The organism is Comamonas aquatica NBRC 14918, assembly GCF_000739875.1.
Lineage (GTDB): Bacteria > Pseudomonadota > Gammaproteobacteria > Burkholderiales > Burkholderiaceae_C > Comamonas > Comamonas aquatica.
On record NZ_BBJR01000051.1, the window covers coordinates 1 to 54,335 of the forward strand.

The following is a 54,335-nucleotide window of genomic DNA, read 5'->3' on the forward strand; positions in this document are numbered from 1 at the left end:
TCCTTCTCATTCGAGATCGCCGGGCTGGCGCGTTTCCGTGTCAACGCCTTCAACCAGTACCGCGGTGCGGCCGCCGTGTTCCGCACGATTCCCAGCAAGGTGCTGACGCTGGAAGAGCTGAACGCGCCCAAAATTCTGGCCGACCTGGCGCTCAAGCCGCGCGGGCTGGTGCTGGTCACCGGCCCCACCGGCTCGGGCAAGTCGACCACGCTGGCGGCCATGGTCGACCACCTCAACAACAGCGAGCACGGCCACATCCTGACGGTGGAAGACCCCATCGAATTCGTGCACAACTCCAAGAAATGCCTAGTCAACCAGCGCGAAGTCGGTCCGATGACGCACTCCTTTGCCGCGGCCCTGCGTTCGGCGCTGCGTGAAGACCCGGACTGCATCCTGGTCGGTGAAATGCGTGACCTGGAAACCATCCGCCTGGCGATGACGGCCGCCGAAACCGGCCACCTGGTGTTCGGCACCCTGCACACCTCCAGCGCCGCCAAGACCATCGACCGTATCATCGACGTGTTTCCGGCCGAGGAAAAGGAAATGGTGCGCGCCATGCTGTCCGAGTCCCTGCAGGCGGTGATCTCGCAGACGCTGTGCAAGACCAAGGACGGCAACGGCCGGGTGGCGGCGCACGAAATCATGCTGGGCACCAGCGCCATCCGCAACCTGATCCGCGAAGCCAAGGTGGCCCAGATGTACTCCGCCATCCAGACTGGCAGCAATGTCGGCATGCAGACCCTGGACCAGAACCTGACCGAGCTGGTGCGCCGCAACGTCATCAGCGCCGCCGAGGCGCGCGGCAAGGCCAAATCGCCGGACAACTTCCCCGGCTAAACGCTGTAGATCAGAAAGAGCGACATGGAACGCGATCAGGCCAGCAAATTCATCAATGACCTCCTCAAGCTGATGGTGGCGCGCAAGGGCAGCGACCTGTTCATCACCGCCGAATTCCCGCCCGCCATCAAGGTCGACGGCAAGGTCACACGGCTGATGGACCAGCCGCTGGTGCCCACGCACACCCTGATGCTGGCACGCTCCATCATGAGCGACAAGCAGGTGGCGGAATTCGAGCGCACCAAGGAGTGCAACTTCGCCATCTCGCCCGCCGGCATCGGGCGTTTCCGCATCAACGCCTTCATCCAGCAGGGCCGCGTGGGCATGGTGCTGCGGACCATTCCGGCCGACATCCCCACCATCGACGGCATGGGCCTGCCCCAGGTGCTGAAGGAGGTGGCCATGACCAAGCGCGGCCTGTGCATCTTCGTGGGGGCCACCGGGTCGGGCAAGTCGACCTCGCTGGCGGCCATGGTGGACTGGCGCAACGAACACTCCGAGGGGCACATCGTCACGGTGGAAGACCCCATCGAATTCGTGCACCCCCACAAGAACTGCATCATCACCCAGCGCGAGGTGGGGCTGGACACCGACAGCTGGGAGGCGGCGCTCAAGAACTCGCTGCGCCAGGCGCCCGACGTAATCCTGATGGGCGAAATCCGCGACCGCGAAACCATGGAGCACGCCATCGTGTTCTCCGAAACCGGCCACCTGTGCCTGGCCACGCTGCACGCCAACAGTGCCAACCAGGCGCTGGACCGCATCGTCAACTTCTTCCCGGAAGAGCGCCGCGAGCAACTGCTGATGGACCTGTCGCTGAACCTGCGCGCCATGATCTCGCAGCGCCTGCTGCCCAAAGAAGGCGGCCAGGGCCGTGTGGCCGCGCTGGAGGTGATGCTCAACACCCCACTGATCTCGGACCTGATCGCCAAGGGCGACGTGGTGGAAATCAAGGAAATCATGAAGAAAAGTCGCGAGCTGGGCATGCAGACCTTCGACCAGTCGCTGTTCGACCTCTACGAAAGCGGCGCCGTCATGTACGAGGATGCGCTGCGCAACGCCGACTCGGTGAACGACCTGCGCCTGCAGATCAAGCTGCACAGCAAACGTGCCCACAACACCGACCTAGCGGCGGGTACCGAGCACTTCCGCATCCTGTGATCCCTGGCGCTCCACAAAAAAGCCCGGCAGTGCCGGGCTTTTTTATGAGGTCAGGCCACGCGCTCACTTCGCGGCGGGGTCCTGCACCACCGGTGCCGGCTGCTGGCGCGTGTTGTAGCTGGCCAGCTCTTGCTCCGAAATGTTCTCGAACACGCGCACCACCTTGCGCACATTGTTCACGCCACGGGCGATCTCGGCGGCACGCTGGGCCTCGCGGGGGGTGACGATGCCCATCAGGTAGACCACGTTCATTTCCGTCACCACCTTGATGGTGTTGGCCTGCAGATCCTTGGCATCGATGAGGCTGGCCTTCACCTGGCTGGTCAGCAGCGTGTCGCGGCTGCGCTGGCCGATGGAGGAAATGAAGGGCACCACCTCGACCTCGTTGACCACGTTGCGCACGTTTTCCACGCTGGCCACGGTGCGGCCGACCTCGGCCTTTTCTGCCTCGGAGCGCACCTCGCCCGTCACCAGCGCCAGGCGGTTGAAGCTGGTGACGCTGGCGCGTGTCCCTTCCTTCAGCGTTTCACGCAGCTTGGCCGCAGCGCTTTGCTCGATCCGCTCGTCCTCCAGGTACATGCCCGAGGTGCGGCGATCCGACGCCACCAGGGCCGTCGTCACCGCGCCGCCGCCCAGCAGCAGCGGGACGCAGGCGGTCAAGCTGCCAGCCAGCACGCCAGCAGCCACCAAGGTCAAGCCTGTACGGCACCATCCTCGTTTCATCACATCTCCTGTTCGCCCAGCAATTGGGTATCCACCCCATCGCACAGGCAGTTCAGCACCAGATCGTGCGTTTCCCGCACACGTGCGGGGCGTTCGTGGGGCACACAGATCAGCACATCGGTCTCGCGCATGCGCGCGGCCAGTGCACCACCGGTGTGGCCCGTCAGCACGACCACCATCATGTCGCGCTCGTGCGCGGCCTCCACGGCTTCCAGCAGGCTGTGGTCATTGCCGGTGATGGAAATGGCCAGCAGCACATCGCTAGCCTGCCCCAGGGCCCGCACCTGGCGCGCCAGGTAGTGGGCGGACAGGCCCGCTGCGCCGGACACCGAGGCCAGGAAGCCGCTGTCGGCCGACAGGGCCACGGCCGCCAGCTCGGGACGGTCGCGCTCAAAGCCGCTGACGCACAGGCTGGCAAACATCTGGGCCTGGCTGGCCGACACGCCAGCGCCACAGGCCAGGATTTTTCCACCGCCGGTGATGCAGGCCAGCAAGGCCTGGACGGCCGCCGAAATGGGCGCACTCAAGGACTGCGCGGACTGGTATTTCAGGTCGGCGCTGTCAATGAAATGCTGTTGGATTCGTTGCTCAAGCATGGGATAGGGATGATACCTGCGTGCTTTGTCGAATTTTGTAGCGTTCGGTTAACACGGAGTCGGATTGCCAACCGTTTTCTGAAGTTCCCGCCGCCGGTCGGCCCGCCCGGGCCACTAGCCCGCATCAAACGCGGCCTGCAGCCATTGCAACTGCTCACCCTCGATCAGCACCACATCGAAGCGGCAGGGGCACGCGGCCCCGTGCCGCTGCAACCAATGCTGGGCCGTCGCCACCACGCGCTGGCGCTTGGCCGCACCGATGCTGCCACCGGCCCCGCCAAAGTCCGCACGGCTGCGACTGCGCACTTCGACGAAGACCACAGTCCCCTGCGGATCCTGCAGGATCAGGTCGATCTCGCCCCCTGCGCGCCCAGGCGCTTGATAATTGCGCACCAGCAAGCGCAGGCCCCGTGCCTGCAAATGCGCCAGGGCCCGGTCCTCGCCCGCCCGGCCACGCAACTGTGCGGCCGTGGCCGGCGCGGCGGTCTGTGGCTTTTTCCCAAGGAAGAACATTGAGTGCCTCTTTCGCTTCGGCATTGACAGCAGCGCATGATGCGGCTGCCTCCCAAAATTATCCCCAGGCTTGCCTGTACGTGGTGGCCACGCCCATCGGCAATCTGGCCGACATCTCGCTGCGCGCCCTGCATGTGCTGCAACGGGTGGACGCGATCGCCTGCGAAGACACGCGCCACACCCAGGGCCTGCTGCGCTCTTACGGCCTGGAGCGCCCCGGCCACCAGTTGCTGGCCGTGCACCAGCACAACGAGGCCGAGGCGGCCGCCGGCATCATCACCCGCCTGCAGCAGGGCCAGCGGATTGCGTATGTCAGCGATGCCGGCACCCCCGGCGTGAGCGACCCAGGCGCCCGCCTGTGCGCGGCCGTGGCCGCCGCCGGCCTGCGCACCATGCCCCTGCCCGGGGCCAGCAGCATCACCAGTGCCCTCAGCGTGGCCGGTTGCGTGCCACACGGTCAGACCGAAGGTGGCTTTGTGTTTGCCGGCTTTCTGCCCACCAAGAACGCCGAGCGCCAGGCGGCCGTGCACAAGCTGGCGGCCGAGCCGCGCTGTACCGTGCTGCTGGAGGCGCCTCACCGCATCCAGGACCTGGCCAAGGCCCTGGCCGTGCTGGGCCCGCGCCCGGTGACGCTGGCGCGCGAGATCACCAAGCAGTTCGAGCAGATCAGCACCCATGCGGCCCACGACGTGGCCGCGTGGCTGGACGTCGACGCCACCCGCAGCAAGGGCGAGTTTGTGGTGGTGCTGCACCCTGTGGCGGTGCAGCAGGACGGCGGGGACGCCGAGCGCGTGCTGCGGTTGCTGCTGGCAGAGCTGCCCACCAAGACCGCCGTCAAACTCACGGCAGAGATCACGGGCGGCCACCGCAATACGTTGTACGACCGCGCGCTGGAGATCAAGCGCGAAGCCGACAAGGCCTGACCGTCTCCTTCGGTTGCCCCCGGCGAGGCTGGGCGCACACAGCACGGGGATGGGCCGGTCCTGGGCACCGCCCACCCGTCAGCCTGCGCGGCAGGCTTGTATCTGGGCTCAGGCGTAGGCCAAGCCCGAAGCCACGCCCCCAAACAGGTCGCCAGCGACCTGCGGTGTGGCCGGAAACGCCACCGCCAGCGCATCCCGCAGCGTCTGCAAGGCCGAGGAACCACCGGTCAGGTACAAGGCCGTGATCTGGTCGGTCCGCAGCCCCGCCTGGGCCACGCAGGCCTCGGCGCAGCGCACCACATCGGCCAGCTGCAGTTGCAGATGCGTGGCCAGGCTGGCAGGGCTGATGGCGGCGGTCAGGTCTTCTTCGACCCAGCCCAGGTCCAGCGGCGCCGTGGCCGCGGTGCTGGAAGCCGTGATCTTGCCCTGCTCCACGGCATCGGCCAGACGGTGGCCCGCCTGCTCCTGCAGCACCCGCATCAGGCGGGCATGCAGCCGGCGATCGCTGTAGTCGGTGCGCAGCGCTTCCGCCTCGCGCAAGGCCTTGGCGGTGTACAGCCACTGGATCAGGTGCCAGGTCGACAGGTCGTAGAACACCCGGCTGGGCACCTCGCGCCCCGTGGGGCCGTGGTGCCCCAGGCCCAGCAGCGGCTGCACCTCGGCCACGTTGAGCTTGTGGTCGAAATCGGTGCCGCCGATGTGCACCCCCGTGGTCGCCAGGATGTCCTGGCTGCGGTCACTCTTGTGGGCATGCTGCGGCCCCAGGCGCACCACCGTGAAGTCCGACGTGCCCCCGCCAATGTCGACCACCAGGATGCAGGCCTCCGAGCTCAGGCGCTGCTCGTAGTCCAGCGCTGCGGCAATCGGCTCCAGCTGGAACGCCACCTCCTGGAATCCCGCCGCACGCGCCGCGGCCTCCAGCGAAGACTGGGCCATCGCATCGCGTTCGGGATTGCCGTCCACAAAGTGCACAGGCCGCCCCAGTACCACGCGCTCCGGCATGCCGCCCAGGTGGGCCTGCGCCTGGGCGGCGAGGTGCCGCAGGAAGATGGCGATGATGTCCTGGTAACTCACCAACTGGCCATGCACCGCCGTCTTGTCCTGCAGCAGGCTGCTGCCCAGCAGGCTTTTGAGCGAGCGCATCAGCCGCCCCTCCTCGCCCGCCAGATACTGCTGCATGGCATCGCGCCCGTAGTGCGTGCTGTGGTCCTCGTAGTGGAAGAACAGCGCCGTCGGCATCGCGGCGGCACGCCCTTCCAACGGCACCAGCTGTGCCGTCTGCCCGGCACTGCGCCACGCCATGGCGGAATTGGAAGTGCCGAAATCGATACCGAGCGTGGTCTGGGAAAGCAAGCGCATGCGAAGCAAATTCAAACAGGCGGACTGCATAAAACAAGAGCTACCAACGCTTGCCCAACAAGGATTTCAGAGATGAAAACACCTGAACACCTTGTTGTGCAAGCGCAAGAAGCTATGGTTTTGTGCATTCTGCGGTCAACAAAGGGGCGCCATTGTGGCAGCCTGCGCCCAGATCTGCAGGCCCGCCAGGAACCACCCCAGGCATGGAGGCGGTCTTTGCCCCAACACCCGATAGAACCCGCGCTGCCCAGCGTTTGACTACGCCGAGGCTTATCGCAACGCACAAAGAGCGGAGAGCCCCCAGCACCACCCACGCCCGGTGACTTTGCTTTCGCCATGGCGGCGGCGCATTCTGGGCTGCACCGGCTGCTCTGCTATCACCAGGCTTTGCAGCGGTGCCCTCCCCATTCAGACAACAAAAAACCCTGCTGAATTTCTTCAGCAGGGTTTTGGATCTGGTTGCGAGGGCCGGATTTGAACCAACGACCTTTGGGTTATGAGCCCAACGAGCTACCAGACTGCTCCACCTCGCGATATGCATCCATTGTAGCGCATAACCGCAATTCGCCTGCCCTCATCAGGCCTTTCCCTGCATACCAGGCCGCATCCCTACCAAACTGCCGTCGCAGGCGGATGGAGCCAATCACGCAACAAAAAACCCTGTTGAATTGCTTCAACAGGGTTTTTGATTTGGTTGCGAGGGCCGGATTTGAACCAACGACCTTTGGGTTATGAGCCCAACGAGCTACCAGACTGCTCCACCTCGCGATATATCCAAATTATAGCACAGAATTATTCTACAGCTTGGGTTTCAGCGGCTTGCTCCACCAATTCCACGTAAGCCATGGGGGCGTTGTCGCCCACGCGGAAGCCCATCTTCAGGATGCGTGTGTAGCCACCGGGACGCTGTGCGTTGCGGGGACCCAGCACGTTGAACAGCTTGGTCACGCTGTCGCGGTCGCGCAGGCGGTCAAACGCCAGACGGCGGTTGGCGACGGTGTCGACCTTGGCCAGAGTGATCATGGGCTCGATCACGCGGCGCAATTCCTTGGCCTTGGGCACGGTGGTCTTGATCGCTTCGTGTTCGATCAAGGAGTTCATCATGTTCTGCAGCATCGCCTTGCGGTGAGCAGAAGTACGGTTCAGTTTGCGGAGGCCGTTGCCGTGACGCATGGTGCTTTCCTTTTCAGATAGTTTGGTCGGATGGCCGTATCAGGTACCGCCCGGTGCACGTGGTAAAAATAACTGGCTCTTTACCCTCTCAGGCAAAGAGCCAGCGATTATAGCCGGACTCGCGAATTAACGCTTTTCCAGGCCTGCTGGTGGCCAATTCTCGAGCTTCATGCCCAAAGTCAGGCCACGGGAAGCCAGGACTTCCTTGATTTCGTTGAGCGACTTACGACCCAGGTTAGGAGTCTTCAGCAGCTCGTTCTCGGTGCGCTGGATCAGGTCACCGATGTAGTAAATGTTCTCTGCCTTCAGGCAGTTGGCGGAACGCACGGTCAGCTCCAGCTCGTCCACAGGACGCAGCAGGATTGGATCGAACGTTTGAGCGCTCGAGCGGCTGCTGTTGCCGCCACCCAGGATGCCACCTTCACCGAACTCGCCGTCCAGTTGTGCAAACACCGCCAACTGTTCCACCAAAATCTTGGCAGAAGCGCGCACGGCGTCTTCCGCGTTGATGGCGCCGTTGGTTTCGATTTCCACCACCAGCTTGTCCAGGTCGGTACGCTGTTCCACACGCGCGGATTCCACGGTGTAGCTCACGCGGCGCACGGGCGAGAACGAGGCATCCAGCACGATACGGCCGATCGACTTCGTCGACTCGTCACCGTAGCGGCGCACGTTGCCGGGCACATAGCCACGGCCTTGTTCCACCTTGATCTGCATGTCCAGCTTGCCGCCTTGCGACAGGTGGGCGATCACGTGGTCAGGATTGATGATCTCAACGTCATGGGGAGTCTGGATGTCGCGTGCGGTCACCACGCCTTCACCATCCTTGCGCAGACTCAGGGTCACTTCGTCACGGTTGTGCAGTTTGAACACCACGCCCTTCAGGTTCAGGAGGATGTTGGTCACATCTTCTTGCACGCCATCGATGGACGAGTACTCGTGCAGCACGCCAGCAATCGTGACTTCCGTCGCTGCATAACCCACCATCGACGACAGCAGCACGCGGCGCAGGGCGTTGCCCAGCGTATGGCCATAGCCACGCTCGAACGGCTCCAGAGTCACCTTGGCACGGTTGTGACCCAGCTGCTCAACATTGATCGTCTTGGGTTTCAGCAGATTTGTTTGCATGCAGAACTTCCTCTCAATACCCCCGGCTCGTTACACCGGTAAGGCTGGTGAAGCACCTAAACCGCGATGCCTCGCGGTTTAGGAACGGGATGGTTGATTGCTCAACCGAAACTACGATTAACGCGAGTACAACTCAACGATCAGGGATTCGTTGATGTCTGCACCGAATTGGTCGCGGTCAGGCACTTGCTTGAAGGTACCTTCTGCCTTGTCCAGGCTCACTTCCACCCAAGCGGGGAAGCCCACTTGCTGAGCCAGTTGCAGGGCTTCAACAATACGGGCTTGCTTCTTGGACTTTTCGCGAACTGCCACCACGTCACCAGCCTTCACCAGGTAGGAAGGGATGTTCACGGATTGGCCGTTCACAGTGATGGCCTTGTGGGACACCAGCTGGCGTGCTTCAGCGCGTGTCGAGCCGAAGCCCATACGGTACACGACGTTGTCCAGACGAGTTTCCAGCAAACCCAGCAGGTTGGCACCGGTGTTGCCCTTCTTCTGGTCAGCAGCTTCGAAGTAGCGGCGGAATTGCTTTTCCAGCACGCCGTACATGCGCTTGACCTTCTGCTTCTCGCGCAGTTGCAGACCATAGTCAGAAGTGCGCTGACCCGAAGTGCGGCCATGCTGGCCAGGCTTGCTGTCAAACTTCGCCTTGTCAGCGATCGAGCGACGAGCAGACTTCAGGAACAGGTCGGTGCCTTCACGGCGGGAGAGTTTGGCCTTGGGGCCGAGATAACGTGCCACTTGAGCTTCCTTTATGTCATCTACCGTGCTTACACACGGGAGCCACCCGGGATGTTATGACACACCCCGGGTGGCGGTGGGCTTACAAAAATTAGATACGACGACGCTTTTGAGGGCGGCAGCCGTTGTGAGGCACCGGTGTCACGTCCGAGATGGAAGTGATACGGATACCCAGGGCACCCAGGGCGCGCACCGAGGATTCACGGCCAGGACCGGGACCCTTGATTTCGACGTCCAGGTTCTTGATGCCCTGTTCGATAGCAGCACGACCAGCCACTTCGGAAGCAACCTGAGCGGCGAAAGGTGTCGACTTGCGCGAACCCTTGAAGCCCTGGCCACCCGACGAAGCCCACGACAGAGCGTTGCCCTGACGGTCGGTGATGGTGATGATCGTGTTGTTGAACGAAGCGTGCACATGCGCGATACCGTCGGAAATGTTCTTGCGAACTTTCTTGCGAACGCGTGCTGCAGCGTTGTTTTGTGCCTTAGCCATAGTGATCTCTCAATCCCTTATTTCTTCAGTGCAGCTGCACCCTTGCGCGGACCCTTGCGGGTGCGGGCATTGGTGCGCGTACGTTGACCGCGCATAGGCAGACCACGACGGTGACGGAAGCCGCGGTAGCAACCGATGTCCATCAAACGCTTGATGTTCATCGTGGTTTCGCGACGCAGGTCACCTTCCAGAGTCATGCCAGCCAACTGGTCACGGATCTTTTCCAGATCAGCGTCCGTCAACTCCTTGATCTTCTTGGAGTACTCGATGCCGCAAGCTTCGCAGATCTTGCGAGCAGTCGTACGACCGATGCCGTAAATGGCGGTCAGGCCGATTTCAGCATGCTTGTGGGGCGGGATGTTAATACCAGCAATACGTGCCATATTAGTCCTCTAATACTTTCAATCAGCCCTGGCGCTGCTTATGACGCTGGTCTGTGCAGATCACGCGCACCACACCCTTGCGGCGGATGATCTTGCAGTTGCGGCAGATTTTCTTGACCGAAGCCGAAACTCTCATTTCATTCTCCTAAAACTTTGCATCCGTTCCACTCTTTCCACCTGGACACTGCCTGTGACCGTGAAAGAGCGCAGAGCACTCATACTTGCCTGTTGTTGGATTCCTCCCGACCTGGGCCGGGGGGATGGCCTTCATATCTCAGTGACCTGATGCCTTGAAGTTAGCCTTCTTCAGAAGGGACTCATACTGCTGCGACATCATGTAGTTTTGCACTTGCGCCATGAAGTCCATGGTCACCACCACAATAATCAGCAGCGATGTACCACCGAAGTAGAACGGAACGTTGTACTTCAGGATCAAGAACTCGGGCAACAGACACACAAACGTGATGTAGACGGCGCCAGCCAATGTCAGACGCACCAGAATTTTGTCAATGTAGCGTGCTGTCTGGTCGCCGGGACGAATGCCAGGGATGAAAGCACCACTCTTCTTCAGATTATCAGCGGTCTCGCGGCTATTAAACACGAGTGCCGTATAGAAGAAGCAGAAGAAAATGATGGCGGCTGCGTAGAGCATCACATAAATCGGCTGACCGGGGGTCAACGTCGATGCAATGTCCTTCAACCAGCGCATGGATTCCCCTGCACTGAACCAATTCACCACGGTTGCTGGCAGCAAGATGATCGAGGAAGCGAAGATGGGAGGAATGACCCCGGCCATGTTCAACTTCAGTGGCAAGTGCGAAGACTGACCACCATACACCTTGTTGCCGACTTGGCGGCGTGCGTAATTCACCAGGATCTTACGCTGACCGCGCTCGACAAACACGACGAAGTACGTCACGGCTGCCACTACGAGGACAATGAAGATCGCGGCCAGGATGCTCATGGCACCAGTGCGCACCAGCTCCAACAGACCACCGATCGAGCTGGGCAAGCCTGCGGCAATACCAGCAAAAATCAGGATCGAGATGCCGTTGCCAAGACCACGTTCCGTGATCTGTTCACCGAGCCACATCAGGAACAGGGTGCCGGCAGTCAGGCTGACCACCGCCGTGAGGCGGAAGCCAAAGCCTGGATCCAGCACCAGACCTGGAGAGCTTTCCAGAGCCACAGCAATACCCAACGACTGAAAAATTGCCAGAGCCAAAGTGCCATAGCGGGTGTACTGGGTAATCTTGCGACGACCCGCTTCACCTTCTTTTTTCAGCTGCTCAAATGTGGGGACGACATAGGTCATCAGCTGCATGATGATCGATGCCGAGATGTACGGCATGATCCCCAGTGCGAACACTGTGAAGCGCGAGAGCGCTCCACCCGAGAACATGTTGAACAGGTTGAGAATGCCCTGCTGGCCATTGAACAGCTGCTGCAGCTGCGCTGGATCGATGCCCGGCACGGGGATATGTGCCCCGATGCGGTACACGACCAGCGCAAGCAGCAGAAAAACCAGTCGACGACGCAAGTCGCCAAACTTGCCGGTTTTTGCAATTTGAGCTGCGCTAGTAGCCACGGATGTCTCTTTCAGAACTTAATCAGGCGATGCTGCCACCAGCAGCTTCGATGGCGGCCTTGGCGCCAGCTGTAGCGGCAACGCCGTTCAGCTTGACAGCCTTGGACAGCTCACCGCTCTTGATGACCTTCACCACTTGGGCGTTGGCGGCCACCAGACCAGCTTGCTTCAGAACCGCGACGTCGACTTCCGCCAGACCCAGTTGCTCCAGAGCAGTCAGTGTCACTTCGGCGTTGAACTTCAGTGTCATCGACTTGAAGCCACGCTTGGGCAAACGGCGCTGCAAAGGCATCTGACCGCCTTCGAAGCCCACCTTGTGGTAGCCACCCGAACGCGACTTCTGACCCTTGTGACCACGACCGGCGGTCTTACCCAGACCGGAACCGATACCGCGGCCCACGCGACGCTTGGCGTGCTTGGCGCCTTCTGCAGGCTTGATGCTATTGAGTTCCATCATCAATCCTTTCAGAGAACCTTCACCAAGTAGGCGATCTTGTTAATCATGCCGCGCACAGCAGGGGTGTCCTGCAGTTCGCTGACGCTGTTCAGCTTGCGCAGACCCAGGCCACGCACAGTAGCGCGGTGGTCTTCCTTGGTACCGATGGGGCTACGGACCAGCTGAACCTTGATGGTTTGTTGTGTAGACATGTGCTGACTCCGATCAGACGAACAGGTCTTCGACCGACTTGCCACGCTTAGCTGCCACTTCCGAAGGGGTTGTGGAGTTCTTCAGCGCGTCAAAAGTGGCGCGAACCATGTTGTAGGGGTTCGAAGAACCATGGCTCTTGGCCACGATGTCGGTGATACCGACCACTTCGAACACAGCGCGCATAGGGCCGCCAGCGATGATGCCGGTACCCTTGGGGGCAGGGTGCAGTTCCACACGAGCCGCGCCATGGTGACCCACCACGGAGTGGTGGATGGTGCCGCTCTTGAGCGACACCTTCATCATGTTGCGACGGGACTCTTCCATGCCCTTTTGCACAGCTGCAGGCACTTCCTTGGACTTGCCCTTACCCATGCCAACGCGGCCATCACCGTCGCCAACCACGGTCAGTGCAGCGAAGCCGAGGATACGACCGCCCTTCACAACCTTGGTGACGCGGTTCACCGCGATCATTTTTTCGCGCAGACCGTCGTCACGACCTTCGTCTTGCACCTTGGGGGAAAACTTTGCCATTTTTGTCCGCTCCGCTTAGAACTGCAGGCCCGCTTCACGGGCGGCTTCTGCCAAAGCCTTCACGCGGCCGTGGTATGCGAAACCAGCGCGATCGAAAGCCACTTTCTCAACGCCGGCAGCCTTAGCACGCTCGGCAATCAGCTTGCCGATTTGTGTGGCGGCAGCCACGTTGCCACCCTTGCCAGCGGCGCCCAGTTGTGCGCGCACGGAGGCTTCGGCAGTCGAAGCTGTGGCCAACACCTTGGTGCCGTCTTCGGAGAAGACGCTGGCGTAGATGTGGAGGTTCGTGCGGTTCACGCTCAGACGCGCCACGCCTTGCTGTGCAATGCGGATACGTGTTTGGCGTGCACGACGCAGACGCTGCTCTTTCTTGGTCAACATATTGCAGCTCCTTACTTCTTCTTGGTCTCTTTGATCACGACCTTCTCATCCGCATAACGGATGCCCTTGCCCTTGTAAGGCTCGGGAGGACGAACGGCGCGGATCTCAGCAGCCAGCTGACCCACCGCCTGGCGGTCAGCACCCTTGACCACCACTTCCGTGGGGGTAGGGGTAGTGATAGTGATGCCGGCAGGCATTTCGAAGTTCACTGGGTGCGAGTAACCCACAGCCAGGTTCAGCTTGGTACCCTGCACGGCGGCCTTGTAGCCCACACCGATCAGAGTCAGCTTCTTTTCGAAGCCTTCGGTCACGCCCTTGACCATGTTGTTGACCAGCTGGCGGAAAGTACCGGCCAGTGCGTCAGCATCACGGGAGTCGTTGGCGGGAACGAAAGACAGCTTGCCTTCGTTGTTGCTGATCACCACTTGGGGGTTCAGTGCCAGGGACAGCTCGCCGCCCTTGCCCTTGACCTTGATGGTCTCAGCAGTCATCGACACATCCACGCCTGCGGGGATGGTCACGTTTGCTTTTGCTACGCGAGACATTTCAGTATTTCTCCTTAATGTCCGTTAGGCCACATAGCACAGCACTTCGCCACCGACACCGGTAGCACGCGCCTTGCGATCGGTCATCACGCCCTTGGGGGTGGTGACGATGGCCACGCCCAAGCCGTTCATGACTTGGGGAATTGCGTCACGCCCCTTGTACACGCGCAGGCCAGGACGGCTCACACGTTCGATACGCTCGATCACAGGGCGACCGGCGTAGTACTTCAGGGTAATAACGAGTTCAGACTTGCCGTCTTCGGTCTTGACTTCAAAACCGTCAACATAGCCCTCATCCTTCAGCACCTGTGCGATGGCAACCTTCACCTTGGAGGAAGGAACCGACACAGTGGCCTTGGACACCATTTGGGCGTTGCGAATACGGGTCAGCAAGTCGGCGATAGGATCACTCATGCTCATCTTGTATCTCTCCTGCTTGCTTACCAGCTGGCCTTGGTGACACCGGGGATGTCGCCAGCAAAGGCCAGTTCACGGATCTTGGCGCGACCCAGACCGAATTGACGGAATGTGCCACGTGGACGACCAGTGATTTCGCAACGGTTACGTTGGCGAGTAGGGTTGGCGTTGCGGGGCAGCTTCTGCAGACCCAGACGGGCTGCATCACGCTCTTCGTCGGAACGCTTGGCGTCGCCGGCGATTGCCTTCAGTTCTGCGTACTTGGCAGCGTACTTAGCTGCCAGCTTTTCGCGCTTCAGTTCGCGCTCGATCAAAGCTTTCTTAGCCATGCGCCACCTCAGTTCTTGAAGGGGAATTTGAACGCTGCGAGCAGTGCCTTGCACTCGTCGTCAGTCTTCGCGGTCGTCGTGATGCTGATATTCAGACCACGCAGAGCATCCACTTTGTCGTATTCGATTTCAGGGAAGATGATCTGTTCTTTGACGCCGACGTTGTAGTTGCCGCGACCGTCGAACGAACGACCCGAGATACCACGGAAGTCGCGCACGCGGGGCAGAGCCACGGTCACGAAGCGGTCCAGGAATTCGTACATTTGAACGCCACGCAGGGTCACCATGCAGCCAATCGCTTGGCCTTCACGGATCTTGAAACCAGCGATAGCCTTCTTGGCCTTGGTCACCACGGGCTTTTGACCAGCAATCTTGGTCAGGTCAGCCACGGCGTTGTCCATCACCTTCTTGTCGGCCACGGCTTCGCTCACACCCATGTTCAGGGTGATCTTGGTCAGACGGGGCACTTCCATGGAGGAGGTGTAACCGAACTTTTCCTTCAGTTCGGCCGCGATCTTTTCGCGATAGAGTTTTTGCAAACGTGCCATGTGTTACTCCTTAGGCGGCGATTTCAGCGCCATTGGACTTGAACACGCGAACACGTGCGCCATCGGCGTTCACCTTGATGCCCACGCGATCGGCCTTGCCAGTCGCTGCATTGAAGATAGCCACGTTGGATTGGTGGATAGGCATGGCCTTTTCCACGATACCGCCGGTGGTGCCCTTCATGGGGTTTGGCTTGACGTGCTTCTTGACCAGGTTCACGCCTTCGATCAACAGATGCGAATCGTCAACGCGCTGAGTCACCACGCCTTGCTTACCCTTGTCACGGCCGGTCAGCACGATGACTTTGTCGCCCTTGCGAATCTTGTTCATGGTGCTTCCTTAGAGAACTTCAGGTGCCAGGGACACGATCTTCATGAACTTTTCGGTACGCAGTTCACGGGTCACGGGGCCAAAAATACGAGTGCCGATAGGCTCCAGCTTGGCGTTCAGCAGAACGGCAGCATTGCCATCGAACTTCACCAAAGAACCGTCGCCACGGCGGATGCCCTTGGCGGTACGGACGACCACAGCACTGTAGACCTCGCCTTTTTTGACGCGGCCACGGGGAGCGGCTTCTTTGATGCTCACTTTGATGATGTCGCCAACACTTGCGTAACGACGATGAGAACCGCCCAGCACCTTAATGCACTGAACAGACTTCGCGCCCGTGTTATCGGCAACCTCTAACCGAGATTCTGTTTGGATCATTTCAATATTCCCAACTTGCTCCAGCAGACCCGGACAGCCCCAGAGAACTTCTCAAGGGCCGAACGAGCAGCCGGTCAGTCTTGGGCCCGTCGTCCACCTTCTGGACCATTCCAAAAGGCTTCCCGCTGGGCAGAACTTTCACGCTTTTACACGTGAAGCAGAGGAGTATCGCAGGAAAATCCTTGCGTGTCAACTGCTTAGCGCACAAAAACCAGCTGGCCTGCGGGGCTGACGGCCTGCCACGCCGCAGTTATAAAAAACATAGCTGCTTGCGCTTATCCAGCGGCAGTTTCAAAGGACTTTAAAGACAGAATCCGCCATAAAAAAGCGCCGACCGCTCCTGATTCGGAAGCAGTCGGCGCCACAACCCTGGCAATCGGGAGGTTGGGAGGTCAGGCCGCCAGGCGGTACTGCTGGCACAAGGCCAGGAAGTCGGCCAGCTTGACGTCAACACCGGGCAGCTCCTGCTGCAGGATCTCGGCCACGCGCGGCGCCACCTGGGCAGCCAGGCGGGCATCCAGGAACAGCAGGCGGCTGCGACGGGCCAGCACGTCCTCGACGGTGCGGGCGTACTCGTAGCGCGCCGCGAAACGCACCATGGCCTCGCTCAGGCCTTCGGCCAGGCGCTGGCCGGCGCCGGGCAGGCTGTGCACGGCGGCGGCTTCGGTGCCGTAGATGTGCTCGCCCTGGGCCGCATTCATGCGGTGCTTGACCTGCTCGGGCTTGGGGGCGCCGACCAGCGGCAGCTTGACGGTCACGCCGCCAACGCGGCCCGGCAGGAGCTTTTGCTCGAAGCACTCCTGCAGCACGTCCTCGGCCATAGCGCGGTAAGTGGTCCATTTGCCGCCGGTCACGGTCACCAGACCGGACTTGCTGGTCATCACCGTGTGTTCGCGGCTGATTTTCTTGGTGTTCTCGCCATCGTCGTCCTGGGGCTTGACCAGGGGACGCATGCCCACCCAGATGCTGCGCACATCGGCGCGCGAGGGGCGGCGGCACAGGTAGTTGCCGGCTTCCTTGAGGATGAATTCAATCTCTTCCTCGAAGGCCTGGGGCTCACGCGCCAGGTCGTGGCGCGGCGTGTCGGTGGTGCCCAGGATGACCTTGCCCAGCCAGGGCACGGCAAACAGCACGCGGCCGTCGGCGGTCTTGGGCACCAGCAGGGCGTGGTCGGAGGGCAGGAATTCGCGGTCCACGACCACGTGCACGCCCTGGCTGGGCGCGACCATGGGCTTAACGGGCTTGCCCAGCAACTCGGCATCCTGCTGGCGCAGTGCATCCACCCAGGGGCCGGTGGCATTGACCACGCACTTGGCGCGCACGGCGTAGCGGCTGCCGGTCTCGGCGTCCTCGCAGACCGCGCCCACCACCTTGCCGCCTTCGTGCAGCAGTTCCTTGGCGGGGCAGTAGTTCACCAGCAGCGCACCCTTGGCCGCGGCCGTGCGGGCCAGCGCCAGCGCCAGGCGCGCATCGTCGAACTGGCCGTCCCAGTACTTCACCCCGCCCTTGAGGTGGTCGGTGCGCACCGTGGGCAGCAGGCGCAGGGTCTTGTCCTTGCTGAGGAATTCGGTGCGGCCCAGGCCGTCCTTGCCGGCCAGCGCGTCGTACATCTTCAGGCCGGCGCCGTAGAACGGCGTATCCAGCAGGCGGTAGGACGGCATCACAAACGGCAGCGGCTGGGCCAGGTGTGGCGCGTTGTTCAGCAGGGTGCTGCGCTCGTGCAGGGCTTCGCGCACCAGGGACACATTGCCCTGGGCCAGGTAGCGCACGCCGCCGTGCACCAGCTTGGTGGCGCGCGAAGAGGTGCCCTTGGCGAAGTCGTGCGACTCCACCAGCGCCACCTTGAAGCCGCGGGCCGCCGCATCCACGGCCGTGCCCAGGCCCGTGGCTCCACCGCCGATAATCAGCAGATCGTAGGTTTCCGGTTGGGCCAAGCGGGCCAATAATTCGGCACGATCGGTGGTCAGGGGCGTGGTGGCAATCGTCATGGCGCTTCAGGACTGAGCAGGTGTCTGAGGGTAATCAATCAGCAGGAACGGGGGCGTCAGTGCATGCCGATCCTGCGCGCCGCCCCGGCGGGTCCAGCGCATAGCACATATTGTCATGCTTTTTGCTCGTTTGTGATTGGTTTCTTTCGATTTTCATTATTTTGCTTTCGGTTTTAGGATACTCCAGCCCCAAGCATGAACCCCACAGCAACGTGATCAGCAACAACAACCCCCGCCAGCTGCAATTGCTGGAAGAAGTGCGCAACCAGCAATCGGCCACCGTGGAACAGCTGGCCGAGACCCTGGGCGTGACCTTGCAAACCGTGCGCCGCGATGTGCAGAAACTGGCCGGCGCCGGCCTGCTGGTGCGCTTTCACGGCGGTGTGCGCGTGCCCAGCGCCACCGTGGAGAACCTGGCCCACACGCGGCGCGAAACACTGCACGCCGACGGCAAGGCGCGCATTGCCAAGGCCGTGGCCGAGGCGATTCCCAACGGCTGCTCGCTGATCCTGAACATCGGCACCACCACCGAGGCCGTGGCCAAGGCCCTGCTGCATCACCGTGGCCTGCGCGTGATCACCAACAACCTGAACGTCGCCGCCATCCTGAGCAGCAACGCCGAGTGCGAAGTCATCGTCGCCGGTGGCGTGGTGCGCACGCGCGACCGCGGCATCATCGGCGAGGCGGCCGTGGACTTCATGCGCCAGTTCAAGGTGGACATTGCCCTGATCGGCATCTCCGCCATCGAGGCCGACGGCACGCTGCGCGACTACGACCTGCGCGAGGTGAAGGTGGCGCAAACCATCATCCAGCAGTCGCGCGAAGTCTGGCTGGCCGCCGACCACAGCAAATTCCACCGCCAGGCCATGGTGGAGCTGGCCAGCCTGCGCCAGATCGACCGCCTGTTCACCGACGCACCGCCGCCCAGCCCCTTCGACCGCCTGCTGGCCGACGCCGAGGTGCAGTGCGTGGTGGCGCAATGAGCGCCACCTGCACCCTGCGCGCGGCCCAGCCGGGCGATGCCCCGGCGCTGGCCACCCTGCTGCAGGGCATTGGCTGGTTCGACCGCTTTGCCACCGGCCATCCCGACGCGCACGCGGCCCAGCTGGCGCCCCTGCTGGCCCCCAGCGCACACCAGCTGCAACTGGTGGCCTGTGACGCCCGGGGCCAGCTGATCGGCTACTGCGCCGTGCACTGGCTGCCCATCGCCATCCTGCAAGGCTGGGAGGGCTATGTGAGCGAACTTTTCATCGCTGACAGCGCCCGGGGATCGGGCGTTGGCAGCCAATTGCTGGACCAGGTCACCGCTGCGGCACGCAGCCGTGGCTGCCGCCGCCTGTGGCTCGTCAACAACCGCCAGCGCGACTCGTACCGCCGGGGCTTTTACGCCCGACAGGGCTGGCAGGAGCAGGCCCAGGCCGCCCGCTTTGTCCTCGACCTCTGATTTGCACCACCGCCCATGACCACCTACCTGCTCGCCTTGGACCAAGGCACCTCCAGCTCCCGCGCCATCGTGTTCGACACGCAGGGCCGCATCGTCGCCTCCGCCCAGCAGGAGCTGCCCCAGATCTACCCCCGCCCCGGCTGGGTGGAGCACGACCCGCGCGAGATCTGGCGCACGCAGCTGGGCACGGCGCGCGACGCCCTGGCCAAGGCCGGACTGAAGGCCAGCGACATCCGCTCGGTCGGCATCACCAACCAGCGCGAAACCACCATCGTCTGGAACCGCAAGACGGGCCAGCCCATCCACCACGGCATCGTCTGGCAGGACCGCCGTGCCGAGCCCACCTGCCAGCAACTGCGCGAAGCCGGCCACAGCGATGCCATCCTGCAGAAAACCGGCCTGCGCATCGATGCCTACTTCTCGGGCACCAAGCTGCAGTGGCTGCTGGACCACGTACCCGGCGCGCGCGACGCCGCCGAGCGCGGTGAGCTGGCCTTCGGCACTGTGGACAGCTGGCTGATCTGGCAACTCACTGGCGGCCAGCGCCACGTCACCGACGTCAGCAACGCCAGCCGCACCATGCTGTTCAACGTGCACACCAACCAGTGGGATGCCGACCTGCTGGCCTTGCTACACATCCCTGCCAGCCTGATGCCCGAGGTCCTGCCTTCGGCCGCCGACTTTGGCCGCACGGCCGAAGACGTGCTGGGCGGCCCCATCCCCATCGGCGGCGTGGCCGGCGACCAGCAAAGCGCCCTCTTCGGCCAGGCCTGCTTCCAGGCGGGGATGGCCAAGAACACCTATGGCACGGGCTGCTTCATGCTGATGCACACGGGCGGCCAATTCCAGACCTCAGCCAACGGCCTGCTGACCACCAGCGCCGCACAACCCAGCGCCACGCCCCAGTTTGCGCTGGAGGGTAGCGTGTTCGTCGGCGGCGCCGTGGTGCAGTGGCTGCGCGATGGCCTGCAGGCGATTGAACACAGCGGCCAGGTGCAGCAACTGGCCGAAAGCGTGCCCGACAGCGGCGGCGTGATGCTGGTGCCGGCCTTCACCGGCCTGGGCGCACCCTACTGGGAGCCCGATGCGCGGGGCTCCATCACTGGCCTGACGCGCGGCACCACCCTGGCTCACATCGCCCGCGCCGCGCTGGAGTCCATCGCCTACCAAAGCGCCGCCCTGCTGCTGGCCATGAGCCGCGATGCGGTGGCCAACGGCGGCGCGGCCGTGAGCGAGCTGCGCGTGGACGGCGGCGCTTGTGTGAACAACCTGCTGATGCAGTTCCAGGCCGACCTGCTGGGCATTCCTGTGGTGCGCCCGGCCTGCGTGGAGACCACCGCCTTGGGCGCGGCCTACCTGGCCGGCTTGTCCAGCGGCGTCTACCAGAGCACGGAAGAACTGTCCTCGCTGTGGAAGGCCGAGCGCCGCTTCGTGCCCACCATGGACAAGTCCCGCGCCGACGAGCTGATGGCGCGCTGGGAACGCGCGGTGCGCCAGACCACTGCCGCCTGATCTGCAGCCACGCAAAAAAGAGAGCTGATCGCGCTGATCCACGTTTGATTTCAAATAGAAAACACACTGAAACGATTGACCAAACTGCGCATTCAGCTCTGATTTCTTCACACCTTCGGAAAGCCTTGTTTATGAGCCAGACACCCTCCACCCGCATCGCCTTCATCGGCGGCGGCAACATGGCCAGTGCCATCATCGGCGGCCTGATCGCCAACGGTCTGCCCGCCAGCCAGATCACCGTGGTCGAACCCTTTGAGGCGGCGCGCGATGCGCTGAAAGCCAAGTTCGGCATCGACGCCCTGCCCGCCGCCAGCGCGGCCCTGGCCGCGGCCGACCTGGTGGTCTGGGCCGTCAAACCCCAGACCTTCAAGGACGCCGCTGCTGCCGCCGCCCCGCACACCGCCCAGGCCCTGCACCTGAGCGTGGCGGCCGGCATCACCACCGACAGCATTGCGCAGTGGCTGGGCACGGGCCGCATCGTGCGCGCCATGCCCAACACCCCGGCCCTGGTGGGCAAGGGCATGACCGGCCTGTTCGCCCGCCCCGAGGTGGACGCCGGCGGCCAGGCCCTGATCGAGCGCGTGATCGGCACCACCGGCCAGCTGGTGTGGGTGGATAGCGAAGCCAAGCTGGACGCCGTGACGGCCCTGTCCGGCTCCGGCCCGGCCTATGTGTTCCTATTCTTGGAAGCCATGACCCAGGCCGGCGTGGACATGGGCTTGACCGCGCAGCAGGCCTACCAGCTGGCCGTGGCCACCTTCCAGGGGGCCTCGGAACTGGCGGCCCGCTCCGACGAGCCCGCCAGCGTGCTGCGCGAGCGCGTGACCAGCAAGGGCGGCACCACTCACGCCGCCATCACCCACATGCAGCAGGCCGGCTTGCCCCAGACCTTCATCGAGGCCCTGCGCAAGGCCGAAGCCCGCGCCCAGGAACTGGCGCAGGAGTTCGGTCGCTGATTCAGCACCCAAACCGCCTTCCACGCACAGCCAGCCAGCGCTAAAAGCTCACAAAAAAGGAATGCCTTGGCACGCCTGGGAGTCCACCGCAGCGCCCGGCCAGCACCCTAGACGCCCCACACCATGGAGCGCATGGAAATGGCGGCCATCTGGAAGTCGGCGTTGAAGAACTGGGCCGCTTCGCCCGGGTGCACGGCCCCGGCCGCGTACAGCAGCGGCAGGTAGTGGTCGTAGGTCGGGTGGGCCATCTGCGCCACCGTGCACAGCTGCTGGAAGTCGCCCAGCCGCGCCAGATCCCCCCGCTCCACCAGCCCGGTCACCATCTGGTCGAACTCGATCGCCCAGTCATAGGCCTGCAGGGGCGACTGCGTGCGCTGCAGGGCGCGCAGGTTGTGCACCACATTGCCGCTGCCCACGATCAGCACGCCGCGCTCCCGCAGGGCCTGCAGCTGCTGCCCCAGGGCGAAATGCTCGGTCGGCGGGCGGCGGTAGTCGATGCTCAGCTGCACCACCGGGATGTCGGCGGCCGGGAACATGGGCTTGAGCACGCTCCAGGTGCCGTGGTCCAGGCCCCAGCCGTCCGCATCCACCCCCAGCGCCTGCTGGCTGTGCGGCATGTGCAGCTGGCTGGCCAACTGCTGCGCCACCACCGGCGCGCCCGGCGCGGGGTATTGCTGGGCAAACAGTTCGTCGGGGAAGCCGCCAAAGTCATGGAGGGTCTTGGGCTGGGCCATGCCCGTGAGCCAACTGCCCTGGCCCTGCGTGATCCAATGGGCGGAGATGCACAGCACCAGCTGCGGGCGCTCGGCCCGGGCCAGCAACTGCTGGCCCAGTTGCTGCCAGCTGCGGCGGTAGGCGTTGTCTCCAATCGCATTCATGGGGCTGCCATGGCCGACGAACAGCACCGGCATGCGGGCCGAGGGTTTCAGTTCCGTCAACCCCGCCTGCGCCACTGCGGTCCCCAGCGTTTGGGTTCTGGTCATAGCGACTCCTGTGGCAGCCAGCGCCGCCGCGCCTGCGGCAGCACCCAGCCAATGTCTGCGTTGCATCTTCCCACTTTCTGCGCGATGCCCGCGGGCTGCGGGCATGAAAAAAGGGGCACCAAGCCCCTCACAAGTGCTGGGCAGACTGAGTGCCCCGGCACGGCAAAGTTCCGGCCACAGCCGCCTAGCGCAGCGCGAAGCCCAGGGCAATGCCCGCAAACAGGCTCATGCCGATGTAATGGCTTTGGCTGAAGGCCACAAAGCAGCCTTCGCGCGTGCGGTCCTTGATCAGCGTGTAATGCCACAGCAGCTGCGCCGCGGCCACACCCAGGCCCAGCCAGAACGGCCAGCCCAGGCCCTGGGGCAGCACCGCCCAGACGGTCAGGCCCAGGCACAGCACAAAAAAGCCCATGATGGCCAGCACGTCGCAGCGCCCCAGCGTGATGGCCGAGGTCTTCATGCCGATCTTCAGGTCGTCGTCGCGATCCACCATGGCGTATTCGGTGTCGTAGGCCAGCACCAGGAACATGTTGGCCAGCCACAGGGTCCAGGCGGTCCAGCCCACCTCGCCCGTGACCGCCGCAAAGGCGATCACGATGCCGAAGTTGAAGGCAATACCCAGGAAGGCCTGGGGCATGGCAAAGAAGCGCTTGGTGAAGGGGTAGAGGATGGTGAACAGCACGGCGGGCACGGACCAGGCCACGGCCTCCCAGCGCGTGGTCAGCACCAGGGTGAAGGCCACCAGGGTCAGCACCAGGCCCACCAGCGCCGCCTCTTTGACGCTGACCTGGCCGCTGGTGATGGGGCGCTGCGTGGTGCGCTTCACATGCCGGTCGAAATCGCGGTCGGCAATGTCGTTGATGGTGCAGCCCGCGCTGCGCATCAGCACCGTGCCGGCGACGAACACCAGCAGCAGGTGCCAGCCCGGGAAACCTTGGGCCGCCACCCACAGCGCGGCCAGCGTGGGCCAGACCAGCACCAGCCAGCCGGCCGGGCGGTTCCAGCGGATCAGGTCCAGGTACAGCGACAGTTTGGAGCGGGGTGCCACAGCGGCACCGGGAGAAGCAGGACGGGTCATGGGCAAATTGTCGCGCCAAATGCACAACGCCCGCTGGCAGCGGGCGTTGTGGCGGCGCACGGGCGCCGGCGCGGGGTGTCACTCTTCCAGCATCGAGCGCAGCATCCAGGCGGTCTGCTCGTGCACGGTCAGGCGCTGGGTCAGCAGGTCGGCCGTGGGTTCGTCGCTGGCCTTGTCGGCCAGGGGGAACAGGCTGCGCGCGGTGCGCGCCACGGCCTCATTGCCCTCGACCAGGATGCGGATCATGTCCTTGGCCTTGGGCGGCGTGGCGGGCACGTCCGCCAGGCTGGTCAGCTTGCCGAACTGGGCGTAGGAACCGGGGGCGGGGTGGCCCAGCGAGCGGATGCGCTCGGCGATCGGGTCCACGGCGTTCCACAGCTCGGTGTACTGGTCCATGAACATGTTGTGCAGGGCATTGAACATGGGACCGGTCACGTTCCAGTGGAAGTTGTGCGTGGTCAGGTACAGGGTGTAGGTGTCGGCCAGCAGGCGCGACAGGCCCTGCGCCATCGCTGCACGGTCTTCGTCACTGATTCCGATATTGATAGCAACACCAGCAGCCACAGAAGCCTTCACAGGCTGCTTCTTGTTGGTCTTGGTCGATTCTTTCGCCATGGTATTTCTCCTCAAACACTGAACGGGGCGCCGTGCGCGCCACATGCGCAGGCACGGTCGGCCTTACGACTTTAGCGCATGCCGCAGGGCGCGGCATGTCGGTTTCATGACTTGGGCCAATGGGACGGATAGCCCGCCGCCGCTCAGGTCAGCAGGCTGACACCGGGCAGATCGCAGGCGTAGACGGCGTTGCGCAGCGCGGCAATCGCTTCGTAACGGGTGAAGCTGCGGCGCCACACCAGCACGACACGGCGGCTGGGCGGCGTATTGCCGTCGTCGCCACGGATGGGCAGGTAGCGGATGTGCGGATCGTCCGAGCTGCGGCGGCGCTGCGTGACCAGGGCCTCGTTGGGCACGGACAGGCGGGGCACCAGGGTCACGCCCATGCCCGCGGCCACCATGTGCTTGATGGTTTCCAGGGACGAGCCCTCGAAGGTGCGGCGGATGCCTTCGGCATTGCTGGCGTAGCGCGCGAACTCGGGGCACACCTCCAGCACATGGTCGCGGAAGCAGTGGCCCGCGCCCAGCAGCAGCATGGTCTCGTTCTTCAGCTCGGTGGTGGTCACCGATTCCTGCTGCGCCAGCGGGTGGGCGCTGGGCACGGCGGCCATGAAGGGCTCGTCGTACAGCGGCGCCATCGCCAGGCCGGTGTCGGGGAAGGGTTCGGCCACGATGGCGCAATCGATCTCCCCGGTGCGCAGCATCTCCAGCAACTTGACCGTGAAGTTCTCCTGCAGCATCAGCGGCATCTGTGGCGTCATCTTGATGGAGTTGCGCACCAGCTCCGGCAGCAGGTAGGGGCCGATGGTGTAGATCACCCCCAGCGTCAGCACGCCCGACAGCGGGTCCTTGCCGCGCTTGGCGATTTCCTTGATCTCCGCAGCCTGTTCCAACACACTTTGGGCCTGCCGCACGATGGACTCACCCAGGGGCGTGACCGAGACTTCGCCCGCGCTGCGCTCGAAAATCTTGACGTCCAGTTCCTCTTCCAGCTTCTTGATGGCCACCGACAAGGTCGGCTGCGACACATAGCACGCGTCTGCAGCGCGACCAAAATGCTTCTCTCGGGCTACGGCAACAATGTATTTCAGTTCAGTCAGTGTCATGGGCGGAACGTGCGCCTATCGCAGTTCGTGGGTTGAAAGTGCAAAGCGGGTATGTAATCGAATGTATAGCAGGCTGGCTTTCTCTGCACGGCCGCATGCCTGATTATTTCGCCCAAACCCGCGCTTGTCCTACGCCTTGAGGAACTCGGACTTGGCGCCCAGCCAACGCTGGATGTGCAGGTCCGCCAGGTGCGGGTAGCGCTGCAGCATGGTGGGCGCCAGCTCGCGCGCCCATTCCAGCAGGGCCACGTCCCGCTCCAGGTCGGCAAACCGCAGCAAAGCATCCCCGGACTGGCGGGCGCCCAAAAACTCGCCAGGGCCGCGGATTTCCAGGTCGCGCCGCGCGATCTCGAAGCCGTCGTTGGTCTCGGCCATGGCGCGCAGCCGCTCCTTGCCGGTGTCCGACAGGCGGCCGTTGTCGTTGACCGAGTACAGCAGCACGCAGGCCGAGGCTGCAGCACCCCGCCCCACCCGGCCGCGCAGCTGGTGCAGTTGCGAGAGGCCAAAGCGTTCGGCATGCTCGATCACCATCAGGCTGGCGTTGGGCACGTCCACCCCCACCTCGATCACCGTGGTCGACACCAGCACGCCCATGATGCCGGCGGTGAACAGCTCCATCACGGCCTTCTTCTCGGCCGTGGGCATGCGCGAGTGCAGCAGGCCCACCATCACGCCGGGCAGGGCCTCGCTCAGATCGGTGTGCGTGGCCGTGGCGTTCGACAGGTCCAGCGCCTCGCTTTCCTCGATCAGCGGGCACACCCAGTACACCTGCCGCCCGGCCGCCACCTGGGCGCCGATGCGGGCGATGACCTCGTCCTTGCGGCTGTCCGAGATGACCTTGGTCACGATGGGCGTGCGCCCCGGTGGCAGCTCGTCGATCACCGACACATCCAGGTCGGCGTAATAGCTCATGGCCAGGGTGCGCGGGATGGGCGTGGCGCTCATCATCAGCAGGTGCGGCTCCAGCCCGGCGTGGGCCAGCTTCTGCCGCAGCGCCAGGCGCTGGGCGACGCCAAAGCGGTGCTGCTCGTCGATCACGGCCAGCGCCAGGTTGTGGAATTCCACCTGCTGCTGGATGACCGCGTGCGTGCCCACCACCAGGGCCGCCTCGCCGCTGGCGACCAGGGCCAGCATGGCGGCGCGCTCCTTCTTCTTCTGTGCGCCGGACAGCCAGGCCACCTTCTTGCCCAGCGGCGCCAGGATGGGCTCCAGCCAGCCGACCAGCTTGCCGAAATGCTGCTCGGCCAGGATTTCCGTGGGCGCCATCAGCGCGCACTGCCAGCCCGCAGCGATGCAGACCATGGCCGACATGGCCGCCACCACGGTCTTGCCCGAACCCACATCGCCCTGCAGCAGGCGGTGCATGGGCAGAGGGCGGGCCATGTCCTCGGCGATCTCGCGGCACACGCGCTGCTGGGCCCCGGTCAGGCCGAACGGCAGCTGCTGCAGAAACTGCTCCACCAGCGTCAGCATGCCCGGCTCGGGTGTGGGCACCGTCAGCACCGGGGCCTTGAGCAGCGCCCGTTCGCGCTTGGCGCGGAACTGGGACAGCTGCTGGGCCAACAGCTCCTCGGCCTTCAGGCGCTGCCAGGCCGGGTGGCTGTGGTCTTCCAGCGTGGCCAGGGCCACGTCGGGGGTCGGGTGGTGTAAAAAATGCAGCGCTTCGCGCAGACCCATCAAGGGCTGAAGGCCATTTTCACCCCAATAGTTCATCACTGGCGGCGGCGTGCCGGGCGGCAGGGTTTCGGGCAGTTGCACGCGCTGCATGGCACTGGCGATGGCGCGGCGCAGGTAGGGCTGGGGCAGGCCGGCCGCCGTGGGGTAGACCGGCGTCAGGGCCTGGGGCAGCTCGCCGCCGGCAGCCTTGAACGCGGGATGCAGCATCTGCCGCCCCCAGAAGCCGCCCTTGACCTCGCCGCGGATGCGCAGCACCGCGCCCACGGCCATGCTCTTTTGCTGCGACGGGTAGAAGCTGAAGAAAGTCAGCACGCATTCGCCCGTGCCGTCGTCCACCGTCACCTTGAGCATGCGGCGCGGGCGCAGTTGCACCTCGCACTGCGTGACCGTAGCCTCGATCTGCACGGTGTCGCCCTCCCGGGCGTTGCGCAGCAGGGTGATGCGCGTTTCATCCTCGTAGCGCAGCGGCAGGTGCAGTGCCAGGTCGATATCGCGCACCAGCCCCAGCTTGTGCATGGCCTGCAGGGCCGCGCTGGGGGCTGTTTTCTTGGCGGGCGATGCGGAGGGGGCGGACATGGAGCGGTAGCAGTTGACGCAATTGCGGGGCAAGGGGAAAAGGCTACCATGGGCGTGCGCGTATCCAGTTGTTACGTTCTCAGCCTTTTCGACCCATGCTCAAAAAAATCCGTGTTGATCAGCTGGAAATCGGCATGCATGTGCATGCGCTCTGCGGGCCATGGCTGTCGCACCCGTTTTGGCGCACGTCCTTTCTGCTCGACAAGGTCGAGGTGCTGGACAAGCTGCGCGCCAGCCCGGTGCAGGAGCTGTGGATCGATACCGACCGGGGGCGTGACCTGCCCACACTACCCCCCACCGTCCCGGCCACACCGCCTGCGGCCGAGGGTCCGGTGACCCTGGGCAGCGAGGTGCAGCGCGCGGCCGCGCTGTGCGCCGAAGCCCGCGACGCCGTGATGCACATGTTCAGCGAGGCCCGCATGGGCCAGGCGGTGGACATGACCACGGCGCAGAACCTGGTCTAGGAGATCACCAACTCCGTCGCACGCCACCCCGATGCCCTGATCAGCGTGGCACGCCTGAAAACGCTGGACAACTACACCTACATGCACTCGGTGGCGGTCTGCGGCCTGATGGTGGCGCTGGCCAAGAAACTGGGCCACACCCCGGCCCAGGTCCACCAGGCCGGCATGGCCGGGCTGCTGCACGACATGGGCAAGGCGCACATGGATCTGCAGATTCTCAACAAGCCCGGCGCTCTGACCGAGGCAGAGTTTGCGCAGATGAAGCAGCACCCCGTGCGAGGCCACGCCATGCTGCAGACATGTGTACAGGACGCCGCCGTGCTGCACGCCTGCCTGCACCACCACGAACGCCTGGACGGCCGCGGCTATCCGCAGGGGCTGGCCGGTGACGCCATTCCCCTGCTGACGCGCATGGCCACGATCTGCGACATCTACGACGCCATCACCTCGGACCGGCCCTACAAGCAGGCCTGGTCGCCGGGCATTGCCCTGCAGCGCATGTCCGAATGGTGTGGCGGCCACCTGGACGCGCAGTTGTTCGAGAGCTTTGTGAAAACCATGGGCATCTACCCCATCGGCAGCCTGGTGCGCCTGCAGTCCGGGCTGCTGGGCGTGGTCTGCGCCCCAGGTCATGGCCTTCTACCACGTCGGGCAGCAGCGCCTGCTGCGCCCCGCCCGGCTGCTGGACCTGCGCCAACTGCCCGAGGAACGCATCGTGTCGCGCGAGGACCCGGCGCAATGGCCGTTCCAGAACCTGGACAGCCTGTGGCAGAAAGCCGCCACCGCGCTGGCCTGAGGCCGATTGCTACTCAGGGCGCGTGGCCCTCGGCGGGGGCGGTCTGCAGCAGCTGCAGCTTCATGGCGCAATTGCGGCCCCGGCCCTTGGCCTGGTACAGCGCCTCGTCGGCGCCCCGCAGCAGCAGCTTGGCCCCGGCGATCGTCGGCACCATGCTGTAGGCCCCGGCACTGATCGTGACCACCTGGGCCGCCTGCGAGCTTTCATGCACCCAACCCAGGGCGCGCACGGCCTCCACCATGCGCTGCGCCACGGCATAGGCGCCATCCAGGTCGGTGTCGGGCAGGATCACGGCGAATTCCTCGCCGCCATAGCGCGCCACCAGATCGGTCTCGCGGTGCACGCAGCCCTGGATGGCCTGGGCCACGGCCTGCAGGCAGGCATCGCCCTGCAGGTGTCCGTAGCGGTCGTTGTAGCGCTTGAAATCGTCCACATCGACCAGCACCATGCCCACCGGGCGCACGCCGCGCCGGGCCATGGCACACACCTGCTCCAGGCGCTCGTTGAAGTGCGCACGGTTGGCGATGCCCAGCAGGGCGTCGGTGCAGGAATAGGCCTTGAGGCGGGCATTGGCCGCCTCCAGCTCGCGCGTGCGCCGTGCCACGCGGGCCTCCAGCGTCTGGTTGGCCAGCGCCAGTTGCGCGTTCTGGGCCGACAGCGCGGTGTAGAGCTTGCCGATCATCTTCAGCAGCGCCTGTGTGCCGTTGTCGTGGTTGCCGCGCTCCTTGTCGTAGGCCGCGGCCGGGGTCATGCCCTGGCGGATGGACTTGATCTGGCGCGCCATCGACTGGTCGATGCCCAGGATGTGCAGGCCCAGCCAGGAGGTCAGAAAACCGACCAGCGTGGTGGCAGGGTCGGTCATGGTGGTGCGCTGCGCCCACAGCATGATGACCTGCTCCACGAACTGCTGGTGCATGCTGTGGTGGCTTTCGACGTGGCGCGGGTCCACGGCGTACTGGGCCATCAGCGCTTCCTCTTCCTGGAAGTGGTGCTCGGTGTACGACAGCAGGCGCGCGTAGGTATCGGCCAGCACCACCTCACGGTCGCTGCGCTTGGAAAACAGGCCCTGGCTCAGCTCGTTGAACAGGTCCACCAGCGCATGGTGCTGCTCGTCCACGGCATCCAGGTCCGTCACGAAATGCTGGTCCCATGCGAAAGAGGTGTCCATGAAGTGCAGTCATCCAGAGGGGGAGTCTGTAATCAAGTGTAAGGATGTTTTACCGCCCGGCTGTGACCCGCATCAAAGGAAACGGTCTTCGTGCCTAGGGCTTACCCGAGGGCATCAGGGACATTGCCGGCCACTTGCCGCGCAGGGTGCTGCAGATTTGCGAGAATCGCGGTCTTTGGTTTTTTCACCTTGGAACGGGCTTGTCAGGCCCTCAAGCACACGCATGTCTCTCAGCCCCCGCGCGCACACGCTCAGCGATTTCGACTTTGTGCTCCCCGAGCACCTGATTGCCCAACACCCGGCTGCCGAGCGCAGCGCCTCCCGCCTGCTGGATGCACGCGCGCCGGAGCTGGTGGACCGTATCTTCAAGGACCTGCCCGGGCTGCTGCACGAGGGCGACCTGCTGGTGTTCAACGACACCAAGGTGGTCAAGGCGCGCGTCTTTGGCGAGAAGGCCAGCGGTGGCAAGCTGGAGCTGCTGATCGAGCGTGTGCTGCAGGGCAACGAAGTCGTGGCCCACATGAAGGTCAGCAAGAAGCCCCTGCCCGGGGCCCGCATCCACCTGTGCGGTGGCCTCCAGGGCGGCGGCTTTGACGCCGTGCTGCTGGGCCGCTGGCCCGACGAGAGCGGTCCGCTGTTCCGCTTTGCCCTGACCGGCGCCCACGGCGAAACGCCCTGGGAGCTGATGGACCAGTTCGGCCACCTGCCGCTGCCGCCCTACATCGAGCGCCAGCAGAACGCCGAGGTCGATCCCGACGCGGCCGAGGACACCGAGCGCTACCAGACCGTCTTCGCCAGCCACCCCGGCGCCGTGGCCGCGCCGACGGCGGCGCTGCACTTCGATGACCAGGTGCTGGCGGCGCTGAAGGCCAAGGGCGTGGAAACCGCCGCCGTGACCCTGCACGTGGGCGCCGGCACCTTCCAGCCGGTCAAGACCGAGAACCTGGCCGAGCACCAGATGCACAGCGAGTGGTACAACATCCCGCTCGAGACCCTGGCCGCGCTGGAGCGCTGCCGCCAGCGGCGCGGGCGCATCATCGCCGTGGGCACGACCAGCGTGCGCACGCTGGAGTCCTGGGCGCGCACCGGCCAGATCACGGGCGACACCAACATCTTCATCACGCCGGGCTTCGAGTTCCGCGTGGTGGACGCACTGATCACCAACTTCCACCTGCCCAAGAGCACGCTGATGATGCTGGTCAGCGCCTTCGCGGGCTACCAGCACATCATGCAGGTCTACCAGCACGCGATCGCCCAGGGCTACCGCTTCTTCAGCTATGGCGACTCCATGCTGTTGGAGCGCCGCCGCTGAGCCAGCAAAAAAACATAGCTGCCAGCGCTGAAAGCAAAAGGACTTCAAGGCATCAGCACCTTGAAGTCCTTTTTTCATGCGCGCCAGGCGCTCACCTTTTCAGCAGCACCGCCTCAGGCGAAGTAGTGGCACAGGCGCTGGCCCTTGACCTCGTGCACCGACACTTCCAACCCGTACAGGCTGGACAGCACCGCATCCTGCACCACCTGCAGGGGCGAGCCCTCGTAGGCCACACGCCCGTCCTTCATGGCCAGGATGTGGTCGGCGTAGCAGCTGGCGAAGTTGATGTCGTGCAGCACCACCACCACGGTCTTGCCGCGCTCGTCCACCATGCGGCGCAGCAGGCGCATCATGCTGACGGCGTGCGCCATGTCCAGGTTGTTCAGCGGTTCGTCCAGCAGGATATAGGGCGTGTCCTGGCACAGCACCATGGCGATGTAGGCGCGCTGGCGCTGACCGCCGGACAGCTCATCCAGAAAACGGTCGGCCAGCGGCTCCAGCTGCAAGAAGGCCAGGGCCTCGTCCACATGGCGCAGGTCCTCGCCCGTCATGCGCCCCTTGCTGTGCGGAAAGCGGCCAAAGCCCACCAGATCGCGCACCGTCAGGCGCAGGGCCGACTGGTTGTCCTGGCGCAGGATGGCCATCACCTTGGCCAGCGCATCGCTGGCGGTCTTGCCCACGTCCAGGCCGGCCACGCTGGCCGTCCCCGAGGTGATCGGCGCCAGGCGGCTGACCAGGGCCAGCAGCGTGCTCTTGCCCGCACCATTGGGGCCGATGATGGCCGTCAGCTGGCCGGCCGGAATCTGCACATCCACTCCGTGCAGCACGGTCGTCGTTCCGTGGACTTTCACCACCTTGCGTGTTTCGATCATTGCTTACCCTTGCGCATCAGCAGGTAGATGAACACCAGCCCGCCGACAAATTCCACCACCACCGACAGGGCGGAGTTGAAGCCCAGCACCCGCTCCAGCACCACCTGCCCGGCCAGCAGCAGCACGCAGCCCCACAGCACCACCGCCGGCAGCACCCAGGCGTGGCGGCGTGTGCCCATCCACTGGTAGGCCATGTTGGCGACCAGCAGGCCAAAGAAAGTGACCGGGCCGACCAGGGCCGTGGAGATGGCCACCATGGCGCACATCACCACCAGCAGCTGCAGCACCTGGCGCTGGTAGTGCACGCCCAGGTTGACGGCGGTATCGCGCCCCAGCGCCAGCACATCCAGCACATGGCGGCGGCGCCAGAAGAAGGCCGTGCCCAGCGCCAGCACCACCAGCGACGGCAGCAGCAACTGCGTGTGGATGGTGTTGAAGTTGGCGAACATGCGGTCCTGAAGCGTCGCGAACTCGTTGGGGTCGATCATGCGCATGGCAAAGCTGGTCATGCTGCGAAACAGGATGCCCATCACCATGCCCACCAGCAGCATCAGGTGCAGGCTGCTGGCGTGGCCGGTGAACAGCCAGCGCATCAGCCCCACGCTGAGGGCCACCATCAGCACGATCTCCAGCCCGTACTTGGGCAGCAGGCCCAGCTGCACCACGCCCACAGAGCCCAGCACCAGCACCAGCACCGCCTGCAGGAACAGGTACAGCGCATCCAGCCCCATCACCGCCGGGGTCAGGATGGTGTTGTGCGTCACCGTCTGGAACACCACGGTGGACATGCCCAGCGCACAGGCCACCACCAGCATGGTCAGCGCCTTGGTGCCCCGGTGCTGCAGCACGAAGGCCCAGTCGGCCTCCACGCCCAGCGTCATGAAGGCCAGCAGCGTCACCGCCGCCAACACCGCCAGCGCCATCAGGCGCACACCCTGGCGCGACCAGTTGCGGGTCCAGGCCCCGGCCTGCAGGGCCTTGCTTGCATCGCCAGCCATGGCGTCACTCCGGCCGCGCCCGGCGGCGCAGCAAAATCACCAGGAACAAGGCACTGCCCACCACGCCCATGACAGTGCCCACGGGCACCTCATACGGGGCGATGACGAGGCGGCCAAACAGGTCGCACAGCAGCGTCAGCGCCGCCCCGGCCAGGGCCACCCACAGCACGCTGCGGCGCACGTTGTCGCCCAGCACCAGGCGCACCACGTTCGGCACGATCAGGCCGACAAACGGGATCGCGCCCACAGTCACCACGATGCAGGCCGTGACCACCGAGACCACGATCAGCCCCTGCAGCACCAGACGCTGGTAGTTCAGGCCCAGGTTGGTGGCGAACGACTCGCCCAGCCCGGCCACCGTGAAGCGGTCGGCCGCCAGGCAGGCCAGCACCGTCACGCCCAGGGACAGCCACAGCAGCTCGTAGCGGCCTTCGACCACCACGGAAAAATCACCGTTCGAGAACGCGCGCAGCGACTGCAGCATGTCGTACTGGTAGGCCAGGAAGGTGGCCGCGGCCTCCAGCACGCCCGCCAGGATCAGGCCCACCAGGGGCACGATCCAGGCCGAGCGCAGGCGGATGCGCGACAGCACCGCCATGAACAGGGCCGTGCCGGCCATGGCCGTCACCGCCGACACGCCCATCTTGGCCAGCACCGACCACTGCGGCGCCCACAGCATGCACACCAGCATGCCCAGGGTGGCCGACTCGACCGTGCCCATGGTCGACGGCTCAACGAAGTGGTTGCGCGCCAGCATCTGCATCAGCAGGCCGGCCACGGCCATGGCGCTGCCCGCCAGCATCAGCGCCAGCGTGCGCGGCACGCGCGCGTACATCAGCACCTGGGCCACCATGTCGTCCTCGTGGCGGGACCACAGCGTGTTCCACGACACGTCGCTGACGCCGACCGCCAGACTCCACAGCGCCAAAGCAAAAAGGGCCACGAGGGCCCCTGTCCACGCCAGCGCCATGCGCCCGGCGGGTGTGTGCTTATGCGGAGAAGGCATCGGACAGCTGCTTCAGGTTCTCCTTCAGGGCTGCCGGGCCCGCGTTGGACAGCGTGTACCAGTTGGCCGCATTCAGGTAGACCACGCGCTGCTGGCGCCAGGCCTTGGTGGCATGCACCAGCTTGTTGTCCAGCAGCTTCTTGGCCGCGTCGCCGTCCTTGCCGATGGCGGCGTCACGGTCCAGCACCAGCAGCCAGTCGGGGTTGGCCTTGAGCAGGTATTCAAAGGACACGGCCTGGCCGTGCTTGGACACCTCGATCTTGTCCTTGGTGGGGCTGATGCCGAACACCGAGTACAGCATGTCGAAGCGCGAGCCGGGACCGTAGACGCTGAGCTTGCCGCCGTTGGTCATCAGGAACAGCGCCCCGCCCTTGCCGGCGGCCTTGGCCTTCAGCTCGGCGATGGCCGCCTCGATCGACTGGATCTGCTGCTCGCCCTGGTCAGGCACGCCATAGATGGCCGCGATGCTGCGGATGTTGCGGTACACGTGGGCCATCTGGTTCTGGTTGTCGATGGTCACGTCCAGCACCGGACCGAACTTCTTGAGCTCGTCGATCTTGGGCAGGGTGCGGTTGCCGGCAATGATCAGGTCGGGCTTGAGGGCCTTGACCTTTTCGTAATCGGGCTCGAACAGGCTGCCGATCTGCGGGTACTTGGCGCTGTCGCGGTACTTGCGCAGCAGCTCGGGCACGGCCTGGTTGGGCACGCCCTGCACCTCGCCGCCCAGGGACTGGATGATGTCCAGCGCGCCCAGGTCGAACACCAGCACGGTCTTGGGCCGGCGCGGCACGCTCACCTCGCCCGTGTTGTCCTGCACCTTCAAGGTCTCTGCCGCCTGGGCCACCGCCCAGGGCATGGTTACCAGCACTCCCAAGCCACCCAGCACATGGCGGCGCGTCAACAAGCCGTTCATCAATTCTTCCCTTGTTCAAGGCCGGCACTTCACACCGGCACTGCGACCCATTTTATGAGAATAATTCTCAATAAGACTGGAATGGGTTTTGTAAAGTTGCGCAAAGCCGCGCCACGCTGATGCAGATCAGTCCCGGGCCACCCGGTGTCACTGCCCCGACAGCGGCGTGGCCACCGGCCCGCGCCACCCGCCCGGCGCCGCCACCCCAGCCCCTACAATCGCCAGCCGTGACGGCCGCATGGGGCGCCCGCACCCGGGCGGTACTGCCGCCCGCCGCCCCCGCCGTGGCTGCGGGGATGTTTTTGCAGAAAGTGGGTGGACTGGATGTCCTCCGTCTCCGGGTGTGCGCCCGCCATCTCCCCCGCCCGGGCCGCGCTGACCGGCATCGCCCTGACCGTTGCGGCCTGCGCCCTGTTCGCGCTGCTGGACAGCGGCACCAAATTTTCCGGCCAGTTCCTGCCGATGCTGATGGTGGTCTGGCTGCGCTTCGTGGCCCAGGCACTGGTGACCACGGCCGTGGTCCTGCCGCGCCAGGGCCTGCGCGCCCTGCGCACGCAGCACCCGAAGTTCCAGCTGGGCCGCGCGCTCAGCGGGGTGCTGACCACGGTGTTCGCCTTTTACTGCATCCAGCACATGCCGCTGGCCAACTTCACCGCCGTGTGGTCGGCCGGCCCCTTGCTGATCGTGGTCGCCTCGGCCCTGCTGTTTGGTGAAAAAGTGAGCGCCGCACGCTGAACGCTGCTGGTGATCGGGCTGATTGCCGTCATCGCCATCGTCCGCCCCGAACAGGATGGCCTGCCCCTGGGCTGGATGGCCCTGGCCCCGGTCGGCGTGCTGCTGTGCGGCACCACCTACCAGTTGCTGGGCAGCCGCCTGGCGCGCCTGGACCCGCCCACCACCACGCAGCTGTACACCACCTGGCTGCCGGTGCTGGCCACGGCCCCGCTGATTCCCTGGCTGTGGGAACCCGTGCCCCACTGGCAGGTCTGGGCCGCCGTGGGACTGATGGGCGTGTGCAGTGGCGTGGGCCACCTGCTGCTGCTGCAGGCCTACATCCACGCCACGCCGTCGGTGGTGTCGCCCTTCCTGTACAGCCAGATCGGCTTCGCCATGCTGATGGGCTGGCTGTTCTTCGACCAGCGCCCGGACGGGCTGTCCCTGGCCGGGATCGCGGTGATCCTGGGCTGCGGTCTGGTCAATATCTGGCTCAGCGTGCGCACAAGCGTCATAATCGGCAATCTAGTAAAATCCATCAATGATGACAAACGACAGTAATTCTCAGCTCGATCAAAAAAATGACGAAATAGACCTGATGGATCTATTACTCATACTTTCGAACCATATCAAGACATTGCTGCTTTTTCCTGTGCTAGGCGCTATTTGCGCCACTGCTTTTGTATTCTGGCAGGATCAAAAGCCCAAGATATTCGTGAGTAATGCTTCAGTTTTTGTGGAGACTCCTACTGCAAGTAATGAAATCCCAAAAGCTCGTGCAGAAGTACTGATCAGCATCATCAATTCGGGCGATGCTTTTGCTGAACTCAAAGGGAAAATTACCGCAAGCCTTGGCCGCACAGATAGGCTGGTGAACTTATCTGCATCAGCAGCTTCACCAGAAGCTGCACAAGCAATAAACAAAACTGCCTTGGAAAGAATTTACGAGATTACAGCCCCCACAGGGGTCGAGGCTGCGCGATTGAAAAATCTGCTAAAAAATGAGCAAGAAAAGCTCGTTGCAATAAAGAAAATTCTTGCGGATTCGGCACTTTCCGCAAAAGCTAATCCAGAAAACATTCGCGCGCATGGTGAACTTTTAAATATTGCTAGCGATCGTGAATTTGCAATTGCAAAAATTGAACGCCAGCTTTCCGGCATTTCCTCCGCCAACGTAGTCCTAGCCCCGACCTTACCGAACTCTCCGCAGCCAGTGAAAAAATTGCTGCCTCTTGTGGCTGGCATCATGGCTGGTGGATTCGCGGCGTTGTTGTGGATTTTTATCAAGCATGGTTTGCATTTGCTACGCCGTGATCCACAACAGCAAAGCAAGCTGGCACAAATAAAGGCCAACCTGGGCTTCAAGACATAACTGGCTGGCATCCGGTATGCAAGTAGGCCGGTTCACGACAGGCGCACCAGCTTGCCCGTGATGCGCTTGACCACGGGGATCACCAGCAGCACCGTCGGGAAGGCCACGACCCAGGCCAGCAGCCAGGTGCCGGGCCAGGCGGCCAGGGCCGCGCGGCTCCAGCCCAGGGCGCGCACCAGGTTCACCATGCAGATGATGCCGGACATCATTCCGGACATCAGCAGTGGCATGACGATCAGGGCGTACTTGGGCGGCAGCTTGGGAATGCGGCCGACGATGTAGGGCGAGGGTGTCGACATAGGCCCGTCAGTATCCGTGCTGCTGGCGGAAATCGCGCGCCTGGCTGAAATGGCCGTTGCCGATGAAGGGCACGGGCGGGCGCAGCGCCGACAGGGGCGAAGGGTGGTTGCTCATCAGCACCAGATGGCCACAGTCGGCGGGAATCAGCACGCGCTTGGACTGGGCATGACTGCCCCAGAGCATGAACACCGTCGGCTTGCCCTGCTCGGCCACCTGGCGGATCACGGCATCGGTCAGCACCTCCCAGCCACGCTTGCTGTGGCTGGCAGCCTGGCCCTCTTCCACCGTCAGGCAGGTGTTGAGCAGCAGCACGCCGTTGTGCGCCCACTTGACCAGCGAGCCCCCGGGCTGCGGGAACGGTGGAAACGGCACGCCCAGGTCGCGCTGCATTTCCTTGAAGATGTTCAGCAGCGACGGCGGCAGGCGCACGCCGGGCGCGACCGAGAACGCCAGCCCCTCGGCCTGACCCCGGCCGTGGTAGGGGTCCTGGCCCAGGATAACCACGCGCACGTCCTCGGGCGCCGTCAACTCCAGCGCCCGCAGCGGCTGGGGCGGGAAGATGACCGCGCCCGCCGCCAGGCGCTGCTGCAGGTAGCCCAGCAGTTGCTGGCCGGTGGCCGAGGCGAAGTAGGCATCGACCACCCCCTGCCAGCCGGGCGCGACGCGCCAGTCGCCGGGGTCAGCGCTCATCAATTGCGTAGCGGTTTGCGCAGGTGTATCGGTCATTTCAGAACGTTTTCTCTACAAAAAGCTGGAGGGACCAGCGCTGACTGCTCCTGCTTGAGGAGTGCCTAGGGCGGCCCACCGCGTACGGCGCCCGCCGCCAGTGAACCCTCAACCACGCGCCCACGCCGGCCACTCGGGCGGGCTGCGACGGGCGCAGTCACGGCCACGGCCCGCAGGCTGGCGGGCACAGGCCCGCCGCCCCACCGGCCGTCAGGCGAACAGCTTGGCCAGTGCCTCGCCAGGCTCCTTGGCGCGCATGAAGGCCTCGCCCACCAGGAAGGCGTCGATGCCGGCGTCGCGCAGGGTCTTCACCTCGGTCGTGCTCAGGATGCCGGATTCGGTCACCAGCAGGCGGTCGGCCGGCACCTCGGGCTTGAGCGTGATCGAGGTCTGGATGTCCACCTCGAAGGTCCGCAGGTTGCGGTTGTTGATGCCCACCAGCGGCGTCTTGAGCTTCAGCGCGCGCTGCAGCTCGGCGCCGTCGTGCACCTCCACCAACACGGCCATGTCCAGGCTGAACGCGATCTGCTCCATCTCGGCCATCTGCGCATCGTCCAGGCAGGCGGCGATCAGCAGCACGCAGTCGGCACCCATCACGCGCGATTCATAGATCTGGTAGGGATCGACCATGAAGTCCTTGCGCAGCACCGGCAGCAGCGTGCTGGCGCGCGCCTGCTTCAGGTAGTCGGGCTGGCCCTGGAAGAACTGGCGGTCCGTCAGCACCGACAGGCAGGCCGCGCTGAGCTTGCCGTTGCCCACCATGTAGCTCTGGGCGATGTCGGCGGGATCGAAGTCGGGGCGAATCACGCCCTTGCTGGGGCTGGCCTTCTTGATCTCGGCAATCACGCCAGCCTGGCCCTGGGCGATCTTGGCGCGGATGGCGCCCACGAAGTCGCGCGTGGAGACACGGCTTTCCGCATCGCGGCGCACCTCGGCCAGCGACGTGGCCTTCTTGGCGGCGGCCACTTCCTGCACTTTGACGTCGCAGATTTTTTTCAGAATGTCGGACATGTGTTTTCCTTGTGTTCGGTGGCGGGCCTGCCGCGGGGGCCGACCGCCTTGTGGTCTATTGTCGGCGTTTTGGCGGCACCAGCCGCGAGCCCGAGCGGCGGATGCCCAGGCGCGCCACCAAAGCGTCCACCAGCGCATCCACGTCCTGCTGCAGGGCCTGGGCGCCCGAGTTGCTGCGCACCACACACAGCGTGGCCACGGGGCCGCGCCGCTGGTGGCACAATTCCAGCTGCCAGGCATGGACCGCCCGGGCGTCCTGCACATCGCCAGGGAGCACGCCCAGGCTCCAGGCGGCGGCCGGTTCCAGCTGCAGCACGTCCATCGGCTGCGCGCGCGGATCGGCGGGGGTGCCGATGCGCGCCAGCGCCCGCTGCGCCACATCGATGCGCCAGCCGTTCCATTCCAGGGGCAGGCCCAGGTCCTCGGCCGGATCGCGCGGGTGGCGCCAGCGGTAGACGCCCAAGCTGGCCACGGCCAGCGCCACCGTCAGCGCCCAAACCTGCCGGAACGCCAGCGCCGCCCCCAGCGCAAACAGCACCACCTGCCACAGCGGAGCCTGCTCCCCGCGCCACAGCCGGCCCGGGCGGCCGTGGGCCAGCCGCGCGGGCAGCCAGAGCTCGGCATCGGTCTGCACCTGGCGCAGCACGGCGCCCAGCGGCGGGTACGGGTCGGGGGGCGGGGCCGTGGGCATCAGCGCCGTGCCGGATGCACCACCAAAAGCAGGACGGCGGCCACGCAGCTCAGGCCGTCAACGCGCCGCTGTAGGCCACCAGCTGCTTCAATTTCTGAAGCGCTGCGCCGCTGTCCAGCGCGGCCTGGGCACGCTGCAGGCCGTCTTCGATCGACGCCGCCACATTCGCTGCGTACAGCGCCGCGCCGGCGTTCAGGCAGACGATGTCGCGCGCCGGGCCCTGCTCGCCCTGCAGCACGCCCATCAGCATGGCCTTGGATTCCTCGGGCGTCTCCACCTTCAGCGCGCGCGTGCCGGCCATGCGCAGGCCGAAGTCCTCGGGGTGGATTTCGTACTCGCGCACCACGCCGTCCTTCAGCTCGCCCACCAGGGTGCCGGCGCCCAGGCTGATCTCGTCCAGGCCGTCGCGGCCATAGACCACCAGCGCGTGCTCGGCGCCCAGGCGCTGCAGGGCACGCACCTGGATGCCGACCAGGTCTTCGTGGAACACGCCCATCAGGATGTTGGGGGCGCTGGCCGGGTTGGTCAGCGGGCCCAGGATGTTGAAGATGGTGCGCACGCCCAGTTCCTTGCGCACCGGGGCCACGTTCTTCATGGCCGGGTGGTGGTTGGGCGCAAACATGAAGCCGATGCCCACGTCGCGGATGCAGTCGGCGATCTGCTCGGGCGCCAGCATGATGTTCACGCCCAGGGCTTCCATGGCGTCGGCGCTGCCGCTCTTGCTGCTGACGCTGCGCCCGCCGTGCTTGCTGACCTTGCCGCCGGCCGCGGCGATCACGAAGGTGGCGCAGGTGGAGATGTTGAAGGTGTTGGCGCCGTCACCGCCGGTGCCGACGATGTCCACCAGGTGCGTGCGGTCGTGCACATGCACCTTGTTCGAGAACTCGCGCATCACCTCGGCGGCGGCGGAGATTTCGCCAATGGTTTCCTTCTTCACGCGCAGGCCGGTGAGGATGGACGCCGTCATCACCGGCGAGAGCTCACCGCGCATGATCTGGCGCATCAGCTCCAGCATTTCGTCGTGGAAGATTTCGCGGTGTTCGATGGTGCGCTGCAGCGCTTCCTGGGGGGTGATGCGGGGCATGGTGGATCCTGTGCTATCGGTTGCGAAGCTGCCTGCGCTGGCTGTTTGCGGCTTTCAGATAGTTATGGCTTGGAAAACCAGAGACAACGCGCGCCAGCAGCTCTCAAAAACAAAAGGCCGCCTGCTGGGTGGCAGTGCGGCCCGGGTGTCACTTCTGGTCGAGGAAGTTCTTGAGCATGGCGTGACCGTGCTCGGTCAGGATGCTCTCGGGGTGGAACTGCACCCCCTCCACGGCCAGCGTCTTGTGGCGCACGCCCTGGATTTCGCCATCCTCGCTGGTCGCGGTGATGGTCAGGCACTCGGGCAGGGTGTTGCGGTCGATCACCAGCGAGTGGTAGCGGTTCACGGTGAACTGCGCCGGCAGGTCGGCGAACACGCCCTGCTGGTCGGTGGTGATGACGCTGGTCTTGCCGTGCATCTGCTGCTGCGCGCGGATGATGTCACCGCCAAAGGCCGCGCCAATGCTCTGGTGGCCCAGGCACACCCCCAGCACCGGCAACTGGCCCGCAAAGTGCTGGATCGCCGCCACCGAAATGCCAGCCTCCGCCGGCGAGCACGGCCCGGGCGAGATCACGATGCGCGTGATGCCCTGCTCGGCCACCAGGGCGATCACCTCGTCCAGCGTGGCCTCGTCGTTGCGCACCACGGTCACGTCCGCCCCCAACTCGCCCAGGTACTGGACGATGTTGTAGGTAAAGCTGTCGTAGTTGTCGATCATCAAGAGCTTCATGCCGCACTCCCCGCGCTGTCGTCCTTGGGTGCCAGGCCGGCGGCGCGCAGGCGCGCCAGCTCCTGGTGTTCGTAGTCGATGTAGCACTCCATCATGGCGCGGTACAGGCGCTCCATCAGGTCGGGGTTGCCGCCCTGCGCCTCGGCCATGGGCCGCACCCGGTCGACGATGGCCTGGATGCGCGCTTCATCGCGCACCAGCCCTTCGTCGTTCTTTACGCGCGCCGCCTGGGTCATGTAGCCGCTGCGCTCCACCAGCAAGGGCACCAGGATGTCGTCCAGCGCATTCACGCCGGCGCGCACCTCGGCCATGCTCTGGCACTGCTTCACATTGTCGATGGCTCGGCTCATTCAAGACCTTCCTCTACCAGTTCCGCCGCACGCAAGACCGCGCGGGCCTTGTGTTCGGTCTCTTTCCATTCCATTTCGGGCACCGAATCGGCGACCACGCCGGCCGCCGCCTGCACGTACAGCGTGCCATCCTTGATGACGCCAGTGCGGATGGCGATGGCCATGTCCATGTGGCCCGCAAAACTCAGATAGCCCACCGCACCGCCGTAGATGCCGCGCTTGGTTGGCTCCAGCGCATCGATCAGCTCCATGGCGTGCACCTTGGGCGCGCCCGACAGCGTGCCGGCCGGGAAGGTGGCCTTGAGCACGTCCATGCTGGTCATGCCGTCCTGGAGGATGCCCTCCACATTGCTGACGATGTGCATGACGTGGCTGTAGCGCTCGACCACGAAGGCCTCGGTCACCTTGACGCTGCCGGTCTTGGCGATGCGGCCGATGTCGTTGCGCGCCAGGTCGATCAGCATCACGTGCTCGGCCCGCTCCTTGGGGTCGGCGATCAGCTCCTGCTCGGTGGCCTTGTCCTTCTCCGGCGTGGCACCGCGCGGGCGCGTGCCGGCCAGGGGGCGGATGGTGATCTTCTCGCCCTCTTCCACCTTCTCCTGGCGCACCAGGATCTCGGGGCTGGCGCCCACGACCTGGAAGTCGCCGAAGTTGTAGAAGTACATGTAGGGGCTGGGGTTCAGCGAGCGCAGCGCGCGGTACAGGCTCAGCGGCGATTCGGTGTAGCGCTTGTGGATGCGTTGGCCCACCTGCACCTGCATGAAGTCGCCCGCCGCAATCAGTTCCTTGGCACGCTCCACGGCGGCCAGGTAGTCGGCCTTGGCAAAGCTGCGCTCGGCCGGGTGGCTGTCGCCGCCCTTGATCTGCGGCACGCTGACCGAGTAGCGCAACTGCTCCTTGAGCTGGCGCATGCGCTTCTTGGCGCGGCTGTAGGCCTCGGTCTCGGCCGGGTTGGCATAGACGATGAAGTACAGCTTGCCCGAGAGGTTGTCGATCACCGCCACCTCTTCGCACAGCAGCAGCAGGATGTCGGGTGTGCCCAGCGTGTCGGGCGGGCAGGACTGCTCCAGCTTCTTCTCGACGTAGCGCACGGCGTCATAGCCGAAGTAGCCGGCCAGACCGCCGCAAAAACGCGGCAGACCCGGCACCAGGGCCACACGGAAGCGCTGCTGGTAGGCGGCGATGAAGTCCAGCGGATTGCCGGCGTGCGTCTCCACCACCGCGCCATCGGTCACGACCTCGGTCTGGGCCGCCGCGCCAAAACCGCTGGAGCGCAAGAAGGTGCGCGCCGGCAGGCCGATGAAGCTGTAGCGGCCAAAGCGCTCGCCACCCACCACGGACTCCAGCAGGAAGCTGTGCTTGCCATCGCCCTGGGCATGGGCCAGCTTCAGGTAGAGCGACAGCGGGGTTTCGAGGTCGGCAAACGCCTCGCTGACCAGGGGGATGCGGTTGTAGCCTTCGCTGGCCAGGCTTTTGAATTCAAGTTCTGTGATCACAGAGCAGGGTTCCCATTCGGGGCAGCACACTGCGCAAGGGTCATGCCGGGCAGGCGCTGCGATTCATTCAAACCGTCCGCGGCGGTGGCGGACAAGGGTGCACCCGTGCAAACAGGCGCGATCAGACGGTCATGGCGGCAGGCTTACGCCAGGGCCAGGCTCCCCGGTCCGCGCAACCTGTGATGAACACGTAGTGAATGAACATAGCGGCCAAGTGTAGCGCATTGCACCACCGCCCCCAAGCGCTGGCCGGCGATGGTGGGCCTCGCCGCTTGCGCGTTAGTCCCGAGGGCGTTTTCCCGCAAACCACCCGGCCGGTAGTTGTGGGGCGCCCGGTGTCCGGCCGACAATGGCTGTCAAAAAGCACGGCCGTGCCAACAACAACCGAACCCGGAGACTCCACCATGCCTGCTGCCCCGCTCCTTCCCCTGCTGTCACCCCTGCGCCGGTGGGCCCTGGCCCTGCTGGTCGTGGCCGGCAACGCCAGCCTGCCCGCCCTGGCCCAGGGCAGCGAGCCGGCGGAACTGGCCGTGCACCCGGCCACGGCGCAGGTAGACGGCCACAACCTGCAGCGCAACGGGGCGGGCATCCGCTACAAGGCCATCTTCAAGGTCTACTCGGCGGCGCTGTACCTGGAAAAGCCGGCGGCCTCGCTGGAGGCCATCGGCCAGCTGACTGGCCCCAAGCGCATCACCGTCAGCATGCTGCGCAGCATCAATGCCGCAGAACTGGGCACGCTGTTCGCCCATGGCATGGAAGACAACATGGACAAGCAGCAGTTCTCCAAGCTGATTCCCGGCGTGGTGCGCATGAGCGAGGTCTTCAACCGCCACAAGGAGCTCAAGGCCGGCGACCGCTTCACCCTGGACTGGCTGCCCGGCAAGGGCATGGTGATCAGCGTCAACGGCAAGCCCGAGCCAGCCGAATTCACCGAGCCCGAGTTCTACCAGGCGATGCTGGGCATCTGGTTGGGCCCCAAGCCCGCGGACCGCGGCCTCAAGCAGGCGCTGCTGGCCGCCGCCCCCTGAGACGGCGCGCCGACCAGCGGCAACTAACGCAATCCGCCGCATTCGACAAGCTTGTTTCTACGCAAAACACATCGCAGCAATCACTGACAAAGTAGCCCCTCACTTTTCCCTGGCCTGCCGATGCAGGTCGGGGCGTGCGCAGACAGAATGATCAAGGGGAGATTCCATGCGACTGCTTCAGCACATCACGGTCACACGCCGCCTGGGCGGACTGGTGGCCATGGCCATACTGACCTTGCTGGCCCTGGGGGCCGGCCTGAGCCTTTCCGAACGCAGCCTGCTCTTGCAGGAGCGCCAGAACGGGGTGCGCCAGACCGTGGAAATTGCCCACGGCCTGATTGCCCACTTCCACCAGCAGGCCGCACAAGGCAAGATCAGCACCGAAGAAGCCCAGGCCCGGGCCCTACAAAGCCTGGCCGCCCTGCGCTACAGCGGCAATGAATACTTCTGGGTCAACGACATGCACCCGCGCATGATCATGCACCCCGTGCGTCCGCAACTGAACGGCCAGGATGTCAGCGGCAACAAGGACCCGACCGGGCGGGCGCTGTTCATCGACTTCGTGAACATCGTCAAGAAGGACGGCGCGGGCTTCCACAGCTACCTGTGGCCCATGCCCGGCAGCGATGAACCGGTGGAAAAGATTTCCTACGTCATGGGCTTCCAGCCCTGGGGCTGGGTCGTGGGCTCGGGCGTGTACATCGACACCGTCAACGCCGCCTTCCTGCAGCGCATGATCGGCGCCGCGGCGATCAGCGCCGCACTGGCGCTGCTGCTGGTGCTGCTGGGCTGGCTGATCTCGCGCAGCATCCTGCGCCAGCTGGGCGACGAGCCGGCCGCGCTGCTGGCCGGCACCGAGCGCATGGCCCAGGGCGACCTCAGCACCCCGATGGCCCACCGAGGCGACGCCCGCAGCGTGGCCCAGGGCCTGGAGCACATGCGCACCCACCTCGCGGACATCGTCCAGGGCGTGCGCCACAGTGCCGAACACGTCACCCTGGCCAGCCAGGAAATCGCCCAGGGCAACCACGACCTGTCCAGCCGCACCGAGGAGCAGGCCAGCGCCCTGGAGCAGACTGCCGCCTCCATGGAACAGGTGGGCAGCACGGTGCGCCAGAACGCCGACAACGCGCGCCAGGCCAACCAGCTGGCGCTCAACGCCAGCCAGGTGGCGCAGCAGGGCGGGCAGGTGGTCACGACCATGCGCGGCATCAACAGCGCCAGCCAGCGCATTGCCGACATCATCGGCGTGATCGACGGCATCGCCTTCCAGACCAATATCCTGGCGCTGAACGCCGCCGTCGAGGCTGCGCGGGCGGGCGAGCAAGGCCGCGGTTTTGCCGTGGTCGCGGCCGAGGTGCGCAGCCTGGCCGGCCGTTCGGCCGAGGCCGCCAAGGAGATCAAGACCCTGATCACGGCCAGCGTCGAGCAGATCGCCCAGGGCTCGGCCCTGGCGGACCGCGCGGGCCACACCATGGCTGACGTGGTGTCCGCCATCCGCCATGTGAATGACATCGTGGGCGAAATCAGCGCGGCCAGCGCCGAGCAGAGCGCGGGCGTGGGCCAGATCGCCGAGGCCATCACCCAGATGGACCACAACACCCAGCAAAACGCCGCCCTGGTGGAGCAAAGTGCGGCCGCCGCGAACGGTCTGAAGATGCAGGCCGAGCAATTGCTGCAGGCCGTCTCCAGGTTCCGCCTGGCCTTGCAGGCCACGCAACAGGACCGCGCTGCGGGCGCCGTGGCCCCAGCGCCCGTGGTGCGCGCGGCCCCCACGCCCCGCCCCGTGCCAGCGCCCCGCCCCGCCCCTGCCCCTGCCGCAGGTGCAGGTGCAGGTGCAGGTGCAGGATCAACGGCAGCGACCGCCAGCCCAGCCCTGCCACGCAGTGCGCCAGCGGCCACGTCCACCACCGACAACGCCGACTGGGAAAGTTTCTAAGCGCCCAGGGGGCGACTCCACACCGTGGGGCCGCCCCCCGCCACAGCGGGCGGCAGGCGCGATTTACGCGGGCGCGACCAGCTGGGCGTAGTAGTTGGGCAGGGCGAACAGGGCGCCATGCACCGCAGGGTTGTAGTACTGCAAATCGCCCACACCGCGCGCCTGCAGGCGTTCGCGCACCTGCGCCACCGTGGGGGCCGTGGCATCCAGCGTGTCAGAACACACGGCCATGCCCCAGTAGGCGCCGTACAGCGGCACATACACGCCATAGCAACGCACCTGCGGGAACACCCCGCGCAGGCTGCGCACCAGGCGCTGCACCTGCTGCGGATGGAACACCGGGCTGCCCAGGTGCAGCACCAGTGCCCCGCCCGGTGCCAGCACCTGCCGCATGCGCTGCAGCGCCGGCGGCGCGTAGAGCGAACCCGCCGGGGTGTCGGGGTCCGTCAGGTCCAGCACCAGCAGGTCAAAGCGCTCGGTCGTCGTTGCGATCAAGGCCATGCCATCACCGATGCGCACCTGCAGGCGCGGGTCGCTCCAGACATGGCGGTGCACGGCCTGCAGCTCAGCCTGGCTGGCGCGGATGACGGCCTCGTCCAGCTCGGCCAGCACCACGCGCTCCAGGGTGTTGTGCTTGAGCAGTTCCTCCGCCAGGCCGCCATCGCCGCCGCCCAGGATCAGCGCCTGCCGTGGCGCCGGGTGGGAGATGGCCGCGGGGTGGGCCATGCACTCGTGGTAGAAAAACTCATCCCGCTCGCTGGTCATGAAGCAGTTGTCCAGGCGCATGACACGACCAAAGTGCGCCGTGTCCATCATCTCCAGCATCTGGTAGGGGGTCTGGCGGCGCTGCACGTTGTCGGCGCGAAAGCCGAAGGCCGCATCGGGGCTCAGCTGCTCCATCACCCAGGGGTACTGGCCCACGCCATCGGTGGCGATATCGCCGCGCCACAGCTGCTGGCGCACGGCGTGCCGTGGGGCATAGGCCGCGACGACGCCATCCATCAGCGCCTGCGCCTTGCCCGAGTTGTCGGCCGAGAAGTTGCACACATAGACGTCGATGGTGACGTTGCCGGTTTCCGGCCAGGTGTGGATGGCCAGGTGCGACTCGGCCAGCAGCACCGTGCCAGTCACACCCCCGGGCTGGCCCTGCCAGGCCGGGAACTGGACCCAGCGGTCATCCACCCGGGTCAGGCCGGCGTCCTCCGTCTGCCTTCGGCACAGGGCGGCGATCGCCTGCGCATCCAGCATCAGCGCGTCGTCGCACGCGCATTGGTACAAATCGGCCGTCAGGTGCAAACCTTGCATGGTGTGGAGTCCTCCCTGTCACACGAAACGCCAGGGCGAAGAGCTCCTCCCTGCAGCGCATTGGGTTATCTGCTTGTCAAGCGGGCAAAGCTTGGCATCGTAACCACAAGCACTGCAAAGGACAAATAACGGCAATTTCCGTTTTTAGACCACACGAAGCTGCGCGATACTGTCAATCAGCGCATCGGCACCCACCGCCTCCACGGATTGCCCGTGGTTGTAGCCATAGGTCACCAGCACCACCGGGCACCCCGCAGCGCGGGCGGCCTGGGCGTCGTTGCTGGAGTCGCCCAGCATCAGGGTGCGCGCCGGCGTCGTGCCCAGGGCCTCGCAGGTCTTGAGCAGGGGCAGCGGATCGGGCTTCTTGGTGGCGAAGGAATCCCCGCCAAACACCTGCTCGAACAGGCCCTGCAGGCCCTTGGCCGCCAACAGCGGCCGGGTGAAGGCCAGGGGCTTGTTGGTCACGCAGGCCAGGCGCAGGCCCCCGGCCCGCAGCGCCTGCAGGCCTTCCAGCACCCCGGCGTACAGCGCCGAGTGCTGGCCGTTGATGGCCAGGTAATGCTGCTCGTAGCGGGCCAGCGCCGTGGGCAACAGGCTGGCCACGGCCGCTGGCAGGGCATCTGCGGAATGGCCGGCCTGCGTCAGCACATGGGCCAGCACGCTGCGCAGCAGGTGCTCCGTGCCCTTGCCCACCATGTGCTCGATCAAGGCGGCGTCCAGCGCCGGCAGCTGCAGGTCGGCCAGCATGCGCGCGATGGCCTCGGCAAAGTCGCCAATCGTGTCCACCATGGTGCCGTCCAGGTCCACGATGGCTGCGTCCACTTCCAGGTGCAGCGCCTGGGCGCCCACAGTCACTTGCACAGACATATCATCCTCTTCACAAATCGATAGCTGTCTGCGCTTGCCAGATGAGCGCAAACTGCCAAAAACACGGAGAAATTAAAAAGGCCTGCAATGGCAGGCCTTGGGGGCGGAAGACCGGCTTATGCGGCCAAGTTGGCGCGCATCTGGTCGATCACGGCCTGGTAGTCAGGCTTGCCGAAGATGGCGCTGCCGGCCACGAAGGTGTCGGCACCGGCATTCGCCACGGCGCGGATGTTGCCTTCCTTGATGCCGCCGTCCACTTCCAGGCGGATGTCCTTGCCGCTGGCATCGATGCGCTTGCGCACGGCTTCGATCTTGCGCAGCGTGCTGTCGATGAAGCTCTGGCCACCGAAGCCGGGGTTGACGCTCATCAGCAGGATCAGGTCCAGGTCCTCGATCACCCAGTCCAGCACGTCCAGGGGCATGGCGGGGTTGAAGGTCAGGCCGGCCTTGGCGCCGTGCGACTTGATGTTCTGGATGCTGCGGTGCACGTGGGCCGAGGCATCGGGGTGGAAGCTGATGTAGTCCGCACCGGCCTTGGCGAAGGCGCTGGCCAGCTCGTCCACGGGCTGCACCATCAGGTGCACGTCGATGGGCACGGGGCGGCCATCGGGCGTCACGGCATGGGGCTTCAAAGCCTCACAGATCATGGGGCCAAACGTGAGGTTGGGCACGTAGTGGTTGTCCATGACGTCGAAGTGGATCCAGTCGGCGCCTGCGGCAATGACATTGCGCACTTCTTCACCCAGACGGGCAAAGTCGGCGGACAGGATGGAAGGGGCGATGCGGTACGTGGGGTTCATGGCCGCCAATTGTCGCAGTTACCATTGCCACATGCCCATGTACGAGTTTCACGTCGAGGCCCAGGCCCAGTACGAGCCGGAGCAGTCCATGCCCCAGCAAGGCCTGTTTCGCTTCGCCTACACCATCACGGTCACCAACACCGGCGAGGGCGCCGCGCAGCTGATTGCGCGCCACTGGCTGATCACCGACGCCCAGGGCGCGCAGCAGGAAGTCCACGGCCTGGGCGTGGTCGGCCGCCAGCCCATGCTGCAGCCCGGGGAGTCGTTCCGCTACAGCAGCAGCTGCGAGTTGCGCACCCCCAGCGGCACCATGCAGGGCCGCTACCTGTGTGTCACCGAAGCCGGGGAAACTTTCGACACCCCGATCGCTCTGTTAGTGCTGGATATCGACCCGTCGGCCACGGGCGCGGATATCCCGTCTCCCCCCTCTCGCACCCTCCACTGAATGCCCCATCCCGCCCACGACCTCCCACGCCTGCTGGCGGAACTTGACCCCCACGCCGAGCTGGCGGAACGCCACCTGTGGCTGATCCATGTGCTGGAGTGGGTCCGGGCCGCCGAACCCTCGGTCGAGGTGGCGCTGGGGCGCGTGGAGTCGCTGGTGGCGGCGATCGAGGCCGATGCCGATCTGCGCCAGCGCCTGCAGGCCTGGTGGCTGGCGTTCATCGACCGCGTGGACATCACCACCTTGCTGGCCGACTTCGGCTTTGCCCCGCGCACGGCCATGATCACCGAGGTGTCGGAGCGCCTGCGCCACAAGCTACTGCCCGGCACGCCGGAGACCATCGATGCCTCCGAGCTGTTTTCCATCGCCCTGCCCAGCGAGTTCGACGCCCGCTGGCTGATCGCCCTGCCCGAGCCGCTGCTGCAGCGCCTGGCCGCGCTGCTGGCCCCGGCCGACAGCCAGGGCGCCAGCTTCTGGCAGCATGCGCTGCTGAATGCCATCACCTACTGCGCGGGCCAGATCCTGGCCAACGGCTTTGCGCCCGAGCTGCGCCTGCGCATGAGCGAGGAGGCGCGCGAGCAGCGCCCCTTCCACGACCTGATCCGCGATGTGGAGAGCCTGCGCATCGAGGTGCTGCACAGCCTGCGCACCACCGACCGGCTGGAAGAGGCCGAGAAGCGCCTGCGCGAACGCCTGGATGCCTGCCGCGCAGCCATCGGCACCGTCTACCAGCACTTCGGCGATGAAGGCATCTCCGTCGGCCTGGTGTTCCGCGTGCGCCAGCTGCGCACGCGCATCGTGCGCATCCGCCAGTTGCTGGACTGCCTGACCAGCGCGCACACCGAGCAGGACGCCATGCGCCTGCTGGCGGGCTTCGTCAGCGTCGGGCGCGAACGGCGCAGCCTGCGCTCGCTGCTGTCCACCAACTCCTCGCTGCTGGCGGCCAAGGTCACCGAGCGCAGCGCGGAAACCGGCGAGCACTACATCACCCGCAACAGCCGGGAATACCTGCAGATGCTGCGCCGCGCCGCCGGCGGCGGCCTGGTCATGTCCGTGACCACCCTGGTCAAGTTCGGTCTGGCCGCGCTGGCGTTTTCCGCCTTCTGGGGCGGGTTCTGGGCCGGCCTCAACTACGCCATCAGCTTCGTGCTGATCCAGCTGCTGCACTTCACGGTGGCCACCAAGCAGCCGGCGATGACGGCACCGGCCATGGCCTCCAAGCTCAAGAACATCAACGAGGACGGGGCCATCGAGACCTTTGTGGACGAGGTGGCCAACCTCACCCGCAGCCAGGTGGCGGCCATTCTGGGCAATGTGCTGGTCGTGTTCCCGGCCGCGCTGGGCCTGGCCTGGCTGTTCAGCCAGGCGCTGGGCCACCCGCCGCTGGACGTGGTGCACGCCACCCAGGTGCTGGACTCGCTGAGCCTGCTGGGCCCCTCGCTGCTGTTTGCGGCCTTCACCGGCGTGCTGCTGTTCGTCAGCAGCCTGATCGCCGGCTGGGCGGAAAACTGGTTCGTGCTGCGCCGCATGGACTCGGCCATGCGCTACAACCCGCGCATCACCCGCCTGCTGGGCGCACCGCGTGCCAAGCGCTGGGGCGATTTCTGGCGCCGCAACATCTCCGGCTTTGCGGCCAACATCTCCCTGGGACTGATGCTGGGCCTGACCCCGGCGATCGCCGGCTTCTTCGGCCTGGGCCTGGAGGTGCGCCACGTCACCCTGTCCTCGGGGCAGCTGGGCGTGGCCGGTGCCACCTTCGGCTGGGAGATCGTGCATGACGACGCTTTCTGGTGGGCCGTGGCGATGTTGCCCTTCAACGGCGCCCTCAATGTGCTGGTAAGTTTCTACCTGGCGTTCCGCATGGCCTTGCGCGCGCAGAACGTCACCGGGGTGGAGCGCTCGCGCATCTACGCGGCCATCCGCCACCGCCTGCGCACCCGCCCCCTGAGTTTTTTCAAGCCCTGAGCCCACCGGCCCAGACCGGGCAGCCCGCCGGGCTCTGCCCCTGACGAGGAGACCACGATAAGGATGAAGGTATGACCCCAGATCCCACCTTTTGGGCCCAGTGGCTCAAGCCCTCTGCAGGCCTCGACACCCTGCAATGGTCGCTGTTGCTGGCCCTGGCCGCGCTGGTCGGCTACGTGTTCCAGCGCCACCTGCAAATGCCCAAGGTGCTGGGCTACGCCGCGGTCGGCACCCTGGCCGGTCTGCTGGGCTTCAGCGCCACCACCTGGCCGCTGCAGGGGCCGGCGCTGTTTGCGCTGGAACTGGGGGTGTCCATCATCCTGTTCGAATGCGGCGGCCGCATCACCCTGCGCTGGTTCCGCCACAACCCCATGGTGCTGGTGCAAAGCCTGCTGGAAGCGGCGCTGACCTACTTCGCCGTGTTCTACGCCCTGGTCTGGCTGCAGCTGCCGCCCGCCACGGCCACGCCGCTGGCGCTGATCGCCATGGCCGCCTCGCCCGTGGTGCTGACGCGCGTGGTCAACGACACCCGCGCGGCCGGTCCGGTGACCGACCGGGCCATCGCCCTGGCCACGCTGTCCACGCTGTATGCGCTGACCCTGGGCAGCGCCAAGGCCGAAATCTTCGCCCGCCCCTCGGCCTCGCTGTGGCAGGACATCACGCCCGTGCTGGTGGTACTGGGCGTGTCGGTGGTGGTCGCCGCCCTGCTGTGCCTGGTGATGCGCCTGGCGCTGCAGCTGATGAGCCCGACCAGCGAGAACACCTCCATCCTGATGCTGGCGCTGATCGCGGCGGCCACCGCGATTGCCGCGCACCTGGGCGGCTCGGCCCCGCTGGCGGCGCTGCTGGGCGGCATGCTGCTCAAGCAGCTGCACCAGCGCCCCTGGGCCTGGCCGCGCCAGCTGGGCACGGCCTCGTCGCTGCTGACCCTGCTGATGTTCGTGCTGGTCTCCACCGTGGCCGCCCAGGCCTCGTGGAGCGGGGCCGTGGCCCTGGCCGTGCTGGCCCTGGTGGTGGCCCGCCTGCTGGCCAAGGCCGTGGGCGTGGGCCTGGGCAACATCAGCAGCGGTGCCAGTTGGCGCCAGGCGGTCTGGGTGTCGTGTGCCATGGCGCCGATGTCGGCCGTGGCGCTGCTGATTACCTCGCAGTTCGCCCAGGCCGCGCCCGAGCAGGCCCAGGCCATCTCGGCCACGGCCCTGCCCGCCATCCTGCTGCTGGAGCTGCTGGGCGCCATCCTGGCCACGCTGGCCCTGCGCCGCGCCGGCGAAACCTCGCTCAAGGCCGCTGCGCCCCAACCTGCCCCCCAAGACGGAGCCTGAACATGCCTTTGGAAGCCTTTCAGCAGTCCGAGCCCCTGACCCTGGGGGTGGAGCTGGAGCTGCAGCTGGTCAACACCCACGACTACGACCTGGCGCCCTACGCCACCGACATGCTGCGCCTGATGGACAAGCACGCCCTGCCCGGCAGCGTGGTGCCCGAGATGACCAGCAGCATGATCGAGGTCTCGACCGGCATCTGCCGCAGCGCGGCCGAGGTGCTGAGCCAGCTCACCCCCATCCGCGACGCGCTGGTCAAGAGCGCCGCCAAGCTCAACATCGCCGTGGTCGGCGGCGGCACCCACCCCTTCCAGCTGTGGCACCAGCAGCGCATCTACGACAAGGCGCGCTTCCACGAGCTGTCGGCGCTGTACGGCTACCTGACCAAGCAGTTCACCATCTTCGGCCAGCACATCCACATCGGCTGCCCCGATGCCGATGCCGCGCTGCTGATGCTGCACCGCATGAGCCGCTACATCCCGCACTTCATCGCGCTGTCGGCCTCCAGCCCCTACGTGCAGGGGCAGGACACGGCGTTTGACTCGGCACGGCTGAACTCGGTGTTCGCCTTCCCGCTGTCCGGGCGCGCGCCCTGCGTGCTGAGCTGGAAGGAGTTCGAGCAGTACTTCGACAAGATGACCGCCACCGGCGTGGTCAAGAGCATGAAGGACTTCTACTGGGACATCCGCCCCAAGCCCGAGTTCGGCACCATCGAGATCCGCGTGTTCGACACGCCGCTGACCATCGAGCGCGCCGCAGCCCTGGCGGGCTACGTGCAATCGCTGGCGGCCTGGTTCCTGGAGACCCAGCCCTTCACCCCGGCCGAAGACGACTACCTGGTCTACACCTACAACCGCTTCCAGGCCTGCCGCTTCGGGCTGGACGCGGTATACGTCGACCCGGCCACGGGCCAGCACATGCCGTTGTCCGAGCACATCCTGCAGACCATCGACCAGATCACCCCCCAGGCGGCACGCCACGGCGCAGCCCCGGCGCTGCAGACATTGC

Annotated in this window: 61 protein-coding genes, 2 tRNA genes and 1 pseudogene (1 of these 64 running past the window's edge); 19 read left to right on the plus strand and 45 right to left on the minus strand. The window is 65.2% G+C overall.

Annotated elements, in window-relative coordinates:
* Together CA2_RS12075 and CA2_RS12080 are read left to right on the plus strand one after the other, a co-directional pair.
* The coding region (locus CA2_RS12075; protein ID WP_042417400.1) for a type IV pilus twitching motility protein PilT at positions 1-837 on the plus strand (837 nt) is incomplete at its 5' end.
* A 24-nt stretch (positions 838-861) separates the two neighbouring features.
* Positions 862-1,998 (plus strand): PilT/PilU family type 4a pilus ATPase, encoded by a 1,137-nt coding sequence (locus CA2_RS12080; RefSeq protein WP_042417402.1) that lies wholly within the window; start codon positions 862-864, stop codon positions 1,996-1,998.
* Positions 1,999-2,061: 63 nt separating this feature from the next.
* On the opposite strand, the gene CA2_RS12085 is transcribed toward CA2_RS12080, so the two are convergent.
* From CA2_RS12085 to CA2_RS12095, 3 genes are all read right to left on the minus strand, one after another.
* Positions 2,062-2,721 (minus strand): BON domain-containing protein, encoded by a 660-nt coding sequence (locus CA2_RS12085; protein WP_042417405.1) that lies wholly within the window; start codon positions 2,719-2,721, stop codon positions 2,062-2,064.
* Positions 2,721-3,317, minus strand: a complete 597-nt coding sequence (locus CA2_RS12090) for an SIS domain-containing protein (protein ID WP_042417407.1) — start codon at positions 3,315-3,317, stop codon at positions 2,721-2,723. Before CA2_RS12090 ends, CA2_RS12085 begins: the two co-directional genes overlap by 1 nt.
* Positions 3,318-3,431: 114 nt before the next feature.
* Positions 3,432-3,830 carry a YraN family protein gene (locus CA2_RS12095; protein WP_042417409.1) on the minus strand — a complete coding sequence of 133 codons (399 nt, stop codon included), beginning with the start codon at positions 3,828-3,830 and terminating at the stop codon, positions 3,432-3,434.
* Here CA2_RS12095 and rsmI point away from each other — a divergent pair.
* Positions 3,830-4,753, plus strand: a complete 924-nt coding sequence (rsmI, locus tag CA2_RS12100) for a 16S rRNA (cytidine(1402)-2'-O)-methyltransferase (protein WP_042417411.1) — start codon at positions 3,830-3,832, stop codon at positions 4,751-4,753. The two genes, CA2_RS12095 and rsmI, sit on opposite strands and share 1 nt — an antisense overlap.
* 108 nt (positions 4,754-4,861) lie before the next feature.
* On the opposite strand, the gene CA2_RS12105 is transcribed toward rsmI, so the two are convergent.
* The 21 genes from CA2_RS12105 to CA2_RS12205 all read right to left on the minus strand — a co-directional run bounded on the left by CA2_RS12105 (position 4,862) and on the right by CA2_RS12205 (position 17,712).
* Entirely contained in the window at positions 4,862-6,112 is a 1,251-nt protein-coding gene (locus CA2_RS12105) for an Hsp70 family protein (RefSeq protein WP_042417413.1), read from the minus strand.
* A 456-nt stretch (positions 6,113-6,568) separates the two neighbouring features.
* Positions 6,569-6,645 (minus strand) — tRNA-Met (locus tag CA2_RS12110).
* 158 nt (positions 6,646-6,803) lie between these two features.
* A tRNA-Met gene (locus tag CA2_RS12115) sits at positions 6,804-6,880 on the minus strand.
* Between the two features lie 24 nt (positions 6,881-6,904).
* Positions 6,905-7,285, minus strand: a complete 381-nt coding sequence (gene rplQ / locus CA2_RS12120) for a 50S ribosomal protein L17 (protein ID WP_042417416.1) — start codon at positions 7,283-7,285, stop codon at positions 6,905-6,907.
* Positions 7,286-7,411: 126 nt separating this feature from the next.
* A complete protein-coding gene (locus tag CA2_RS12125; protein WP_042417419.1) occupies positions 7,412-8,413 on the minus strand; it encodes a DNA-directed RNA polymerase subunit alpha in 1,002 nt (333 codons plus the stop codon).
* 117 nt (positions 8,414-8,530) lie between these two features.
* Positions 8,531-9,154, minus strand: coding sequence for a 30S ribosomal protein S4 (gene rpsD, locus CA2_RS12130; protein ID WP_042417422.1), 624 nt, complete (start codon positions 9,152-9,154; stop codon positions 8,531-8,533).
* Positions 9,155-9,245: 91 nt separating this feature from the next.
* The gene (gene rpsK, locus CA2_RS12135; protein ID WP_042417426.1) at positions 9,246-9,647 is read right to left on the minus strand and encodes a 30S ribosomal protein S11; all 402 of its coding nucleotides are present in this window, start codon (positions 9,645-9,647) and stop codon (positions 9,246-9,248) included.
* Between the two features lie 17 nt (positions 9,648-9,664).
* Positions 9,665-10,030 (minus strand): 30S ribosomal protein S13, encoded by a 366-nt coding sequence (gene rpsM, locus CA2_RS12140; RefSeq protein WP_042417430.1) that lies wholly within the window; start codon positions 10,028-10,030, stop codon positions 9,665-9,667.
* Positions 10,031-10,052: 22 nt separating this feature from the next.
* On the minus strand, positions 10,053-10,166 hold the full coding sequence (gene rpmJ, locus CA2_RS12145) for a 50S ribosomal protein L36 (RefSeq protein WP_003050535.1): 114 nt from the start codon (positions 10,164-10,166) through the stop codon (positions 10,053-10,055).
* Positions 10,167-10,304: 138 nt separating this feature from the next.
* Positions 10,305-11,618, minus strand: a complete 1,314-nt coding sequence (secY, locus tag CA2_RS12150) for a preprotein translocase subunit SecY (RefSeq protein ID WP_042417440.1) — start codon at positions 11,616-11,618, stop codon at positions 10,305-10,307.
* A gap of 22 nt (positions 11,619-11,640) precedes the next feature.
* Positions 11,641-12,072, minus strand: a complete 432-nt coding sequence (gene rplO, locus CA2_RS12155) for a 50S ribosomal protein L15 (RefSeq protein ID WP_042417579.1) — start codon at positions 12,070-12,072, stop codon at positions 11,641-11,643.
* Between the two features lie 11 nt (positions 12,073-12,083).
* A complete protein-coding gene (gene rpmD / locus CA2_RS12160) occupies positions 12,084-12,266 on the minus strand; it encodes a 50S ribosomal protein L30 (RefSeq protein ID WP_042417443.1) in 183 nt (60 codons plus the stop codon).
* 13 nt (positions 12,267-12,279) lie between these two features.
* Positions 12,280-12,798, minus strand: coding sequence for a 30S ribosomal protein S5 (gene rpsE, locus CA2_RS12165; RefSeq protein WP_042417446.1), 519 nt, complete (start codon positions 12,796-12,798; stop codon positions 12,280-12,282).
* A gap of 15 nt (positions 12,799-12,813) precedes the next feature.
* Positions 12,814-13,179: a 50S ribosomal protein L18 gene (rplR, locus tag CA2_RS12170; protein WP_042417449.1), complete on the minus strand. Its 366-nt coding sequence runs from the start codon at positions 13,177-13,179 to the stop codon at positions 12,814-12,816.
* 11 nt (positions 13,180-13,190) lie between these two features.
* Positions 13,191-13,724, minus strand: a complete 534-nt coding sequence (gene rplF / locus CA2_RS12175; protein ID WP_042417452.1) for a 50S ribosomal protein L6 — start codon at positions 13,722-13,724, stop codon at positions 13,191-13,193.
* Positions 13,725-13,748: 24 nt separating this feature from the next.
* Positions 13,749-14,144, minus strand: coding sequence for a 30S ribosomal protein S8 (gene rpsH / locus CA2_RS12180; RefSeq protein WP_042417456.1), 396 nt, complete (start codon positions 14,142-14,144; stop codon positions 13,749-13,751).
* Positions 14,145-14,164: 20 nt separating this feature from the next.
* Positions 14,165-14,470 carry a 30S ribosomal protein S14 gene (rpsN, locus tag CA2_RS12185; RefSeq protein WP_042417459.1) on the minus strand — a complete coding sequence of 102 codons (306 nt, stop codon included), beginning with the start codon at positions 14,468-14,470 and terminating at the stop codon, positions 14,165-14,167.
* 8 nt (positions 14,471-14,478) lie between these two features.
* Entirely contained in the window at positions 14,479-15,018 is a 540-nt protein-coding gene (gene rplE, locus CA2_RS12190) for a 50S ribosomal protein L5 (protein WP_042417462.1), read from the minus strand.
* A gap of 10 nt (positions 15,019-15,028) precedes the next feature.
* A complete protein-coding gene (gene rplX / locus CA2_RS12195) occupies positions 15,029-15,346 on the minus strand; it encodes a 50S ribosomal protein L24 (RefSeq protein WP_042417467.1) in 318 nt (105 codons plus the stop codon).
* Positions 15,347-15,355: 9 nt separating this feature from the next.
* The gene (gene rplN, locus CA2_RS12200) at positions 15,356-15,724 is read right to left on the minus strand and encodes a 50S ribosomal protein L14 (RefSeq protein ID WP_042417471.1); all 369 of its coding nucleotides are present in this window, start codon (positions 15,722-15,724) and stop codon (positions 15,356-15,358) included.
* A 392-nt stretch (positions 15,725-16,116) separates the two neighbouring features.
* Positions 16,117-17,712 (minus strand): glycerol-3-phosphate dehydrogenase/oxidase, encoded by a 1,596-nt coding sequence (locus CA2_RS12205; protein ID WP_042417473.1) that lies wholly within the window; start codon positions 17,710-17,712, stop codon positions 16,117-16,119.
* Between the two features lie 212 nt (positions 17,713-17,924).
* Here CA2_RS12205 and CA2_RS12210 point away from each other — a divergent pair, with 212 nt between their 5' ends.
* From CA2_RS12210 to proC, 4 genes are all read left to right on the plus strand, one after another.
* On the plus strand, positions 17,925-18,695 hold the full coding sequence (locus CA2_RS12210) for a DeoR/GlpR family DNA-binding transcription regulator (protein ID WP_169741474.1): 771 nt from the start codon (positions 17,925-17,927) through the stop codon (positions 18,693-18,695).
* Positions 18,692-19,156 carry a GNAT family N-acetyltransferase gene (locus CA2_RS12215; RefSeq protein ID WP_042417474.1) on the plus strand — a complete coding sequence of 155 codons (465 nt, stop codon included), beginning with the start codon at positions 18,692-18,694 and terminating at the stop codon, positions 19,154-19,156. Before CA2_RS12210 ends, CA2_RS12215 begins: the two co-directional genes overlap by 4 nt.
* A gap of 15 nt (positions 19,157-19,171) precedes the next feature.
* Positions 19,172-20,668 carry a glycerol kinase GlpK gene (gene glpK, locus CA2_RS12220; RefSeq protein WP_042417475.1) on the plus strand — a complete coding sequence of 499 codons (1,497 nt, stop codon included), beginning with the start codon at positions 19,172-19,174 and terminating at the stop codon, positions 20,666-20,668.
* Between the two features lie 131 nt (positions 20,669-20,799).
* Positions 20,800-21,624, plus strand: a complete 825-nt coding sequence (proC, locus tag CA2_RS12225) for a pyrroline-5-carboxylate reductase (RefSeq protein ID WP_042417476.1) — start codon at positions 20,800-20,802, stop codon at positions 21,622-21,624.
* A 107-nt stretch (positions 21,625-21,731) separates the two neighbouring features.
* Here the strand turns inward: proC and ygiD are convergent, their stop codons facing one another.
* The 5 genes from ygiD to recG form a co-directional block, all read right to left on the minus strand.
* Positions 21,732-22,607, minus strand: coding sequence for a 4,5-DOPA-extradiol-dioxygenase (ygiD, locus tag CA2_RS12230; protein WP_042417478.1), 876 nt, complete (start codon positions 22,605-22,607; stop codon positions 21,732-21,734).
* Positions 22,608-22,791: 184 nt separating this feature from the next.
* The gene (gene ubiA, locus CA2_RS12235; protein ID WP_042417485.1) at positions 22,792-23,685 is read right to left on the minus strand and encodes a 4-hydroxybenzoate octaprenyltransferase; all 894 of its coding nucleotides are present in this window, start codon (positions 23,683-23,685) and stop codon (positions 22,792-22,794) included.
* 78 nt (positions 23,686-23,763) lie between these two features.
* Positions 23,764-24,195, minus strand: a complete 432-nt coding sequence (locus CA2_RS12240; protein WP_225890607.1) for a Dps family protein — start codon at positions 24,193-24,195, stop codon at positions 23,764-23,766.
* A 248-nt stretch (positions 24,196-24,443) separates the two neighbouring features.
* A complete protein-coding gene (locus CA2_RS12245; RefSeq protein WP_042417489.1) occupies positions 24,444-25,406 on the minus strand; it encodes a LysR substrate-binding domain-containing protein in 963 nt (320 codons plus the stop codon).
* Positions 25,407-25,535: 129 nt separating this feature from the next.
* The gene (recG, locus tag CA2_RS12250; protein WP_042417492.1) at positions 25,536-27,659 is read right to left on the minus strand and encodes an ATP-dependent DNA helicase RecG; all 2,124 of its coding nucleotides are present in this window, start codon (positions 27,657-27,659) and stop codon (positions 25,536-25,538) included.
* A gap of 95 nt (positions 27,660-27,754) precedes the next feature.
* Between recG and CA2_RS18835 the strand changes: the two genes are divergently transcribed.
* Together CA2_RS18835 and CA2_RS18840 are read left to right on the plus strand one after the other, a co-directional pair.
* Complete coding sequence (locus CA2_RS18835) at positions 27,755-28,123, plus strand: DUF3391 domain-containing protein (RefSeq protein WP_369441239.1); 369 nt, start codon at positions 27,755-27,757, stop codon at positions 28,121-28,123.
* 108 nt (positions 28,124-28,231) lie between these two features.
* Positions 28,232-28,600: pseudogene (locus CA2_RS18840) on the plus strand (HD-GYP domain-containing protein); the annotation flags it as partial.
* A 332-nt stretch (positions 28,601-28,932) separates the two neighbouring features.
* Here the strand turns inward: CA2_RS18840 and CA2_RS12260 are convergent.
* Positions 28,933-30,087 (minus strand): GGDEF domain-containing protein, encoded by a 1,155-nt coding sequence (locus CA2_RS12260; RefSeq protein WP_042417496.1) that lies wholly within the window; start codon positions 30,085-30,087, stop codon positions 28,933-28,935.
* A 223-nt stretch (positions 30,088-30,310) separates the two neighbouring features.
* Between CA2_RS12260 and queA the strand changes: the two genes are divergently transcribed.
* Complete coding sequence (gene queA / locus CA2_RS12265) at positions 30,311-31,399, plus strand: tRNA preQ1(34) S-adenosylmethionine ribosyltransferase-isomerase QueA (RefSeq protein ID WP_042417499.1); 1,089 nt, start codon at positions 30,311-30,313, stop codon at positions 31,397-31,399.
* 113 nt (positions 31,400-31,512) lie between these two features.
* Here queA and CA2_RS12270 read toward each other — a convergent pair whose 3' ends face one another.
* The 4 genes from CA2_RS12270 to CA2_RS12285 are packed head-to-tail and all read right to left on the minus strand — an operon-like array spanning position 31,513 to position 35,188.
* A complete protein-coding gene (locus CA2_RS12270) occupies positions 31,513-32,271 on the minus strand; it encodes an iron ABC transporter ATP-binding protein (RefSeq protein WP_042417502.1) in 759 nt (252 codons plus the stop codon).
* A complete protein-coding gene (locus CA2_RS12275; RefSeq protein ID WP_042417506.1) occupies positions 32,268-33,269 on the minus strand; it encodes an iron chelate uptake ABC transporter family permease subunit in 1,002 nt (333 codons plus the stop codon). The genes CA2_RS12270 and CA2_RS12275 overlap by 4 nt, the downstream gene beginning before the upstream one ends.
* Before the next feature lie 4 nt (positions 33,270-33,273).
* Positions 33,274-34,275, minus strand: a complete 1,002-nt coding sequence (locus tag CA2_RS12280) for an ABC transporter permease (RefSeq protein WP_197504838.1) — start codon at positions 34,273-34,275, stop codon at positions 33,274-33,276.
* Entirely contained in the window at positions 34,259-35,188 is a 930-nt protein-coding gene (locus tag CA2_RS12285) for a siderophore ABC transporter substrate-binding protein (protein ID WP_042417511.1), read from the minus strand. Before CA2_RS12285 ends, CA2_RS12280 begins: the two co-directional genes overlap by 17 nt.
* A gap of 324 nt (positions 35,189-35,512) precedes the next feature.
* On the opposite strand from CA2_RS12285, the gene CA2_RS18595 reads away from it, so the two are divergent.
* Genes CA2_RS18595 through CA2_RS18060 form a run of 3 tightly spaced genes read left to right on the plus strand, consistent with a single transcriptional unit; the run spans position 35,513 to position 37,274 of the window.
* Positions 35,513-35,923, plus strand: a complete 411-nt coding sequence (locus CA2_RS18595; RefSeq protein WP_245620951.1) for an EamA family transporter — start codon at positions 35,513-35,515, stop codon at positions 35,921-35,923.
* A gap of 9 nt (positions 35,924-35,932) precedes the next feature.
* Entirely contained in the window at positions 35,933-36,463 is a 531-nt protein-coding gene (locus CA2_RS18600) for a DMT family transporter (protein WP_245620952.1), read from the plus strand.
* Positions 36,447-37,274, plus strand: a complete 828-nt coding sequence (locus CA2_RS18060) for a hypothetical protein (RefSeq protein WP_217997637.1) — start codon at positions 36,447-36,449, stop codon at positions 37,272-37,274. Before CA2_RS18600 ends, CA2_RS18060 begins: the two co-directional genes overlap by 17 nt.
* A 32-nt stretch (positions 37,275-37,306) precedes the next feature.
* Here CA2_RS18060 and CA2_RS12295 read toward each other — a convergent pair whose 3' ends face one another.
* From CA2_RS12295 to trpE, 8 genes are all read right to left on the minus strand, one after another.
* Complete coding sequence (locus tag CA2_RS12295; protein WP_042417513.1) at positions 37,307-37,573, minus strand: DUF2798 domain-containing protein; 267 nt, start codon at positions 37,571-37,573, stop codon at positions 37,307-37,309.
* A gap of 7 nt (positions 37,574-37,580) precedes the next feature.
* Positions 37,581-38,300 carry a uracil-DNA glycosylase gene (locus CA2_RS12300; RefSeq protein ID WP_042417515.1) on the minus strand — a complete coding sequence of 240 codons (720 nt, stop codon included), beginning with the start codon at positions 38,298-38,300 and terminating at the stop codon, positions 37,581-37,583.
* A 210-nt stretch (positions 38,301-38,510) separates the two neighbouring features.
* On the minus strand, positions 38,511-39,311 hold the full coding sequence (gene trpC, locus CA2_RS12305) for an indole-3-glycerol phosphate synthase TrpC (protein ID WP_042417518.1): 801 nt from the start codon (positions 39,309-39,311) through the stop codon (positions 38,511-38,513).
* A gap of 55 nt (positions 39,312-39,366) precedes the next feature.
* Positions 39,367-40,002, minus strand: a complete 636-nt coding sequence (locus tag CA2_RS12310) for a hypothetical protein (protein ID WP_042417522.1) — start codon at positions 40,000-40,002, stop codon at positions 39,367-39,369.
* A 49-nt stretch (positions 40,003-40,051) separates the two neighbouring features.
* The gene (trpD, locus tag CA2_RS12315) at positions 40,052-41,086 is read right to left on the minus strand and encodes an anthranilate phosphoribosyltransferase (RefSeq protein ID WP_042417531.1); all 1,035 of its coding nucleotides are present in this window, start codon (positions 41,084-41,086) and stop codon (positions 40,052-40,054) included.
* Between the two features lie 148 nt (positions 41,087-41,234).
* Positions 41,235-41,816, minus strand: a complete 582-nt coding sequence (locus tag CA2_RS12320; RefSeq protein ID WP_042417533.1) for an aminodeoxychorismate/anthranilate synthase component II — start codon at positions 41,814-41,816, stop codon at positions 41,235-41,237.
* A complete protein-coding gene (locus CA2_RS12325) occupies positions 41,813-42,166 on the minus strand; it encodes a chorismate mutase (RefSeq protein WP_042417536.1) in 354 nt (117 codons plus the stop codon). Before CA2_RS12325 ends, CA2_RS12320 begins: the two co-directional genes overlap by 4 nt.
* Positions 42,163-43,662: an anthranilate synthase component I gene (trpE, locus tag CA2_RS12330; RefSeq protein WP_042417544.1), complete on the minus strand. Its 1,500-nt coding sequence runs from the start codon at positions 43,660-43,662 to the stop codon at positions 42,163-42,165. The genes CA2_RS12325 and trpE overlap by 4 nt, the downstream gene beginning before the upstream one ends.
* Positions 43,663-44,066: 404 nt before the next feature.
* Between trpE and CA2_RS12335 the strand changes: the two genes are divergently transcribed.
* Together CA2_RS12335 and CA2_RS12340 are read left to right on the plus strand one after the other, a co-directional pair.
* The gene (locus CA2_RS12335) at positions 44,067-44,690 is read left to right on the plus strand and encodes a chalcone isomerase family protein (RefSeq protein ID WP_042417547.1); all 624 of its coding nucleotides are present in this window, start codon (positions 44,067-44,069) and stop codon (positions 44,688-44,690) included.
* Positions 44,691-44,856: 166 nt separating this feature from the next.
* Positions 44,857-46,629 carry a methyl-accepting chemotaxis protein gene (locus tag CA2_RS12340; RefSeq protein ID WP_042417552.1) on the plus strand — a complete coding sequence of 591 codons (1,773 nt, stop codon included), beginning with the start codon at positions 44,857-44,859 and terminating at the stop codon, positions 46,627-46,629.
* Between the two features lie 63 nt (positions 46,630-46,692).
* Here CA2_RS12340 and speE read toward each other — a convergent pair whose 3' ends face one another.
* The 3 genes from speE to rpe form a co-directional block, all read right to left on the minus strand.
* Positions 46,693-47,934, minus strand: coding sequence for a polyamine aminopropyltransferase (gene speE / locus CA2_RS12345; protein WP_042417555.1), 1,242 nt, complete (start codon positions 47,932-47,934; stop codon positions 46,693-46,695).
* 144 nt (positions 47,935-48,078) lie between these two features.
* On the minus strand, positions 48,079-48,801 hold the full coding sequence (gene gph, locus CA2_RS12350) for a phosphoglycolate phosphatase (protein WP_042417558.1): 723 nt from the start codon (positions 48,799-48,801) through the stop codon (positions 48,079-48,081).
* A gap of 116 nt (positions 48,802-48,917) precedes the next feature.
* Entirely contained in the window at positions 48,918-49,601 is a 684-nt protein-coding gene (gene rpe, locus CA2_RS12355) for a ribulose-phosphate 3-epimerase (protein WP_042417560.1), read from the minus strand.
* 31 nt (positions 49,602-49,632) lie between these two features.
* Between rpe and apaG the strand changes: the two genes are divergently transcribed.
* From apaG to CA2_RS12375, 4 genes are all read left to right on the plus strand, one after another.
* Complete coding sequence (gene apaG / locus CA2_RS12360; RefSeq protein WP_042417563.1) at positions 49,633-50,046, plus strand: Co2+/Mg2+ efflux facilitator ApaG/CorD; 414 nt, start codon at positions 49,633-49,635, stop codon at positions 50,044-50,046.
* Entirely contained in the window at positions 50,047-52,011 is a 1,965-nt protein-coding gene (gene tlpB / locus CA2_RS12365) for a transporter-like protein TlpB (protein ID WP_042417566.1), read from the plus strand. It begins immediately after the preceding gene.
* A gap of 71 nt (positions 52,012-52,082) precedes the next feature.
* Complete coding sequence (locus CA2_RS12370) at positions 52,083-53,330, plus strand: cation:proton antiporter domain-containing protein (protein ID WP_042417569.1); 1,248 nt, start codon at positions 52,083-52,085, stop codon at positions 53,328-53,330.
* A 2-nt stretch (positions 53,331-53,332) separates the two neighbouring features.
* Positions 53,333-54,335: the 5' portion of a YbdK family carboxylate-amine ligase gene (locus tag CA2_RS12375; protein WP_042417571.1), read on the plus strand. It continues 122 nt past the right edge of the window; 1,003 of the gene's 1,125 nt are visible here — the first part of the coding sequence; it begins with the start codon at positions 53,333-53,335; its stop codon lies off the right edge, out of view.

Excerpts from the sequence above, each read along its gene's own strand:
- CA2_RS18835 (WP_369441239.1), top strand. The coding sequence starts at position 27,755 with ATGCTCAAAAAAATCCGTGTTGATCAGCTGGAAATCGGCATGCATGTG.
- apaG (WP_042417563.1), top strand. The coding sequence starts at position 49,633 with ATGCCCATGTACGAGTTTCACGTCGAGGCCCAGGCCCAGTACGAGCCG.
- rplF (WP_042417452.1), bottom strand. The coding sequence starts at position 13,724 with ATGTCTCGCGTAGCAAAAGCAAACGTGACCATCCCCGCAGGCGTGGAT.
- recG (WP_042417492.1), bottom strand. The coding sequence starts at position 27,659 with ATGTCCGCCCCCTCCGCATCGCCCGCCAAGAAAACAGCCCCCAGCGCG.
- queA (WP_042417499.1), top strand. The coding sequence starts at position 30,311 with ATGTCTCTCAGCCCCCGCGCGCACACGCTCAGCGATTTCGACTTTGTG.
- trpC (WP_042417518.1), bottom strand. The coding sequence starts at position 39,311 with ATGTCCGACATTCTGAAAAAAATCTGCGACGTCAAAGTGCAGGAAGTG.
- CA2_RS12080 (WP_042417402.1), top strand. The coding sequence starts at position 862 with ATGGAACGCGATCAGGCCAGCAAATTCATCAATGACCTCCTCAAGCTG.
- CA2_RS12125 (WP_042417419.1), bottom strand. The coding sequence starts at position 8,413 with ATGCAAACAAATCTGCTGAAACCCAAGACGATCAATGTTGAGCAGCTG.
- rpsN (WP_042417459.1), bottom strand. The coding sequence starts at position 14,470 with ATGGCTAAGAAAGCTTTGATCGAGCGCGAACTGAAGCGCGAAAAGCTG.
- CA2_RS12240 (WP_225890607.1), bottom strand. The coding sequence starts at position 24,195 with ATGGCGCAGGGCCTGTCGCGCCTGCTGGCCGACACCTACACCCTGTAC.
- trpD (WP_042417531.1), bottom strand. The coding sequence starts at position 41,086 with ATGCCCCGCATCACCCCCCAGGAAGCGCTGCAGCGCACCATCGAACAC.
- CA2_RS12320 (WP_042417533.1), bottom strand. The coding sequence starts at position 41,816 with ATGAAGCTCTTGATGATCGACAACTACGACAGCTTTACCTACAACATC.
- CA2_RS12295 (WP_042417513.1), bottom strand. The coding sequence starts at position 37,573 with ATGTCGACACCCTCGCCCTACATCGTCGGCCGCATTCCCAAGCTGCCG.
- rpsK (WP_042417426.1), bottom strand. The coding sequence starts at position 9,647 with ATGGCTAAGGCACAAAACAACGCTGCAGCACGCGTTCGCAAGAAAGTT.
- CA2_RS18060 (WP_217997637.1), top strand. The coding sequence starts at position 36,447 with ATGACAAACGACAGTAATTCTCAGCTCGATCAAAAAAATGACGAAATA.
- CA2_RS12105 (WP_042417413.1), bottom strand. The coding sequence starts at position 6,112 with ATGCGCTTGCTTTCCCAGACCACGCTCGGTATCGATTTCGGCACTTCC.
- CA2_RS12245 (WP_042417489.1), bottom strand. The coding sequence starts at position 25,406 with ATGACACTGACTGAACTGAAATACATTGTTGCCGTAGCCCGAGAGAAG.
- ubiA (WP_042417485.1), bottom strand. The coding sequence starts at position 23,685 with ATGACCCGTCCTGCTTCTCCCGGTGCCGCTGTGGCACCCCGCTCCAAA.
- rpmJ (WP_003050535.1), bottom strand. The coding sequence starts at position 10,166 with ATGAGAGTTTCGGCTTCGGTCAAGAAAATCTGCCGCAACTGCAAGATC.
- CA2_RS12260 (WP_042417496.1), bottom strand. The coding sequence starts at position 30,087 with ATGGACACCTCTTTCGCATGGGACCAGCATTTCGTGACGGACCTGGAT.
- CA2_RS12300 (WP_042417515.1), bottom strand. The coding sequence starts at position 38,300 with ATGACCGATACACCTGCGCAAACCGCTACGCAATTGATGAGCGCTGAC.
- rplX (WP_042417467.1), bottom strand. The coding sequence starts at position 15,346 with ATGAACAAGATTCGCAAGGGCGACAAAGTCATCGTGCTGACCGGCCGT.
- rpsH (WP_042417456.1), bottom strand. The coding sequence starts at position 14,144 with ATGAGCATGAGTGATCCTATCGCCGACTTGCTGACCCGTATTCGCAAC.
- rplN (WP_042417471.1), bottom strand. The coding sequence starts at position 15,724 with ATGATCCAAACAGAATCTCGGTTAGAGGTTGCCGATAACACGGGCGCG.
- rpmD (WP_042417443.1), bottom strand. The coding sequence starts at position 12,266 with ATGTCTACACAACAAACCATCAAGGTTCAGCTGGTCCGTAGCCCCATC.
- gph (WP_042417558.1), bottom strand. The coding sequence starts at position 48,801 with ATGTCTGTGCAAGTGACTGTGGGCGCCCAGGCGCTGCACCTGGAAGTG.
- proC (WP_042417476.1), top strand. The coding sequence starts at position 20,800 with ATGAGCCAGACACCCTCCACCCGCATCGCCTTCATCGGCGGCGGCAAC.
- CA2_RS12205 (WP_042417473.1), bottom strand. The coding sequence starts at position 17,712 with ATGACGATTGCCACCACGCCCCTGACCACCGATCGTGCCGAATTATTG.
- CA2_RS18595 (WP_245620951.1), top strand. The coding sequence starts at position 35,513 with ATGTCCTCCGTCTCCGGGTGTGCGCCCGCCATCTCCCCCGCCCGGGCC.
- CA2_RS12090 (WP_042417407.1), bottom strand. The coding sequence starts at position 3,317 with ATGCTTGAGCAACGAATCCAACAGCATTTCATTGACAGCGCCGACCTG.
- CA2_RS12335 (WP_042417547.1), top strand. The coding sequence starts at position 44,067 with ATGCCTGCTGCCCCGCTCCTTCCCCTGCTGTCACCCCTGCGCCGGTGG.
- CA2_RS12310 (WP_042417522.1), bottom strand. The coding sequence starts at position 40,002 with ATGCCCACGGCCCCGCCCCCCGACCCGTACCCGCCGCTGGGCGCCGTG.
- CA2_RS12280 (WP_197504838.1), bottom strand. The coding sequence starts at position 34,275 with ATGCCTTCTCCGCATAAGCACACACCCGCCGGGCGCATGGCGCTGGCG.
- CA2_RS12285 (WP_042417511.1), bottom strand. The coding sequence starts at position 35,188 with ATGAACGGCTTGTTGACGCGCCGCCATGTGCTGGGTGGCTTGGGAGTG.
- CA2_RS12270 (WP_042417502.1), bottom strand. The coding sequence starts at position 32,271 with ATGATCGAAACACGCAAGGTGGTGAAAGTCCACGGAACGACGACCGTG.
- rplE (WP_042417462.1), bottom strand. The coding sequence starts at position 15,018 with ATGGCACGTTTGCAAAAACTCTATCGCGAAAAGATCGCGGCCGAACTG.
- glpK (WP_042417475.1), top strand. The coding sequence starts at position 19,172 with ATGACCACCTACCTGCTCGCCTTGGACCAAGGCACCTCCAGCTCCCGC.
- rpe (WP_042417560.1), bottom strand. The coding sequence starts at position 49,601 with ATGAACCCCACGTACCGCATCGCCCCTTCCATCCTGTCCGCCGACTTT.
- speE (WP_042417555.1), bottom strand. The coding sequence starts at position 47,934 with ATGCAAGGTTTGCACCTGACGGCCGATTTGTACCAATGCGCGTGCGAC.
- rplO (WP_042417579.1), bottom strand. The coding sequence starts at position 12,072 with ATGGAACTCAATAGCATCAAGCCTGCAGAAGGCGCCAAGCACGCCAAG.
- ygiD (WP_042417478.1), bottom strand. The coding sequence starts at position 22,607 with ATGACCAGAACCCAAACGCTGGGGACCGCAGTGGCGCAGGCGGGGTTG.
- CA2_RS12085 (WP_042417405.1), bottom strand. The coding sequence starts at position 2,721 with ATGAAACGAGGATGGTGCCGTACAGGCTTGACCTTGGTGGCTGCTGGC.
- CA2_RS12340 (WP_042417552.1), top strand. The coding sequence starts at position 44,857 with ATGCGACTGCTTCAGCACATCACGGTCACACGCCGCCTGGGCGGACTG.
- rplR (WP_042417449.1), bottom strand. The coding sequence starts at position 13,179 with ATGTTGACCAAGAAAGAGCAGCGTCTGCGTCGTGCACGCCAAACACGT.
- tlpB (WP_042417566.1), top strand. The coding sequence starts at position 50,047 with ATGCCCCATCCCGCCCACGACCTCCCACGCCTGCTGGCGGAACTTGAC.
- CA2_RS12325 (WP_042417536.1), bottom strand. The coding sequence starts at position 42,166 with ATGAGCCGAGCCATCGACAATGTGAAGCAGTGCCAGAGCATGGCCGAG.
- CA2_RS12215 (WP_042417474.1), top strand. The coding sequence starts at position 18,692 with ATGAGCGCCACCTGCACCCTGCGCGCGGCCCAGCCGGGCGATGCCCCG.
- CA2_RS12275 (WP_042417506.1), bottom strand. The coding sequence starts at position 33,269 with ATGGCTGGCGATGCAAGCAAGGCCCTGCAGGCCGGGGCCTGGACCCGC.
- rpsE (WP_042417446.1), bottom strand. The coding sequence starts at position 12,798 with ATGGCAAAGTTTTCCCCCAAGGTGCAAGACGAAGGTCGTGACGACGGT.
- CA2_RS12095 (WP_042417409.1), bottom strand. The coding sequence starts at position 3,830 with ATGTTCTTCCTTGGGAAAAAGCCACAGACCGCCGCGCCGGCCACGGCC.
- rpsM (WP_042417430.1), bottom strand. The coding sequence starts at position 10,030 with ATGGCACGTATTGCTGGTATTAACATCCCGCCCCACAAGCATGCTGAA.
- CA2_RS12370 (WP_042417569.1), top strand. The coding sequence starts at position 52,083 with ATGACCCCAGATCCCACCTTTTGGGCCCAGTGGCTCAAGCCCTCTGCA.
- rplQ (WP_042417416.1), bottom strand. The coding sequence starts at position 7,285 with ATGCGTCACGGCAACGGCCTCCGCAAACTGAACCGTACTTCTGCTCAC.